This is a genomic window from Campylobacter concisus, from assembly GCF_003049085.1.
Classification (GTDB): Bacteria; Campylobacterota; Campylobacteria; order Campylobacterales; family Campylobacteraceae; genus Campylobacter_A; species Campylobacter_A concisus_H.
Map to the genome: position 1 here is coordinate 115344 of NZ_PIQX01000001.1, position 57671 is coordinate 173014.

At 36.6% G+C, this 57671-nt stretch carries 54 protein-coding genes and 2 tRNA genes (2 of these 56 cut by a window edge); 39 read left to right on the forward strand and 17 right to left on the reverse strand.

The window, feature by feature from the left end; translation table 11 throughout:
- Positions 1-168, forward strand: the final stretch of a protein-coding gene (locus tag CVT13_RS00570; RefSeq protein ID WP_107811230.1) for a disulfide bond formation protein DsbA. It extends 735 nt beyond the left edge of the window; the window shows 168 of its 903 coding nt (coding positions 736-903); the start codon falls outside the window, past its left edge; it ends in the stop codon at positions 166-168.
- 30 nt (positions 169-198) lie between these two features.
- Complete coding sequence (locus CVT13_RS00575) at positions 199-630, forward strand: GatB/YqeY domain-containing protein (protein WP_107811231.1); 432 nt, start codon at positions 199-201, stop codon at positions 628-630.
- A 387-nt stretch (positions 631-1017) separates the two neighbouring features.
- Here CVT13_RS00575 and CVT13_RS00580 read toward each other — a convergent pair whose 3' ends face one another.
- From CVT13_RS00580 to CVT13_RS00600, 5 genes are read right to left on the reverse strand one after another with little or no spacing between them, the layout of a single operon-like run.
- Positions 1018-1497, reverse strand: a complete 480-nt coding sequence (locus CVT13_RS00580) for a flagellar protein (RefSeq protein WP_107811232.1) — start codon at positions 1495-1497, stop codon at positions 1018-1020.
- 4 nt (positions 1498-1501) lie between these two features.
- On the reverse strand, positions 1502-2848 hold the full coding sequence (locus tag CVT13_RS00585; RefSeq protein WP_107811233.1) for a TolC family protein: 1347 nt from the start codon (positions 2846-2848) through the stop codon (positions 1502-1504).
- 1 nt (position 2849) lies between these two features.
- A complete protein-coding gene (locus tag CVT13_RS00590; protein ID WP_107811234.1) occupies positions 2850-4778 on the reverse strand; it encodes a MacB family efflux pump subunit in 1929 nt (642 codons plus the stop codon).
- Positions 4779-5972 carry an efflux RND transporter periplasmic adaptor subunit gene (locus CVT13_RS00595; protein ID WP_107811235.1) on the reverse strand — a complete coding sequence of 398 codons (1194 nt, stop codon included), beginning with the start codon at positions 5970-5972 and terminating at the stop codon, positions 4779-4781.
- 54 nt (positions 5973-6026) lie between these two features.
- Entirely contained in the window at positions 6027-8060 is a 2034-nt protein-coding gene (locus tag CVT13_RS00600; RefSeq protein ID WP_107811236.1) for an ATP-dependent helicase, read from the reverse strand.
- Between the two features lie 65 nt (positions 8061-8125).
- Here CVT13_RS00600 and pbpC point away from each other — a divergent pair, with 65 nt between their 5' ends.
- The 8 genes from pbpC (at position 8126) to CVT13_RS00640 (ending at position 22416) form a co-directional block, all read left to right on the forward strand.
- Complete coding sequence (pbpC, locus tag CVT13_RS00605; RefSeq protein WP_107811237.1) at positions 8126-10294, forward strand: penicillin-binding protein 1C; 2169 nt, start codon at positions 8126-8128, stop codon at positions 10292-10294.
- A 1-nt stretch (position 10295) separates the two neighbouring features.
- Positions 10296-15416, forward strand: a complete 5121-nt coding sequence (locus CVT13_RS00610) for an alpha-2-macroglobulin family protein (protein WP_107811238.1) — start codon at positions 10296-10298, stop codon at positions 15414-15416.
- Between the two features lie 121 nt (positions 15417-15537).
- Complete coding sequence (locus tag CVT13_RS00615; RefSeq protein ID WP_107811239.1) at positions 15538-18162, forward strand: valine--tRNA ligase; 2625 nt, start codon at positions 15538-15540, stop codon at positions 18160-18162.
- Entirely contained in the window at positions 18162-19118 is a 957-nt protein-coding gene (locus tag CVT13_RS00620) for a methionine ABC transporter ATP-binding protein (RefSeq protein ID WP_107811240.1), read from the forward strand. The genes CVT13_RS00615 and CVT13_RS00620 overlap by 1 nt, the downstream gene beginning before the upstream one ends.
- Positions 19118-19792, forward strand: coding sequence for a methionine ABC transporter permease (locus tag CVT13_RS00625; RefSeq protein ID WP_107811241.1), 675 nt, complete (start codon positions 19118-19120; stop codon positions 19790-19792). The genes CVT13_RS00620 and CVT13_RS00625 overlap by 1 nt, the downstream gene beginning before the upstream one ends.
- Before the next feature lie 257 nt (positions 19793-20049).
- Positions 20050-20832, forward strand: coding sequence for a MetQ/NlpA family ABC transporter substrate-binding protein (locus tag CVT13_RS00630; protein ID WP_084107932.1), 783 nt, complete (start codon positions 20050-20052; stop codon positions 20830-20832).
- A gap of 75 nt (positions 20833-20907) precedes the next feature.
- The gene (locus CVT13_RS00635) at positions 20908-21687 is read left to right on the forward strand and encodes a MetQ/NlpA family ABC transporter substrate-binding protein (protein ID WP_087585897.1); all 780 of its coding nucleotides are present in this window, start codon (positions 20908-20910) and stop codon (positions 21685-21687) included.
- Positions 21688-21825: 138 nt separating this feature from the next.
- Entirely contained in the window at positions 21826-22416 is a 591-nt protein-coding gene (locus tag CVT13_RS00640; protein WP_107811242.1) for a DedA family protein, read from the forward strand.
- Positions 22417-22488: 72 nt separating this feature from the next.
- On the opposite strand, the gene murI is transcribed toward CVT13_RS00640, so the two are convergent.
- Entirely contained in the window at positions 22489-23277 is a 789-nt protein-coding gene (gene murI, locus CVT13_RS00645) for a glutamate racemase (RefSeq protein ID WP_107811243.1), read from the reverse strand.
- A gap of 92 nt (positions 23278-23369) precedes the next feature.
- Here murI and CVT13_RS00650 point away from each other — a divergent pair, with 92 nt between their 5' ends.
- Both CVT13_RS00650 and murG read left to right on the forward strand, forming a co-directional pair.
- Entirely contained in the window at positions 23370-24530 is a 1161-nt protein-coding gene (locus tag CVT13_RS00650; RefSeq protein WP_021091312.1) for an FtsW/RodA/SpoVE family cell cycle protein, read from the forward strand.
- Entirely contained in the window at positions 24527-25549 is a 1023-nt protein-coding gene (murG, locus tag CVT13_RS00655; protein WP_107811244.1) for an undecaprenyldiphospho-muramoylpentapeptide beta-N-acetylglucosaminyltransferase, read from the forward strand. Before CVT13_RS00650 ends, murG begins: the two co-directional genes overlap by 4 nt.
- Here murG and CVT13_RS00660 read toward each other — a convergent pair.
- Entirely contained in the window at positions 25541-26275 is a 735-nt protein-coding gene (locus CVT13_RS00660) for a hypothetical protein (protein ID WP_021091403.1), read from the reverse strand. The genes murG and CVT13_RS00660 overlap by 9 nt on opposite strands.
- A gap of 71 nt (positions 26276-26346) precedes the next feature.
- Positions 26347-26423: transfer RNA gene (locus tag CVT13_RS00665), tRNA-Arg, on the reverse strand.
- Positions 26424-26533: 110 nt separating this feature from the next.
- Here CVT13_RS00665 and CVT13_RS00670 point away from each other — a divergent pair.
- From CVT13_RS00670 to CVT13_RS00680, 3 genes are read left to right on the forward strand one after another with little or no spacing between them, the layout of a single operon-like run.
- On the forward strand, positions 26534-26719 hold the full coding sequence (locus tag CVT13_RS00670) for a hypothetical protein (RefSeq protein ID WP_107686353.1): 186 nt from the start codon (positions 26534-26536) through the stop codon (positions 26717-26719).
- Positions 26720-26769: 50 nt separating this feature from the next.
- Positions 26770-27600 carry an adenylosuccinate lyase gene (locus CVT13_RS00675; RefSeq protein WP_107811245.1) on the forward strand — a complete coding sequence of 277 codons (831 nt, stop codon included), beginning with the start codon at positions 26770-26772 and terminating at the stop codon, positions 27598-27600.
- Positions 27601-27641: 41 nt separating this feature from the next.
- Complete coding sequence (locus CVT13_RS00680; RefSeq protein ID WP_199907260.1) at positions 27642-27917, forward strand: hypothetical protein; 276 nt, start codon at positions 27642-27644, stop codon at positions 27915-27917.
- Here the strand turns inward: CVT13_RS00680 and CVT13_RS00685 are convergent, their stop codons facing one another.
- From CVT13_RS00685 to CVT13_RS00710, 6 genes are read right to left on the reverse strand one after another with little or no spacing between them, the layout of a single operon-like run.
- Positions 27918-29168 carry an RNA polymerase factor sigma-54 gene (locus CVT13_RS00685; RefSeq protein ID WP_234411950.1) on the reverse strand — a complete coding sequence of 417 codons (1251 nt, stop codon included), beginning with the start codon at positions 29166-29168 and terminating at the stop codon, positions 27918-27920.
- A 3-nt stretch (positions 29169-29171) separates the two neighbouring features.
- Positions 29172-29900, reverse strand: a complete 729-nt coding sequence (gene lptB, locus CVT13_RS00690) for an LPS export ABC transporter ATP-binding protein (protein WP_072594228.1) — start codon at positions 29898-29900, stop codon at positions 29172-29174.
- Positions 29893-30291 (reverse strand): tRNA (adenosine(37)-N6)-threonylcarbamoyltransferase complex ATPase subunit type 1 TsaE, encoded by a 399-nt coding sequence (gene tsaE, locus CVT13_RS00695; protein WP_107811247.1) that lies wholly within the window; start codon positions 30289-30291, stop codon positions 29893-29895. Before tsaE ends, lptB begins: the two co-directional genes overlap by 8 nt.
- Complete coding sequence (locus CVT13_RS00700; RefSeq protein WP_107811248.1) at positions 30291-30536, reverse strand: RNA-binding S4 domain-containing protein; 246 nt, start codon at positions 30534-30536, stop codon at positions 30291-30293. The genes tsaE and CVT13_RS00700 overlap by 1 nt, the downstream gene beginning before the upstream one ends.
- A gap of 33 nt (positions 30537-30569) precedes the next feature.
- A complete protein-coding gene (locus CVT13_RS00705) occupies positions 30570-31397 on the reverse strand; it encodes an alpha/beta hydrolase (protein ID WP_107811249.1) in 828 nt (275 codons plus the stop codon).
- On the reverse strand, positions 31391-33490 hold the full coding sequence (locus CVT13_RS00710) for a TonB-dependent receptor domain-containing protein (RefSeq protein WP_107811250.1): 2100 nt from the start codon (positions 33488-33490) through the stop codon (positions 31391-31393). Before CVT13_RS00710 ends, CVT13_RS00705 begins: the two co-directional genes overlap by 7 nt.
- A gap of 196 nt (positions 33491-33686) precedes the next feature.
- Between CVT13_RS00710 and CVT13_RS00715 the strand changes: the two genes are divergently transcribed.
- The 16 genes from CVT13_RS00715 to CVT13_RS10615 all read left to right on the forward strand — a co-directional run bounded on the left by CVT13_RS00715 (position 33687) and on the right by CVT13_RS10615 (position 49253).
- Positions 33687-34910: an argininosuccinate synthase gene (locus CVT13_RS00715; RefSeq protein ID WP_107811251.1), complete on the forward strand. Its 1224-nt coding sequence runs from the start codon at positions 33687-33689 to the stop codon at positions 34908-34910.
- Positions 34911-34933: 23 nt separating this feature from the next.
- A complete protein-coding gene (gene rplI, locus CVT13_RS00720) occupies positions 34934-35380 on the forward strand; it encodes a 50S ribosomal protein L9 (protein ID WP_107811252.1) in 447 nt (148 codons plus the stop codon).
- Positions 35381-35914, forward strand: coding sequence for an ATP-dependent protease subunit HslV (hslV, locus tag CVT13_RS00725; RefSeq protein ID WP_002940451.1), 534 nt, complete (start codon positions 35381-35383; stop codon positions 35912-35914).
- An 8-nt stretch (positions 35915-35922) separates the two neighbouring features.
- Positions 35923-37245 (forward strand): HslU--HslV peptidase ATPase subunit, encoded by a 1323-nt coding sequence (gene hslU, locus CVT13_RS00730; protein ID WP_107811253.1) that lies wholly within the window; start codon positions 35923-35925, stop codon positions 37243-37245.
- Positions 37242-38111, forward strand: a complete 870-nt coding sequence (era, locus tag CVT13_RS00735) for a GTPase Era (protein ID WP_107811254.1) — start codon at positions 37242-37244, stop codon at positions 38109-38111. Before hslU ends, era begins: the two co-directional genes overlap by 4 nt.
- A 59-nt stretch (positions 38112-38170) precedes the next feature.
- Positions 38171-39691 carry a C4-dicarboxylate ABC transporter gene (locus CVT13_RS00740; RefSeq protein ID WP_107811255.1) on the forward strand — a complete coding sequence of 507 codons (1521 nt, stop codon included), beginning with the start codon at positions 38171-38173 and terminating at the stop codon, positions 39689-39691.
- Complete coding sequence (locus CVT13_RS00745; RefSeq protein WP_084107947.1) at positions 39688-40335, forward strand: pilus assembly protein PilO; 648 nt, start codon at positions 39688-39690, stop codon at positions 40333-40335. Before CVT13_RS00740 ends, CVT13_RS00745 begins: the two co-directional genes overlap by 4 nt.
- Positions 40335-40748: a hypothetical protein gene (locus CVT13_RS00750; protein ID WP_167496254.1), complete on the forward strand. Its 414-nt coding sequence runs from the start codon at positions 40335-40337 to the stop codon at positions 40746-40748. Before CVT13_RS00745 ends, CVT13_RS00750 begins: the two co-directional genes overlap by 1 nt.
- On the forward strand, positions 40726-42246 hold the full coding sequence (gene mshL, locus CVT13_RS00755; RefSeq protein WP_085657363.1) for a pilus (MSHA type) biogenesis protein MshL: 1521 nt from the start codon (positions 40726-40728) through the stop codon (positions 42244-42246). The genes CVT13_RS00750 and mshL overlap by 23 nt, the downstream gene beginning before the upstream one ends.
- Complete coding sequence (locus CVT13_RS00760; RefSeq protein ID WP_107811256.1) at positions 42239-43066, forward strand: ATP-binding protein; 828 nt, start codon at positions 42239-42241, stop codon at positions 43064-43066. Before mshL ends, CVT13_RS00760 begins: the two co-directional genes overlap by 8 nt.
- Positions 43059-43937 (forward strand): transformation system protein, encoded by an 879-nt coding sequence (locus CVT13_RS00765; protein ID WP_107811257.1) that lies wholly within the window; start codon positions 43059-43061, stop codon positions 43935-43937. Before CVT13_RS00760 ends, CVT13_RS00765 begins: the two co-directional genes overlap by 8 nt.
- Entirely contained in the window at positions 43934-44473 is a 540-nt protein-coding gene (locus CVT13_RS00770; RefSeq protein WP_107811258.1) for a hypothetical protein, read from the forward strand. The genes CVT13_RS00765 and CVT13_RS00770 overlap by 4 nt, the downstream gene beginning before the upstream one ends.
- A 9-nt stretch (positions 44474-44482) precedes the next feature.
- On the forward strand, positions 44483-46234 hold the full coding sequence (locus tag CVT13_RS00775; protein WP_107811259.1) for a GspE/PulE family protein: 1752 nt from the start codon (positions 44483-44485) through the stop codon (positions 46232-46234).
- On the forward strand, positions 46231-47469 hold the full coding sequence (locus tag CVT13_RS00780; protein ID WP_072594213.1) for a type II secretion system F family protein: 1239 nt from the start codon (positions 46231-46233) through the stop codon (positions 47467-47469). Before CVT13_RS00775 ends, CVT13_RS00780 begins: the two co-directional genes overlap by 4 nt.
- Before the next feature lie 21 nt (positions 47470-47490).
- Entirely contained in the window at positions 47491-47991 is a 501-nt protein-coding gene (locus CVT13_RS00785) for a PAS domain-containing protein (protein WP_107811260.1), read from the forward strand.
- Positions 47992-48485: 494 nt separating this feature from the next.
- Entirely contained in the window at positions 48486-49253 is a 768-nt protein-coding gene (locus CVT13_RS10615; protein WP_413784294.1) for a methyl-accepting chemotaxis protein, read from the forward strand.
- A gap of 9 nt (positions 49254-49262) precedes the next feature.
- Here the strand turns inward: CVT13_RS10615 and CVT13_RS00795 are convergent, their stop codons facing one another.
- The 3 genes from CVT13_RS00795 to CVT13_RS00805 all read right to left on the reverse strand — a co-directional run bounded on the left by CVT13_RS00795 (position 49263) and on the right by CVT13_RS00805 (position 51354).
- Entirely contained in the window at positions 49263-49757 is a 495-nt protein-coding gene (locus CVT13_RS00795; RefSeq protein ID WP_107811262.1) for a SixA phosphatase family protein, read from the reverse strand.
- Positions 49757-50566, reverse strand: coding sequence for a ferritin-like domain-containing protein (locus CVT13_RS00800; RefSeq protein ID WP_107811263.1), 810 nt, complete (start codon positions 50564-50566; stop codon positions 49757-49759). Before CVT13_RS00800 ends, CVT13_RS00795 begins: the two co-directional genes overlap by 1 nt.
- A gap of 107 nt (positions 50567-50673) precedes the next feature.
- Positions 50674-51354: an NlpC/P60 family protein gene (locus CVT13_RS00805; protein WP_107811264.1), complete on the reverse strand. Its 681-nt coding sequence runs from the start codon at positions 51352-51354 to the stop codon at positions 50674-50676.
- Positions 51355-51493: 139 nt separating this feature from the next.
- Between CVT13_RS00805 and murA the strand changes: the two genes are divergently transcribed.
- The 8 genes from murA to hisS form a co-directional block, all read left to right on the forward strand.
- Positions 51494-52762, forward strand: coding sequence for a UDP-N-acetylglucosamine 1-carboxyvinyltransferase (murA, locus tag CVT13_RS00810; protein ID WP_107811265.1), 1269 nt, complete (start codon positions 51494-51496; stop codon positions 52760-52762).
- A gap of 2 nt (positions 52763-52764) precedes the next feature.
- The gene (locus tag CVT13_RS00815) at positions 52765-53925 is read left to right on the forward strand and encodes a molybdopterin molybdotransferase MoeA (protein ID WP_107811266.1); all 1161 of its coding nucleotides are present in this window, start codon (positions 52765-52767) and stop codon (positions 53923-53925) included.
- Positions 53926-53976: 51 nt separating this feature from the next.
- Positions 53977-54051 (forward strand) — tRNA-Gly (locus CVT13_RS00820).
- 65 nt (positions 54052-54116) lie between these two features.
- Positions 54117-54923 carry a flagellar basal body P-ring formation chaperone FlgA gene (flgA, locus tag CVT13_RS00825; protein WP_107811267.1) on the forward strand — a complete coding sequence of 269 codons (807 nt, stop codon included), beginning with the start codon at positions 54117-54119 and terminating at the stop codon, positions 54921-54923.
- A complete protein-coding gene (locus CVT13_RS00830) occupies positions 54920-55471 on the forward strand; it encodes a UbiX family flavin prenyltransferase (protein WP_107811268.1) in 552 nt (183 codons plus the stop codon). The genes flgA and CVT13_RS00830 overlap by 4 nt, the downstream gene beginning before the upstream one ends.
- A complete protein-coding gene (coaD, locus tag CVT13_RS00835; protein WP_107811269.1) occupies positions 55468-55938 on the forward strand; it encodes a pantetheine-phosphate adenylyltransferase in 471 nt (156 codons plus the stop codon). The genes CVT13_RS00830 and coaD overlap by 4 nt, the downstream gene beginning before the upstream one ends.
- A gap of 1 nt (position 55939) precedes the next feature.
- Positions 55940-56527, forward strand: coding sequence for a dTMP kinase (gene tmk / locus CVT13_RS00840; protein WP_107811270.1), 588 nt, complete (start codon positions 55940-55942; stop codon positions 56525-56527).
- A 29-nt stretch (positions 56528-56556) separates the two neighbouring features.
- Positions 56557-57671 carry the 5' portion of a histidine--tRNA ligase gene (gene hisS / locus CVT13_RS00845; protein ID WP_107811271.1) on the forward strand. The gene runs 112 nt beyond the window's last position, so 1115 of the gene's 1227 nt are visible here — the first part of the coding sequence; its start codon is at positions 56557-56559; its stop codon lies beyond the right edge, outside the window.

A 57671-nucleotide genomic window follows, 5' to 3' on the forward strand; every position in this document is an offset into this window, starting at 1 on the left:
GAGGTTGGAAGAAGTAGAAAGTATCCGCTCATCGCTGGAACCTTACTTTTAGAGGAGCTTCTAGGCGAGCAAGAAGCAAAATTTTTAGTTATTGACGATGGGCTTAGAGAGGGTGTTGGTGTGGCCTATCTGCAAGGAAAATTTCAAGAAATTATCACAAATTTTTAGTTAATATTTCAAAAATTTAAAGGAGAGAAAATGAGCATAAGAGAGCAAATTTTATCTGATATAAAAGAGGCTATGAAGGCAAAAGATGAGTTTAAAAGAGATACTTTAAGAATGCTAAATGCAGCACTTAAGCAAGTTGAAGTCGATCAAAGGATTGAAATGACTGATGAAGTGGTACTTCCGCTACTTCAAAAGGAGATCAAAAAGAGGGCTGACTCGGTTGAGCTTTATATAAAAGGCGCTAGAGAGGATTTGGCTAAAAAAGAGCAGGGCGAGATTGAGCTTATTAAGGCATATTTGCCAGCACAACTAAGCGATGAAGAGCTTAAAGAGAAAATAAAAAATATTATTGAAAGAGCTGGTAAAAATTTAGGTGCTGTAATGAAAATAGCAAAAGATGAGATCGGAGCAAGTGCTGAAGCAAAACGCATAAGTATGATCGCAAAAGAGCTTTTGGCTTAAAATCTACAATCTTATAAAACTTCTAATTTTTGAAAACTTACTTCTAAATGTGTAAGTTTTCAAAAAACAAATACGACTTTCATTTTAACAAGATAATTTTAAAGCATAATACTTATATGAATATGTTAAAAGGTAAAATACAAACTTTTTTATATATTTGTATTGAAAACTATAATTTTCAAACTGTTATTTTAATTTTCTTATTTTTTCTTTTAAATGAATTTAAATATTGATTTATAGGCTTATTTTGGATTTTATCTTTTGTATGATTTTAATTTATCCATTAAATTTAATGTAAAAACATTTGTAAAAAATCAGTTAAAATTTTACAATTTTCAAAAATAATTGTGGTAGAAAATTTAGCTACCCTATTTTTAAATTTAACTATTAGAAAAGTATGTGGACATTTAGTGTGTAGTTTTTAGGCATAAAGATCGGCGAGTCTAAAATTTCAAGCAAGCCATCATCAAATGAGAGAAATTCCACTACTCTTTTGCGCCTATTATCAGTTTTTATGCTCTTATCGGCTAGGTGCACTACCTTTACGATCTGCATTTTATCTGCCGTCCATTCAGAAAAAGCTAGAAATTTAGAGTCCTCTGAAAACAAAAAGCAAGCAGTCGCCCTTTCGCTAAGTAAAATTTGAAGCGTATCGTCATCTTTAACTAAATTTTGATCAAAATTTGATAGTCTTTTTTCGTGGTTTGAAGGCTCATTTTTTAATTTTAGACAGTGCTTGCTATTTATAAAAAGTCGTAGCTCGCCAAGGGTTGGAGCGCCCATAGCGACCTCACAGCCTTCAAATTTGGCGCTAAATTTGCCATCACTGCTACACGCATTTGCCTCATAGTCCCAAGCCGAGCTCATAAATTTACCTATTAAATTTGCCTGCCATGGCTTTGTAGATATTTAGCTCGTCTTGTAAAAGCGTATATTTTGCTTTTAATAGCCCTATTTTAGCCTCTAGCTCGCTGTTTTTAGCCTCTAAAAATTCTTTTAGTTCTACCTTGCCGTAGGAGTATTTTAGCTCGTAAATTTTTGAAATTTTTTCGTAGTTTTTTATCTGTTCTTGGTAGTTAGCAAGTAGCGCTTCGTCGTTTAGGTAGCCTTTGTAAAATGCGTCTATCTCGTTTAATGCGCTATTTAGAGTGCTTATGTAGTTTAGCTTTGCAAGCTCGAAATTTGCCTCACTTACTTTTAAATTTGACTTTAGCTTAGAGTAGTTTAAAAACGGTAAATTTAAAGCGATGTTGCCATTTAGAAATTTAAGATTAAACGCTTCCTCTTTTTTGTCGGTACTGCTTTTGAGGCTAGCTCCTAGCGTGATGCTAGGATAAAAATCTTTTTGACTAGCTTTATAGTTTAGGATACCCTCTTCTATGCGGTAAATGGCCGCTCTTAGATCAGGGCGGTTTGCTATGGCGCTTGTTGGCACATCTAGATCAACGCCCACGCTTTTTACAGGGCTTAGCGTGAGTCCTTCAAATTTAAGCTCAAATTCTGGCCTCTCATTTAGCAAAATCCTAAGCGTTTTCTTGGCTACGACTAGCTCTTTTTTGGCACTTTCTATCTTGTTTTGAGCGCTTAAAAGCTGTGAGTTTATCTGTTTTAAGCTTAGCGCCTCCTCTTTGCCAAGCTCAAATTTAAGCCCAACTATCTTATTTAGCTCATTGTAAATTTCTAAAATTTGCTCATAAGTTTTAATGCTCTCATTTAGATATAAGATCTGAAAATAGGCGTCTGTTACGGAGTTTATCACGCTTAGTTTGCTAGCTTCCAGATCAAATTTAGTAGCATCTGCTTCAAACATCGCTGCATCTTTGCTATTTGCTAGCTTTTGCCAAAGATCAAGCTCATAGCTAAGCCCTATGCTTGAACCAAAACTTCTACTAGAAGCGCCGCCCTCTTTTATATTTTTGCTACTTTCCGCCTCGATGCCAGCACTAAAGCTTGGGATAAGATTTGCTTCTAAAACGCCAGCTTGAGCGAGTGCTTTATTTACATTTATCGCTGCTTTTGCAAGGTCGGTATTGTTTTTAAGTGCTAGATCAATGAGTTCATTAAGATAGCTTTGGTGATACTCTTTCCACCAAGAAGTATCCACACCAAGCTCTTTACTGGCGTTATCTTCAAGTAAAATTTGCTTGTAGTTTTCATCTATATTTTTAACAGCGCAGCCACTTAAAACAAGTACTAAAGTTAAGCTTAGAAATTTCATATTACTCCCTTGAAAGCGCATCTATTGGATTTAGTTTTGAGGCATTTTTGGCTGGCATGTAGCCAAAGATGATACCAATTGCCATCGACGTAACAAGTGCAAGCACGATCGAGCCATTTGAAAAGATCATGCTAAAGCCATCTAAAAAGTTGTTAAATATGTAGCCGATCGCGTAAGAAAAGGCTATGCCAATAGCTCCGCCGATAAGGCAAAGTAGCACCGCCTCTATCAAAAACTGCTGCAAGATGTTGCTCTGCCTAGCTCCGATTGCCATTTTGATACCTATCTCTTTGGTACGCTCGGTGACTGAGACTAGCATGATATTCATCACGCCTATACCACCAACTACTAGTGAAACTACGGCTATGCTTGAGATGAGAAGGCGCATGGTTGAAATCGTCTCTTCGATAGTTTGCTTGATGCTATCAGAATTCCTTGTAAAGAAGTCTTTTTTGCCGTGTTTTATCGTTAAAAGATCGGTTAGGCTCTTTTCTGCGATTTGAGCATTTACGCTTTCATTTACTTTTACGGTTATTGAGCTAATAAATTTATCGCCCGTTATCTTGTTTATCACAGTCGTGTATGGAGCATAAATTTTAAGCGAGCTAGCATCACCGACTTTAAACTCATCTTTTTGCAAAACGCCTATAATGCGAAGTGGCTTTTTATTAAAAAGTATGATCTTGCCGATCGGATCTTCGTTTTTAAATATACTGTTTTTGGTGTTTTGGTCTATTAGTGTGACAGAATCTGAGTTTAAAACCTCGTCGTCATCGTAAATTCTTCCTTTTTCTAGCTTTAGTCCATTTACATCAAAGCTCCCTACTCCACCGCCCTTTAGTGTCGCTGTTAAGGAGATATTTTCATACGTTAGTACGCCTGAAGTACTTGTATTTGGAGTGACTGAGTCCAGAAATGACTGCTTTGAGAGCATATTTGCGTCACTTATAGAGAGCGTTTTTACCCTACCTGAGAGCATATCGCCAAAGCCTTTTCCTGGCATGATATCGATCGTATTTGTGCCGATCTTTCTAATGCCAGCTAAAATTTGCTCCTGTGAGCCTTTGCCAAGAGCTACGACGCTAATGACCGCCGTGATGCCAATAATAATACCAAGCATAGTAAGAAGCGATCTTAGTTTATGAGCTAGCATCGCATTTACCGACATTTTAAAGCTTTCAATTAGCTGATCTTTATAATAGGTAAATTTACTTTTTTCTGGCTGAGTTTGCTTTTTGTCCTCAAAAATTTCACTATTTTTTATATTATCACTTACGATGTTGCCATCTTTTATCTCGATCACACGACTCGCGTACTCGGCGATCTTTGGATCGTGCGTGACGATGATGATGGTATGACCTTTTTTATAAAGATCAACTAAAATTTCCATCACCCTTAGCCCACTTTTGCTATCAAGCGCGCCTGTTGGCTCATCAGCCAAGATGATCTCGCCGCCATTCATCAGTGCCCTTGCTATGGAGACCCTTTGCTGTTGTCCGCCTGAGAGTTTATTTGGTAAATTTTTTGCTTTTTCGCTAAGGCCAAGAGAGTCTAAAATCTCCATCCCTCTTTTCTCTCGGTCGCTCTTATTTGCCCCTGCGTAAATGCTAGGAAGTGCGACGTTTTCAAGAGCATTCATTGTGCTAAGCAGATTATATCTTTGAAAGATAAAGCCAAATTTATCTCGTCTAAGCTTAGCAAGCGAGTCGCTATCAAATTTTGATATATCTTTGCCCTCTAGCAAGTACTGCCCGCCACTTGGGCTATCAAGGCAACCAAGGATGTTCATAAGAGTTGATTTACCAGAGCCAGATTGACCGATGATAGCTATAAATTCGCCCTTTTTTATCTCTAAATTTATGCCATGAAGAATTTTTATCTCATTATCGCCTAGCTTAAAGCTTTTTGTGATATTTTTTAGACTTATCACTTAAAACTTCTTATTTTCTTTTTCGATCATCTTGGCTATTTCGCTTGCTGAGCCTTGTGATGTGATGATCTCATCACCCTCATTCACACCGCTAATGATCTGCGTATCGAGGTTGTCTTTTATGCCGGTTTTGACCGCTGTTTTTACCGCTTTGCCATCTTTTAAAACATAGACAAATGTGCCGTTTTCATCTCTTTTGATGCCGATGCTTGGTACGATGATAGCGTCCTTTACATTTGCTATTAAAAGCTCATTTTGTGTTGTCATGCCTATTCTTAAAATTTTATCTTTATTTTCAACTATGCTTTGCGCGTAATAATAAACAGCTGAGTTGCTTGAAGTGCTTGAGCTTGTGGATTTGCTACTACTGCTAGAGCCATAGCTACCATCGCTTAATGTCGTTAAGCCAGGGTCGATTGAGCTAACCGTTGTTTGAAATTTTTTCGTTGGCTCAGATAGGATTGAGTATTCAACTGGTGTGCCAACCTTTATCTTTGTGATGTCACCCTCAGCTATTTGCATCTTCATCTTGACATAGCTAAGATCTGCGATCTTTACGATAGTTGGAGTAGTTTGATTGGCATTTACAGTCTGTCCCTCTTCGACCTGCACGCTTACTATTATGCCATCTCTTGGGGCGGTGATCTTTGTGTAGCCTAAATTTATCTTGGCCGTACTTAGCTCTATATTTGTCTGCTTTATCTGAGCCTCGAGCTCCTTTATCTTGGCACTATTTGCGCTATAAGTATTTTTTGCGCTTTCAAATTCTTGTTTTGAAGTGGCGTTTTTGGCAAAAAGTGCATTTTCTCTATCAAACTGCGTTTTTGCAATGTTTAGAGCCACTTTTGCGCTTTCAAGCTGGGCTTTATAGATAGCAAGCTGTGCTTCTTTATTATCGATGTTATTTTGCTGAGTCGAGCTATCGATACTTGCGATCATATCGCCTTTTTTGACCTGATCTCCAAGCTTAACGTAGAGCTTTTTTATCTGGCCGCTCACCTGTGCGCCCACATCAACTAGCTCGGTAGCAAAAATTTCTCCAGTCGCATCGACTTTTTTACTGAATGAACCTTTCTTTGCCTTTTTGGTGATAAATTCCACCTTTTCATCTTTTATCTTAAAAAAATTATCATAGATAAAATATCCACCGACGCCTAAAATAAGCAGGATTATTAAAATTTTAGATTTTTTCATCGCTTCTCTTTGTAAAAAATTGGTCAATTTTACTTAATAAGATTAAAATTCTCTTTAAACTTCCTCTTTCGCCATGCCAGCCTCTATCAAAAACCTACTTGGCTGATAATTCACTTTCTTTATCTTGTCGTATTTTGCATAACTTAGATATAGCTCATCTTTAGCCCTAGTTACTGCCACATAAAAGAGTCGTCTTTCTTCTTCTAGGCTGCCACCCATGCCCATTAGCTTTAAATTTGGAAAGCGGTTTTGCGCGAGATCGACGATAAAGACTTGATCAAATTCAAGCCCCTTGCTCGCATGCACGCTAAGCAAGCTAACGCCCTGCCCTTCGCTCATCTCGTTGCTTCCAAGAGCTAAGAAGTTGTAAAATTTACTGATATCTTGATATTTTTTAGCTAGTTCGCTTAGCACCACGCTCTTTGCCATTATGCGCTCTTTGACCTCTTCTTTGAGTGCCAGATCGACGTTGCCATTTTTTAGAGTTGCCCTTTTTGTGCTGATGTTTTCAACGATTAACGAGTAAATTTTGCTAGTTTTTATCTCATTTATCATCGTGGCTGGCTTTGAGACGTTTCTCATGCCTCTTAAAAAGTTGTAAATTTCATATAAAAACTGCGCCCCACTCTCGCTTAGCTTTTGTAGTTTTAGCACAGGATGACCTAAGAATTTATCACTAAAGCCAAGTTTAGAAAACCTTGAGATTTCGGCAAATTCGTCAAGGTCGTCAAAAAGTCCTAGCTGGTAGTTTCGCCTTTTGTTTGATGAGATATTTACGCTCTCATCTGGCTCAAGGATCCCTTTTATCAAATTTCCATGCCCAAGCTTCAGTAGCGCGTCAAAAATTTCTTTGCTAACTGCGCTGCCAACGCCCTTTGCGTATTCGCAGATGTGGATAAATGCCATTATATCTTTTGGATTGACATAAATTCCCATGATGTCGATGAGTGCCTTGATCTCACGGCTCTCAAAGAAGCTCACCCCGCCCTTTCGCTTTGAGCCGATGCCTCGCTCTTTTAGCGCGACCTCGATGCCATCAGCTGATGAGTTATTTCTAAAAATTATGGCGATATTTTCTCTATTAAATGGCGAAAGTGAGATGATATCAGCGATATTTTGATACTGATCAAAAAGCTCGTTATAGACGAGCAGCCTTGGAGGCTTGAAATTTCCCTCGCGGCTAACTGTGAGGTGCTTTTCATAAAGCCTTGGATTGTTATTTATGACCTTGTTTGCAAGGGCAAGTATGCTCGAGCTTGAGCGGTAATTTACATTTAAAGCGTAGATATTTGCGTTTGGGAAGCGATCTTTAAACGAGCCTATGATCTCGATATTTGCGCCGTTAAATGCGTAGATGCTCTGGTCAAAATCGCCCACGCAAAAGAGGCTCTTTGTTTTAAATGCATCTATTAGGCTGCCTTGAAGCGTGTTTGTGTCTTGATACTCATCGATCAAAATTTCATCATAAGCTAAATTTGCCCCATTTTTTAGCTCATCTCGCATTTTTATCAGAAGATCGTTAAAATCAGCGTAAGAAAATTTAGCCTTTTCAGCTTCAAACTCCTCTAAAACATCTTCATAAATTTCGGCATAAACGCCCTGCTCTTCGCTCTTCTCACTTATCCATTTGCCAAATGTTGTGCCTTGCTCGCTGTTTTGAAAGAGTGAGTAAAGGTCGTATAGATAGGCTCCGCCGTAAGGCTTGACGTCGCTTAAATGGTAAAATTTACGCCTCTCAACAAGACTTTTTAAAAGCGTCTTTAGCTCGCTTGGCTGCTTTAGCGTGACGCCTTTATCAAGGCTTTTTAAAAGCGAAAATGAGACTGAGTGGAAGGTGCCTGCGGTGATTTTGGAGGTGATTTGTTTGTCAAAATACCTATTTAAGCGCTCTATCATCTCGCTGGCTGCTTTGTTGGTAAATGTTAGAAGCAAAATTTTCTCTGGCTTTACGCCTAAATTTAAAAGATGAGCGATGCGAGCGACAATCGTGCTAGTCTTGCCAGTGCCAGCTGAAGCGATGATGAGATTGTGTCCAAATGGCGCAGTTGCGGCGGTGTATTGTTCTTTGTTTAACCTAGATAAGGGCATTGTTTCCTCTTTTTTAAAAAGGGCTAATTATAGCTACTTAAACTTTAACAGCTATAATCACGCCGATGAAAAAGTTTAAATTTATAAAATTTCTTGCCCTATTTTTTGCTCTAATGGTCGCTATTTTTTTGATGCTTGATCAAATTTATCCACTAAATTTAGACGCGCTTAAAAAAGACGAAGCCAAAATTTTGCTTGATAAAAATGGCGAGATCATAAATATGAAGCTTAGTAGCGACGGAATTTGGAGATTTCACGAGCAAAGCTTTCCAAACTCGCTAAAACAATGCGTCGTTCTCTTTGAAGATAGATACTTTTACTACCATTTTGGCGTAAATTTTGCCTCCATTTTTAGAGCATTTTTCCACAACCTAAGAAGCGACAACCGCATAGGAGCTAGCACTATCACGATGCAAGTAGCAAGAATGCTTGAGCCAAGTGATAGGAGCTATAAAAATAAGATAAGAGAAATTTTTAGAGCATTTCAGCTCGAGCTTCACTTTAGCAAGGATGAAATTTTAAATTTATACCTAAATTTAGCCCCATATGGCGGCAATATCGAGGGTGCAAAGGCGGCAAGCTTCTTTTACTTTGGTAAGGAGCTAAACGAGCTTAGCTACGCTCAGGCCGCACTTTTAAGCACAATACCAAAAAATCCAAATAAGAATAGACTTGACCGCGTCTCAAACATAAACGCCCTAAAAAACAGGGTCATAAAGATGCTTTATAAGGCAAATTTAATTGATCTTAGCGCATTTAAAAGAGCGCAAGCCGAGCCATTTAAAAATGTAAGAGCAAAGGCTATCGTAACCGCGGAAGATTATGCAAATGTCGCTTTTAAAAACCAAATTTCAAAGGCGAGTTTGGATCTAAATTTACAAAAAGATATGCTTAAAATTTTAAAAGATACGATGTTTTCGCTAAAGGCTAAAAATGCAAACAACGCAGCAGCCGTGGTCATTGATAATAAAAAAATGAGTGTTGCTGCCTTCATCGGCTCGCATGATGAGCATGCGCGTGACGGCAAAAACTCAGCCCTAAATATGAAGCGAAACACCGGCAGCACGCTAAAGCCTTTTATCTACTCGCTTGCGCTTGATAGCGGGCTTATCACGCCAAATTCGCAGTTAATTGATACGCAAATTTATATAAAAGAGTATGCCCCAAAGAATTTTAGTAATGATTTTTTAGGTATCGTAAGCGCAAAAGATGCTCTAAATTTCAGCCTAAATATCCCGGTTATAAATTTAAACTTAAAACTAAAAGACAATTCGCTTTACGAACTACTTGAAAAGGTAAATTTAGTAGATGAAGATAAAGAGTATTATGGAGCTTCTATAACGCTTGGAAGTGCTGAAATGAGCCTGCTTGATCTTGCTCATCTTTATACTATTTATGCAAATGACGGCATTTATAGGCCGCTTGAGTTTGCTGGCAAAAACTACAAAAATGAGGAGAAAAATGTAACTCTCATTTCACCTCAAAGTGCCTATTTAACCGCTAAAATGCTAAGTGAAGCCTCAAGATCATATCTAAAAAATGCTTGGCAATACGCCCAAAACACGCCAAAGATCGCTTTTAAAACAGGCACAAGCGCAAACTCACGTGATCTTTACGCAATAGGCGTTGATGAAAATTACACAATTGCTATTTGGATTGGAAATTTTAATGCTAGCAAAACTGATAAACTAACAGGACTAAATGACGTATCAAAGAGCCTTTTTGATATGTTTAAGATAATCGCTCAAAAAGAGAAGTTAAGATTTATGAGTGAGCCAGATGGCATTGAAAAAGTGCCAACCTGCCTTGATGCCTTTAACTATGAAAAGTGTAAAAAAATGGCACTTGATGATAGGATAAAGGGTGTAGATTTAAAGGATAAATGTGAAAGTTTAAGGGGTGAAGAGCTTGATTTTTTGGTTAAAAATGAGCTTTTGGATAAAGATGAGATACAAAAAAGTCCTTGTGCTGAAATTTTTAAAGACAAAAAGCCAGTTTTTGCCTATCCGTATGACAATGAAGAGATAGTGACAGATGAAAATATTACACAAGTTATGGTAAAATGCTACGCGTTTTTAGGCGATGAAATTTACCTAAAAATAGATGATTTGAACTTTTCTAAGATAGAAAATGCAAGCGAAAAAAAGTTTGATCTAACTCTTGGCGAGTACAGCATAAAATGCCTTGATCAAAACTCAAATCAAAGTGAAATAACAATAAAAATAAGGAGATAAAATGTGGCAAAAAGTAGCGCTTCTAGCACTTTTGGGAATGACAAATTTATATGCTTTGAGCCTAAATGGCGCTGCGCAGATAAAATCGCCCCTAAGCGTAGAGTTTGGGCTAGAAGATAAAGTCGATAAAAATTTTGTTGGTATGCTAAGCGATAAAAAGCTACTTTTGTGCCAACCAGCATTAAATGGTACGGTTAGATTTAATAATCAAAGCTTGCTACTTTTTACAAAAGATATGCATGCTGGTTTGGATTATAGCTGCAAGCTTGAAAATGGAAGCACTGCTAGTTTTGCCACGAAAGAATTTGAGCTAACAAAGATAGAAAAAATAAGCGATAGCAAATATATACTTAAATTTAATGATGAAGTAAATATTGAAGCTATCAAAAATATTGCCGTAAAAGATGCAAAATTTAAAGCGGTTGAGCTTTCTAACAATAGCTTTGAGCTTAATCTTGATAAAAATTTAAGCAATCCAGTTTTTGATTTTGGTGAAAAATTTGAGAGTAAATTTGGCGCAACGCTTTCAGGTGAAACGATAGTAAATTTTGCAGATGAAATAAGCGAAGAAAGCGTAAATATAAATGATAATGCAAAGAGTCTTGAGATACCTGAAATTTATCCAGTGAGCCTTGATAATGGCATCTTGGGCTTTAGAATTTATCTAAAAAATTGGCTTGATGACGACATTAACTTTAAAAAATTTATAAACATTAAAGGTGTAAAAAACTTTAGCATTAGTGACGTTAAATATAGTGACAACTATGAAGAAAACTCAGAACTTAGCGAATATTATTACTACATTGATATCACAAGTGACGATTTTAAGCCACAAAATAGTTATGAAATCACCATTAAACCAGGCTTTGGCGATGATAGAAATGTAGTAAGAGAAGAAAGTAGCTATGAAGTAGTAGCTGGTAATTTTACTCCATTTGCAAATTTTATAAATAATGAGCCATATATCTCAAGTGTTGGCGAAATCGGTATCAGAAGTGCAAATTTGCCTGAGTTAAATGTAAGCATTGAAAAGCTAAGCGATCAAAATTTTAGATATTTCTTAAATTTTAATGACAATAACGAAGAGTTAAGCAACTTCAGCACAAAAGTAGCAAGCAAAAGTTATAAGCTTGATGGCGCATTAAATGAAATTTCACTAAATAAAATCAAACTTGACTTTGCTGGAGCTGGAGACGGCGTTTATAAGATAAATTTAAACTACGGCAAAGATAAGAGCGTCTCAAAAGTAGTCTACCTAAGTGATATCGCCGTAAATGCAAAGCTTGGCAAGGATGAAATTTTCGTATTTGCAAATCGTCTTGGCGAAAATACAATGCTTCCAAATGCAAATGTAAAAATTTATGGTAAGAAAAACGAAGAGATCGCAGTTGGTGCGACAAATGATATAGGTGTTTTTAAATTCAATAAAAAAGATATTTACAAAGATATCTCCTCAGTGGTTGTCTCTCTTGGAAAAGAGCAAAATTTTCTTATTTTAAAAGAAGACGAAGCGCTAAATGAAGCAAAATTTATGAGCCAAAATGCCAGTGAGAGTATCGATGCGTACGTTCATTTTGCTTCAAATATCATAAGACCAAATGAGAGTTTAAGGGGTGCAATCTATCTAAGAGATAGAGATTTTAATCCTTTAAAAAATATGCCTATAAAGATAAAATTTTTCGATCCACAAGGCAAAAGTAGTGCTGAAATTTCAAAAAATACAAATGACGTTGGCATGGTAAATTTTGAAAAAGAGATACTAAGCGATCTAAGCGGTAGATTTAATATGCAAGTAATTTATGCAAGCAAAGTGATCTCAAATGTGCCATTTTTTGTTGAGAGTTTTATGCCAAATAGGATAAAAAATGAGATAACGCTTGAGAAGGATAAATTTTTCGCAAATGAGCTTATTAGAGCAAATCTAGCTAGTAACTATCTCTTTGGTGGCGCTGCTAGCGAGCTTGATGGCAGCATGCAGGTTAGCTTTTTTGATGATGAATATAAAAATAGCGAGTTTAAAGAGTATAAATTTAAAAACAATACGCTAAAACCAAGCGCTTATCCATCTTTTGAAAACGATCTCACTCTTTCAAAAGATGGTAAATCAAGCCAAATGATAGATCTTAGCTTTAGCACTAAAAATGCCTCTTCTATCATAACAGGCGTGATAAATTTCAATGTAAATGATGATGGTAAAAACGTAAGCGATACAAAAAGCTTTACGCTCTATCCTTACAAGGATATGGTCGGTATCGCAGCAAGTACGACATTTGCTGAGCCAAACGAAGATGTAAAAATAAGAACGGTTGTAGTAGATATGTCAAGTCAAAAGGCCGTAAAATCAAATTTAAAATTTGATATAAAACGTGTCACTTGGCAATACCAAAGAGATGCAAATGGCTATATAAAGTGGTTTCAAACGCTAGAAGATGTGGATAATTTTTATAAAGATAATGGCGAGTTTAGCTATAAATTTACACAAAGTGGCTCATATGTGATCATCGCTACAAATCTAGTAAGTGGAGCAAGCACAAGCCTTGATATGGACGTAAGTGGCTACAACTACTCAACTCTAGCACCTACAAAAGAGCTTAGCAAATCTCAAATCAAGCTAAATAAAAATATCTACAAAAAAGGCGATGAACTAAGTGCTGATATAAGCTCAGCTATAAAAGAAGGCATCGCTCTCGTTACGCTTGAAGATGGTGGCGTGAAAGCTTACAAGGTCGTTAAGATAAAAAACAACTCAGCAAATGTGAAATTTAAACTTGACTTTGATTTTAGCGGACTTTATGTGAGTGCAAATATCTACCGCATGACAGATGGTGGATTAACTCCGTTTAGGACTTACGGTAAGGTTTATGCTAAGGCTGATAAGTCATCAAGGATACTTGATCTAAGTCTTGATGCACCAAATATGGCAAAAAGTGATGAAAATATAAAAATTTCTCTAAAAACAAAGCCAAAAGCTTATGTGAATTTATTTATCACAGATGTTGGCGTGCTTGATATAACGTCACAAAAGCCAGCCGACCCACTTAAATTTTTTGATAAAATTTTACCAGATGGCGTTTTTGACTATGACATTTATAATATGCTTACAAACTATAAGGTCGAGGGCAAAACTTTAAGCTTTGGTGGCGATATGGCGGCACTTGCTATGGAGGCAAAAATGGCAAAACATGCTAGCCCGGTCGATAGTAAAAATATAAAAACATACGCAAATTTAGTAAGTCTTCAAGCTGACGATAATGGTGAAATTTCATACGAGTTTAAAACGCCAAATGGCTTTAACTCAGCCATTAGAGTAGATGTCGTGGCAAATAATGAAAATAGTATGAATGCGGTAAATAAAGAAATTTTAGTAAAAGATGATGTGATTATTAAACCAAGTGCGTTAGTTTATCTGCTAAAAGGCGATGAGCTAAATGCGAACTTAAGGCTTATAAATACAACAAATGAGGATAAAAATTTAACCATAAAAGTGGCTAGCAGTAAAAATTTAAGCATTAAAACAAAAGAAAATGCGAATTTAAAGCCGCTTGAGAATAAAGCCTTTACATTTAAAATTTCAGCTCTTGAAGCTGGAGCTGGCGAATACAATATAACAATAAGCGACAAAAATAGCTCAAAAACGGCTCAAAATTTACTTGATGTAGTTAATCCTTATACGATTAGCACCTATGCAAAAAGTAGCGTCTTTGATAAAGAGAGCATGATCTCTCTTCCAAAAGGCTTTCACAATGTTAGTATAGATGCGTCAAGCTCGGTCTCAAGCGTATTATTAGCAGCTTCTAAAAATTTAGTCGAGTACCCTTACGGATGTGCGGAGCAAAGGAGCTCAAGACTGCTTGCGCTTTTAAATTTAAAGCCAAAAGATGAGCTTGAAAAAAATGATCAAAAGAGATTTATTGCAAGCGGTATGAGTGAGCTAATTAAGATGCAAAAACCAGATGGTAGCTTTGGCTACTGGAGCGATCTAGGTAGTACTAATGCATTTGCTTCGATCTATGCAACTGACGTGCTACTTGATCTTGAAGAGGCTGGATATGAGATAGGTAAAAGAGTAAAACAAAGTGCTGTAAATTCAATGGCAAAATATGTAAATAGTGACCTTGAAGCGCTCTACTCTCTATATGTAAGCTCCCGCGCAAATGTTGCTGATAAATCAGTGCTAAATAAAATTTATGACCATAAAGCTTACAATACGACCGCACTTAATAAATATCTAATGGCAGCGGCTCTAAAGCTAAACGGCTTAAATGACGAAGCAAAGGTGGCGCTAAAAGATATTAAAAAAGCTCAGGCGGCTGATTACAGCAGGGATTATTCTAGCTTTAGCTCAAAAGTAAGAGATAACGCCTTTATCTTATACTTGCACGCAAAATACTTTGAGAAAAACGACTACTCAGACGACCTTGCAAATTTCTTGATAGTAAATTTAAATGAGCTTAGCTCAACGCAGGAGCGTGCATTTACGCTTAGAGCGCTAAACGCCTACTTTGGTAAAGATAGCGGCGAGAAAAATAACAAATTTAAGCTTAGCTACAACGGCGAAAGTAAAGAATTTGACGGCCTTTTAAGCACATCATTTACTACAAAAAATGGCGAATTTAACATAACTCCGCTAGGTTCAAATAAGCTTTATGTAACTATCTTAAGCTACGCTTACGTGCCGCTTGAGATCAAACACAAAATCGAGCCAAAAGAGCTTGACATCTACCGCGTTTTTGTCGATGAAAAAGGCAAAGAGTTGGGTCTTGACAGCCTAAAAGTAAATGACGTCATCTACTCAAAAGTGGTGATAAACTCAAAAACAATGGTTAAAAATGGCGTTATTAACGAGATCGTAAGTAGCTGCTTTGAGCCGATAAATGAAAATTTAAGCAACTTTAGCAAGAGCTTAAAAAACAGCTTACAAGTAGAGTATAAAAGCATAAAAGATGACCGCGTGCTAAGCTTTTACACGCTAAATAGCGACGAAAAAGACGCCGTGCTTTACACACCTTATAGAGTAAGACTTGGCGGCAAATGCTCGCTTGGTGCAGTTACAACTGAAAATATGTATAACGAAAGACAAAACGACTACGACCTAGCCGTGAGAAGCTTTAACGTAAAATAGCTATCTAAACTTCGGGGCGTTTAACCGCCCCAAGCCCATATTTCCCCACTTTTGCAAAGATTTTTTTAAACAAATTTTAGATAACATTAAGCATTTTTTAAACGAAACTGAGGAGAGAAAAGTGGCAGAATTTTACAATGCAAAAGAGATAGAAGATAAATTTTATAAAATTTGGGAAGAACGCGGATACTTCGAGATAGACGCAAACAAAGATATCCAAAAAGATGGACGTAAATTTTGCATTATGATGCCACCTCCAAACGTGACTGGATCGCTTCACATCGGACACGCCCTAACCTTCACACTTCAAGATATCGTGACTCGCTACAAGAGGATGGACGGCTACAAGACACTTTGGCAGCCAGGCCTTGACCACGCTGGCATCGCTACTCAAAACGTCGTTGAAAAGCAGCTTTTGGCTCAAGGGATCAAAAAAGAAGAGCTTGGACGTGAGAAATTTGTAGAAAAAGTGTGGGAGTGGAAAGAAAAAAGCGGCGGCATGATCGTCCATCAGATGCGAAAACTTGGCATCACTCCGGCTTGGTCACGCCAGAGATTTACTATGGATGAGGGCTTAAGAAAAGCTGTGAAAAAAGCCTTTGTAAATTTATACGACAAAGGACTAATTGTCCAGAAAAACTACATGATAAACTGGTGTACACACGACGGCGCGCTTTCTGACATCGAGGTTGAGCACAAAGAAAATAAGGGCAAGCTTTATCATTTGAGATATTATTTTGCAAACAAGCCAAGTGAATTTGTTGTTGTTGCAACAACTCGTCCAGAGACCTACTTTGGTGACACCGCCGTAATGGTAAATCCAAACGACGAGCGCTATAAAAATTTAATCGGTAAAAAGGTGGTGCTACCTATCATAAATAGAGAGATCGAGATTATTGCAGACGAGCACGTTGATATGGAGTTTGGAACAGGCCTTGTTAAGGTCACACCTGCGCATGATCAAAACGACTACGAAGTTGGTAAAAGGCACGACCTTGAGTTTATTACTGTATTTGATGAAAAGGGTATTTTAAACGACAAGTGCGATAAATTTGCAGGTTTTGAGAGGCTTGAGGCTAGAGATATCGTCGTGGCCGAGCTTAAAAAACTTGGCAATGTTGAAAAGATCGAGGACTACGAAAACCAGGTAGGCTACTGCTACCGCTGCAAAAACGTTGTCGAGCCATACATCTCAAAGCAGTGGTTTGTCAAAAAAGAGATCGCAGACGAGGCGATTGCAAAGGTCTCAGAGGGTCTTTCTAAATTTTATCCGCCGCACTGGATAAACAGCTTTAACGCATGGATGAGAGAGCTAAGAGACTGGTGTATCTCACGCCAGCTTTGGTGGGGACATCAAATTCCAGTATTTTACTGCGATGATTGCGGTCATATGTGGGCTGACGAGGGTGAGCCGTGCGAGTGCAAAAAGTGCAAAAGTAAAAACATCCACCAAGACCCAGATGTGCTAGATACGTGGTTTAGCTCTGGTCTTTGGCCATTTAGCACGCTTGGCTGGGGCAATGAAAATGAGCTAAAAAATGAAAAATGGTTTGAAGGCGATTTGGCTGAATTTTATCCAAACAACCTTCTCATAACTGGCTTTGATATATTATTTTTCTGGGTTGCTAGGATGATGTTTCAGGGTGAAAACGCTCTTGGCAAGCTGCCATTTGACGACATCTACCTACACGCGCTTGTAAAAGATGAGTTTGGCAGAAAGATGAGCAAAAGCCTTGGCAACGTAATCGACCCACTTGATAGTATAAATGAGTATAGCGCCGATATCTTGCGCTTTACGCTAACGCTTCTAGCTGTTCAAGGACGCGACATCAAGCTAAGTGACACCAAGATGAAGCAGGTAAGAAATTTCACCAACAAGCTTTATAATGCGAGCAAATATCTCATGCTAAATGAGAGCAAATTTGCAAATTTAGAGGATATCAAGCTTCAAACAAAGCTTGGAATTTATATGAATAGCCGCTTTAACGAGTGCGTGAGAGAGGTGCGTGAAAACATCGACGCTTACCGCTTTAATGACGCAGCAAACACACTTTATAAATTCCTCTGGGATGAGTTTTGCGACTGGGGCATCGAGCTTAGCAAGGCTGATAAAGCGAGCGTAAAAGAGCTTGGAAGTATATTTAAAGAGGCGATGAAACTACTAAATCCTTTCATGCCATTTCTTTCAGAGTATCTATTTCAAGAGCTTAGCGGCACACGGCTTGAAAATGCAAAATCAATAATGGTGATGAGCTACCCAGAGGTAAAAGAGCGAAATTTAGATGTAGAGAAGAAATTTGAGCTAGTTATCGAAGCGATCGTGGCTATTCGCCGTGCAAAAGCGACCATCGATCTTGGCAACTCAAAGATAGCAAAAGCCTTTGTTAAATTTAATGAAAAAATAGATCTTGACGAGGTTAAAGAGTACATCAAGCTGCTTGCAAAATGCGAAGAGATTGGCTTTGTAGATGAGAAAATAGAAAATTCAATAAGAGACGTGAGCGAAAATTTAGAGGCATTTGTCCCACTTGAAGGGCTTGATATGAGCGGTATCATCACAAGGCTAAGGTCTCAAAAGACAAAGCTTGAAAAAGAGATAGCCAAACTCTCAGGCATGCTAAATAACCAAAATTTCGTGGCAAACGCACCAAAAGAGGTCATAGAGACAAACAAAGAGGCGCTAGAGAGCGCTGAGGCTAAATTTAAAAAAGTATGTGAAGAATTAGAAGCTCTTGGAGAAAAATAGTGATAAAAATAGAGAAATTAAGCAAATTTTATGGTGATACGCAAATCCTTTTTGATATAAATTTAGAGGTTAAAAAGGGTGAAATTTTTGCTATCGTGGGACACAGCGGTGCTGGTAAATCAACGCTTTTAAGGTGCATAAACGGACTTGAGAGCTACCAAGGTGGCAGCTTAAAAGTCTTTGATAAAGAGATAAAAAATTTAGATGAGATGCAGCAAAGGCATTTAAGGCGAGATGTCGGGATGATATTTCAGCATTTTGCATTAATGGCTAGAAAAAACGTCTTTGAAAACGTCGCTACTCCGCTTAAATTTTGGGGTTATAAAAGCGATGAAACTGAAAAAAGAGTGAGAGAGCTTTTAAATTTAGTCGGTCTTGAAAGCAAGGCAAAAAGCTATCCAAGCGAGCTAAGTGGCGGGCAAAAACAACGTGTCGCCATCGCTAGAGCGCTTGCTTTAAATCCTAAAATTTTACTAAGCGACGAGGCGACTTCGGCTCTTGATCCAAATACTACAAATCAAATTTTAGAGCTGCTTGAAAAGATAAACAAAGAGCTAGACATCAGCGTCGTAATCGTCACGCACGAGATGGAGGTCGTAAAATCGATCGCAAAACGTGCGATACTACTAGAAGGCGGTAAGATCATAGGCTTTGGAAGTATTGAAGAGCTATTTTTAAAGCCAGATGAGAAGATGAAAGAATTTTTGGGTGAAGTAGAAATTCTACCAAGCACTGGCACAAATATTAGGCTATTTTTCCCAAAAGAAGTGGCTCAAAACAGCGTGATCACGCACATGGCAAGAAGCCTAAATATCGACTTTAACATAGTTTGGGGCAAGCTTGAGAAGCTAAACGAAAATGTTCTTGGCTCGCTTGTCATAAACATAGATGAAAAAGATAAAGAAAACGTACTTAACTACATCAAGCAAAGTGGCGTTTTATGGGAGGTTGCTTGATGTTTGGTATTGATTTTTCTAAATTTCCAGATGTGTTTTTGAGGATACTGTTGCCAGCTATCGGCGAGACGCTATATATGAGCATTGTCTCTACTCTACTCGCCTTTGCCATAGGCCTCATACCTGCGGTTTTGCTCATACTTTCAGATAAAGATGGACTAAAGCCAAACAAGCAGCTTTATTTTGTACTTGATATCATTATAAATGTGCTTAGAAGCTTTCCGTTTATTATCCTCATTATTGTGCTCTTTCCGGTCACAAAAATGATCGTGGGCACAAGTATTGGCACCACAGCTGCGATCGTTCCGCTAACTATCGGAGCAGCTCCATTTGTAGCAAGACTAATCGAAAACGCTCTAAAAGAGGTTGATAAAGGCATAATTGAAGCCGCTCAAAGTTTTGGTAGTTCGAAATTACAGATCATCTTTCGCGTGATGTTTGTAGAGGCGCTTCCTGGTATCATCTCGGCATTTACACTAACGCTTATCGTAAATATCGGCTTTTCAGCGATGGCTGGTGCAGTTGGCGGTGGCGGACTAGGATCTGTCGCTATAAACTACGGATATCAAAGATTTCGCCCAGATATCATGCTTTACACCGTGGTTATTCTTATCATTATGGTTCAAATTTTTCAAGTTTTAGGTAACTACTTATATAAAATTTCTAAAAAATAGGCCTTTGTTTTTATCTGATTTTAAGCTTTTTTCCTTAAAATTGCCCGAATTAATTTTTAGCTGAAAGGATAAAAGATGAAATCAGATATGTGCCACATGTGCCGCCTAGTAAAAAACGCGTTGTCGAAAGACTAATCTCTAAGCACAGAATTTCTTTTTAAGTGCTTAGAACTAGCTTAAGCGCTTAAAAAGAAATTTAAACCTCTAGCTTAAATTTATCCTTTTTTGGTGCTTGGCAAATTTTAAAAGGATAATAAATGAAAAAACTACTTCTTACTTCTTTGGTTGCTCTTGGTCTTAGTGTAAGTGCAAATGCAGCTGATAAATCAAAAACAATAATCGTTGGTGCTACACCTATCCCACATGCTGAAATTTTAGAGGTGGTAAAGCCTATTTTGGCAAAAGATGGCTATACGCTTGAAATTAAAGAATTTAACGACTACACCACGCCAAATCTTGCAACAGAAGATGGCGATTTAGATGCAAATTTCTTTCAACACCTTCCATATTTGGACGAATTTAACAAAAACAAAGGTACTCATCTTATAAAAACAGTTGGCGTTCATCTTGAGCCAATGGGAGTTTATTCTAAAAAGATAAAAGACATCAAAGATCTAAAAGATGGTTCGACCGTATCTATCCCAAATGATCCGACAAATGAAAGCCGTGCTTTAGATATCCTTGCAAATGCTGGACTTATTAAGCTAAACGATAATCCACTAAAAACTCCGCTTGATATAGTTGATAACCCTAAAAAGCTTAAATTTGAAGAGATCGAGACTGCTCAAGTGCCAAGAACGCTTGATGACGTTACTATTGCAGTTATCAACACAAATTACGCTCTAAATGCTAATCTTAATCCAGTAAAAGACGCACTTGTGCTTGAAAGCAAAAATAGCCCATATGTAAATTACGTTGTAGTAAAGTCTGGCAACGAAAATAGCCCTAAAATAAAGGCTCTTGATAAGGCTATAAACTCATCAGAAGTTAAGAAATTTATCGAGATCAAATACAACGGCGCGATTCTTCCAGCATTTTAATTAAAATTTTAAATAAGCGACGTGAAAGCTTTTACCTTTTTAGCGTCGCTTAGACCAAACAAAAAAGGAAAAACAATGAAATTTATCAAACTTTTAACCGCATCTTTAGTTGCTCTAAGCCTTCACGCAGCCGACAAGGACCACACTATCGTAGTTGGCGTTTCACCAGTACCACACGCTGAAATTTTAGAATTTGTAAAGCCAAAGCTAAAAGATAAAGGCTACGACCTTGTTATCTCTGAAATTTCAGACTACTCTATCCCAAATGTCGCCACAGAAGATGGCAGTTTGGATGCAAATTTCTTTCAGCATTTGCCATATCTTGAGGAGCAAAACAAGGCTAGGGGCCTGCATCTTGTAAGTGTTGCAAATGTCCATGTCGAGCCACTTGGCTTTTACTCTAAAAAGATAAAAAACATAAAAGAGTTAAAAGATGGTGCAAAAGTTGCGATCGCTTACGATCCATCAAATGGCAATAGAGCACTTAGAATTTTAGAAAAAGCTGGCCTTATCGAGATCGATAAAAATGTGAAAGTTGCAACTATAAATGACATAACTAAAAATTCTAAAAATTTACAATTTGTAGAGCTTGAGGGTGCTCAGATACCAAGAACGCTTGATGATGTCGATATCGCTGCTATTAGCACAAATTTCGTCCTTGACCTTGGTATGAGCGTGGCAAAAGACGCACTTTTGCTTGAAGACGCCAATAGTCCTTACGCTAATATCATCGTCACAAAGGCTGGCAATGAAAATAACCCTAAGATCAAAGCTTTAGTTGATGCGGTACTTAGCCCTGATACTAAAAATTTCATCATCACTCGCTATAAAGGCGAAGTTATACCTGCATTTTAAAAATGGGGCGAGCTTTCGCCCTATTTTATTTCTACTTTCATCTTGTTTTAATAAGCTATAAACTCTCTTTATTTTTGTCAAAAAGCTTAAGCTATGCTTTGCTAAAATGGCTCACTTTAAAATTTTTCAGGAATTTAAATGCTACATGATGTTATTGATTTTATAGTTGCGAGCGTAAGTAGCTGGGGTTATGCTGGCATATTTGTGATGATGTTTTTAGAAAGCTCGTTTTTTCCATTTCCAAGCGAGATCGCAATGATACCTGCTGGCTATTTGGCACATAAAGGTGAAATGAGTTTATTTTTGGCCTTTCTTACAGGTACGCTTGGTAGCTTACTTGGAGCTATTTTTAACTATTATCTTTGCTACTTTTTTGGACGTGAGATAGTTTTAAAATACGGCAAATTTGTGGGAATCACTCACGAAAAAATGGATAAATTTGAGGCATTTTTCAATAAACACGGTGAAATTTCTACATTTAACTCACGTCTGATTCCTGGCATTCGTCAATACATCAGCCTACCAGCCGGACTTGCTAAGATGAATATATTTAGATTTTGTCTATTTACCACGCTAGGAGCTGGGATTTGGTGTGCTGTTTTGCTTGGAGTTGGCTATTTTATAGGCTCAAATCCTAGCAAACAGACACTTTTAATAATCACAATCGCTCTTTTGGCTGTTGTTGCAGTAATAAGTGCTATCTATATAATAAAGCAGAGAAAAGCCTAAATACATATAAAAATATGTAAAATTTAGTGTATTTTATAAAATTTTTATTTGTGGTATTTAGTTAGATTTAGCCTAGCAAATCGCCCTCATCTTTTCTAGATGAGTTAAATTTCTTGAAATTTTATCTAGCTCAAATTTACTGAATACTTCATTGCCAGAATAGAAAAATCTAACTTTTGGGGCTTGATCTAAAGTAGAAATTTTTAGTCCAAGCTCACTTATAAGGCGATTTATTGTCCCTTCGTTGCCATCAATTATGCTTATATTTGGTGGCAAAATTTCTCTTAGGCTATCTTTAAAATAGTTAAAGTGTGTGCAGCCAAGCACTAAAAAACCAAATTTATTTAGATCAAATTTAGCTAACTCTTCTTTTAGATATGATTTCACATTCTCGGTGTCAAATTCCCCATTTTCAGCAAAATTTACAAGGCGTGGTAGAGCGAGCAGCTCAGTCTTATCTTTTGCGTGTAAATTTGCGATCAGCTCTTTTAGTTTTGCACCATTTACGGTGACTGGCGTGGCTATGACTAGCGTTTTTAAGGCATCATTATGGCTTAAGTCATGCGCCTTTTTTACGGCTGGCTCCATGCCGATTATAGGTACATTTAAATTTGCTCTAAGCTCTTTTATCGCCACGCTTGTTGCTGTGTTACAAGCTACTACAACGGCGTTTGCGCCATTTTCTATGAGAAATTTCACCGCATCAAAGCTAAATTTTAAGATCTCATCCCTGCTTTTTTGTCCATACGGGACATTTTTAACGTCTGCGTAATATAAAAAATCATGCTCGCTAAGCTTACTTAAAGCTTCATTTAAGACGCTCAGCCCGCCAAGTCCTGAGTCAAATATACCTATCTTCATGCCCTTCCTTAAAGCCTGCAATTATAGCAAATAATATCTTTGTAAGCCGTTTTTTATTATACTTTGGCACTTTTTAAACTTGGAGTTAAATTTTGGCAGTTGATAAGATCATTTTCTACCTTTGTTCGACTTTGATCGCTATAAGCATTATTTTTTCACTATCTTTGCCAGTTTTTACAGTTTTATTTTTTAATTACGACGAGTTTCACTTTTTCATCCGCCAGTTTATTGTTGGTTGTATCGGAATTTTCATTATGTGGTGGCTTTCTAGGCTCAATCCTGAAAAAACGCTTGTTTGGATAGGGTTTGGCCTTCTTATATCTTGCGGTATCGCCATGGGGCTAATGCATGCATTGCCAGCTTCAATGGTGACTGACGCTGGTGGTGCTAGGCGTTGGATCAGGCTACCTGGCTTTTCGCTAGCTCCAGTTGAGTTTTTTAAAATCGGTTTTGTCTACTTCTTGGCTTGGAGTTTTACTAGAAAATTTAGTGAAGGCAAAAGGACCCTGCTAGATGAGATTAAGATACTTATGCCTTATATTATTCTTTTTGGTGTTGCTATCTTTCTTATTGCTGTTATGCAAAATGACCTTGGTCAAGTGGTCGTGCTAGCACTTACATTTGTGACGATGGCGCTTTTTGCAGGAGCAAGTGCGAGACTTTTTAGCATCGGTATCTTAGGAGCTGCTTTTGTTATGACAGTAGCGATAATCAGCTCTGAGCATAGAATTTTACGTATAAAGTCATGGTGGGGTACGATACAAAATATGGTGCTTTCTTTCTTGCCTGATAGCGTTGCAGATGTATTAAGAGTGGCTGATGCACCAGAGCCATATCAAATTTCTCACTCATTAAACGCTATAAAGCATGGCGAATTTTTCGGCGAAGGGCTTGGTGCTGGTATCTTTAAGCTTGGCTTTTTAAGCGAGGTTCATACTGACTTTGTATTAGCTGGTATCGCTGAAGAGGTCGGTGTATTTGGTATTTTGTGTATCGTAGCTATATTTATAACGCTACTTTATAGAATTTTTAGAATTTCAGCCAGAAGCGAAAATAAGGTCTATCATCTATTTACGCTTGGTGTCGGGCTTATCTTATCGTTTTCGTTTTTAATGAATAGCTATGGCATCACGTCGATCACGCCTATTAAGGGTATTGCTGTGCCATTTCTTAGTTACGGCGGTAGCTCCGTGCTTGCGATTTGTATCGGTATCGGCATGGTTTTGATGGTTAGTAAAAGGGCAAAATTATGATTGTTATTTGCGGTGGAGGCACTGGTGGACATTTAGCGATCGCAAGAAGCTTTTGCGAGGAGCTAAATAGACGAGATATTAAGCCTATATTTATCGGCTCAACTAGTGGTCAAGATAAATTTTGGTTTGAAAATGACGAGAATTTTTTACAAAAATTTTTTTTACCAAGCAGTGGTGTGGTAAATAAAAGAGGCTTTGCTAAGCTAAAATCACTAACAAATATCGTAAATCTTGCTCTAAAATGTAGAAAAATTTTTAAGCAAAATAACGTTAAGGCAGTAATTAGCGTAGGAGGCTACTCAGCAGCTCCAGCGGCTATTGCAGCCATTATCTCAAAAGTGCCGCTTTTTATCCACGAACAAAATGCTGTAATGGGCAAATTAAATAAAATTTTAAAGCCCTACGCGAAAGGCTTTTTTAGCTCTTATGATGAAGCTTCGCCCTACCCTTACCCTGTGGCAAAGAAATTTTTCGATAGTGCAAGAATGAGAGAGGAGCTAAAGACTATTTTGTTTTTAGGCGGCTCGCAAGGCGCAAAAGCGATAAATGAACTAGCTATAAATTTAGCTCCATATCTTAAAGAAAAAGGCATAAATATAATTCATCAATGTGGTAAAAACGGCTTTGATGAACTTAAAAAAAGATATGATGAACTTGGCTTTAATGAAACGAATTTAGAAATTTTTGAATTTAGTAAAGAGATAGAAAATAAGATGAGCAAGGCTGACCTTGCCATATCAAGAGCAGGAGCTAGCTCACTTTGGGAGCTTTGCGCAAATGCTTTGCCATCTATCTTTGTGCCATTTCCTTATGCTGCTGGTAATCATCAGTTTTATAACGCTAAATTTTTAAAAGATAAAGGCATTGCTGAAATTTGTTTGCAAAATAGAGAAATTTTAAACAAAGACGAAGTTATAAGCATGATAGAAAATTTTGATCTAAACAAAAGCAGTAAAGCTCTAAAAGAGATCCTTTTGCCAAATGGAGCAAAAGAGATAATTGATAAAATTTTAAACTAGCTCCTCGCCTATCGCACAAGCTTTTAGTTCTTTTAGCTCAAAGATCAAGTAATGATAAATAAGTTCATTTGTATTTAAAATTTTTGCACTAAAGACTGGTTTTATCATAGTTATTATCTTGTCAGTTATACCCGCGATCTCCACTAGCAAAAGCTCATCCTTGCGTTGCTTTGCAGCCTTAATACAATTATAAAAGAACGTATAAATTATCTTAAAATTTTGCAAAATAACATTTGAAACTATTCTAGAATGAATATGCAAAACATTATGTATACGCTCTTGTAGAGTATTTAGCTCTGCAAGTAGTGATTTTATTTGAGTAGTATCTGTTGTCCTAGAAAAGAGATTTTTCGCTTTATTTTTATTTTGTATTTGATACTCTGCTACTAAAATTTCTATTATATTTAAAATGGCAACATAGCTTTCTTGCAAATTTTCATTTGCCTTAAAGCTCACACCATTTTTCTCAATTTTATAATTTAAGCTTCTCTTTATCTGCTCCAAATAAGTACTAATGTTTTCATAATAGTCCTCTGTGTTGAAGACACTTTTAAAGAAATCGCTTTCACCTTTTAAATTTGTAAGCTTTTTTTTAAGTTCATCAGCGTTTTTATTAAACTCAACAACCCCAACTGCTAACCCGATCTCGTGCTCACTATTTTGTTCTAATGCTGTCAAACTTTCTTTTAGTACCGAAATTTGTTTTTGAATATTTTGAAAATCCATTTTTTCTCTTTTAATTTTTTTGCTTATTTTACTATAAAAATCATGAAGTTTGTCATTAAGAATTAAAAAGATGGTGCGCCCGAGAGAATTCGAATCTCTGACCTTTTGAACCGCAATCAAATGCTCTATCCAGCTGAGCTACGAGCGCACAAGAAAGTTAAGTCGAGATATTAGCCAAACTTTCCTTAAAGAAAAATTGTATTCATTTTAATTTTATAACTGTTTTAGTAAAATCCAATAAAAATAAAAGGAGCAAAGATGAATGATTTTTTCGATAGTTTAAAAGAGATAAAAAAAGAACTTACTAAAGAGCAAGGTGAGATCAAAAAAACTCAAAAAGAAGCCGTTTCTCATACAAAAGAAGAGGCGATCTCATATAAAGAAAATAAGCTAAAAAACGAATTTGCAGATTACATTAAAGGCCAAGATATAAGAAAAATATAAATTTGGAATGCTTATTGCTAAAACATGTAATATTTTATGTGGAGTAGGCAATGAAAGTTACGCAAACATTAGAATCTCTAAGCATTTTAACTGATAATGACACTTTGTTTCGTGAGCTTAGAGATATGATAAGCAGAAATTTTACAAAAATTTTATCTAATAAAAATAAGGTTATTTCGTTTTATGAAGAGAGCGAGATCCCGCAACGCAAGTGCTTTTTAAAATTTATAAAAAAACTTTATGAAAAGCAAAGCGATGATAAGCTTGATATTCGTTTTGCAAACTATAAAACCATAAAGCTTGGCTTTGTTCAAAAAAATACCCTAACTCCAGTCATTAGCCTAAACGTAAATTTTGTAAAAAATGAAGTCAAATTTGAACTAAAAGATGCACTTTGCAGAGACTTTGCTAGCTACATCAGCGAGAGTCTGATAAAAAGTAATGTTACTTTTAGCAAAAATGATGATTTTTTAAATATCACCATCTCAAATGACAACGACATAAACACATTAAACAAACTACTCTACAAAAGAAGCTACCCAAAATTTAGCGTAAATTTTATCTATGATGAAAAAGACTACAAAGCCTTTAAACAAGGCATAAAAATAAAAAGCTCATCTAAATTTGTAAGTAGATTTTCTGTGCTTGCAAATTTACTTGAGGAAAATTTTGGGATTTTAGGTTGTAAAAAAGATGATGACTTTGAAACTATCAGACAAAGTTATCTTTCACTCGTAAATATCTATCACCCAGACAGGCACGCCAACAAAAATCCTCTCATACAAGAAGAATACGCAAAGAAATTTAAAAATATTCAATCTGCTTATGAGAGTCTAAAACCATACTTTAAAAATCAAGAAAATTTTGTGATGGTTGGCTAGAGCACGGCTTACCATAGAGCTATTAAAGAGAGCAAAAATGAATGGTGAAATGTTTAACATATGCGCCATTGTTGTTGCTTGGCTTTTTAAACTCTACCGCAAAATCAGTCATTAAGATATTTGATGCGCCGCTTATGCCAAAGAAAAATTTAACTATAGCAAGCTTGGCTGATGTCTTTGGTGGTATGGGCTCTTGGAACGACGATGCAGCAGGCATGGCACAATATAAAAAACATGGCAAAGAGTACGAAGAGCTTAGTAACGAGCTTTTTACACAGATGTGTAAGGCCATACTTTTTGCTGTAAATGAGTGGTAGTTAGCCGTTTATCTGATAGACTCTTTTTCGCTGGCTTGAGCTGCCGATGTTTAGAATTTTGCGGTATTTTGTGATAGTTCGGCGAACGATTTGGATGTTAAATTTAGCTTGGATTAGCTCTTGGATTTTTAGATCAGAAAGTGGCTTTTTGTGGTCTTCACCTTTAATGAGCTCTAGTAAAAATTCTTTTATCGCAGCATTTGAAGTCTCCTCGTCAAAGCCAGTTGCAAAGAAATTTTTAAGTGCGACCGTGCCTCTTGAACAGCTTAGATATTTGTTTGCGATCGCTCTTGATATGGTTGATGGGTTGCGCCCAAGCTCGTCTGCTAGGTCTTTTAGCTTCATAGGTTTTATGTCACCACCCAAAAAGTAGTCATACTGATACTCAACTATCATGAGCCCTATCTTATAAAGCGTCGCTTTTCTCATCTCAAGGGCGTCTATGAGCTCGCTCGCCTCTTTTATACGTGAGTTTACAAAGGCCTCTTTCTCGTCTAATCCATCGGTATCAACCAAAATTTCTGGATAGTACTCATCATTTATCTGTACACTTATGCCACTACTTGTGCTTAGCACGAAGATGTCAGGCACTGCTTCTTTTTCATCTTCAAGATACTCAATGGCCGGTGGATTTTTAAATTTTTTTATGATCTTTAGCGCGTCGTTGTAAAATTTTAGCTTTCTAAGTTTTTCTATATTTTCAAAATTTAAGATGATCTTTTTCGCGCACTCTATGATCTCATCGCTTGCCTCTGCCTCACTTAGCTGAAATAAAAAGCTCTCTTTTACGTCCTTTGCACCAACGCCACATGGCTCAAGGTAGGCAAATCTCGCCCTAACTCGCTCCACTTCGCTCTCATTAAAGCCCGCAAAAATTTCATCATCATAAGAAAAATAGCCCTCATCATCTAAGCACTCAATGATCTTATACGCGATATTTTGAGACTTTTGCGTGGGAAAAAGTGGCGGATTGATTTGACTAATTAGCTTTTCATAGAGGCTTTCTTTGTAGATGCTTAAAGCCTCGATGCTCTCACTAACAGAATTTCTACTAACCTGCTCAAAAAAATTTCGTTTTTTTTCGCTTTTTTCTAAATTTTTATGTTCGATCGTGGCAAATGGATTGTCTTTTATAAAAGGCTCAAGCGTCTCTTTTAGCTCATCAAGCCCACTTTGAAGGATGGGAAGCCAGCTTCGCAGTGTTTGGTTTAGTTTGATCTTTGGCGCTAAAGTTTGCTTTTGCCTTAGCATCATCTACTCAAGTAGCTTAAATTCTTCGCCAAGATAGTGCGTTCTAACGAGCTTGTTGTTTGCCACTTCACTCGCACTGCCGCTTGCTAGAAGTGAGCCATCTTTGATTACGTAAGCTCTGTCGCAAATGGCTAGCGTCTCGCGGACGTTGTGGTCAGTTATCAAAACGCCGATGCCTAGCTTTTTAAGATCTCTAACGATACTTTGGATGTCGCTAACTGCGATCGGGTCAACACCTGCAAATGGCTCATCAAGCAGCAAAAATTTTGGCTTTATGATGAGACTTCTAGCGATCTCACAGCGTCTGCGCTCGCCACCACTTAGGCTAACACCCTTTCTTAGGCGGATAGGCTCGATATTTAGCATATTTAGCATCTCATTTACTCTTTTTGCTATCTCTTCTTCGCTTTGATTTAAAATTTCAGCACCAAGAAGTAAATTTTCTTCGACACTTAGCTCTTTAAATATGCTTGATTCTTGCGGCAAATAGCCAATACCAAGGTGTGCTCTTTTGTGAAGTGGGACGTTTGTGATCTTTTCATCATTTAAAAAGACATCTCCGCTAGTTGGTGAGATGAGCCCACAGATCATATAAAAAGTAGTCGTCTTTCCAGCACCATTTGGCCCAAGGAGCCCCACGACTTCGCCGCTATTTACCTCTAAAGATATGCCTTTTATGATCTCAGTTTTTTTAATCGTCTTTTTTAGATCTTTTACTTCTAGTTTATGCACTTATAACCTCGTATTTTCTGCCGTTTTTGCTAGGAGAAATTTTTACTAACGTATAGCTCTCGCCGTTTTTCTTTAGAGCTTTTTCTAAATTTTCATCGCCCCACTCTACTAGATGAAGCCCCTCTTCAAACAAATTTTCAAAAAGACCATTTTTTGCCATCCCATCAAAACCGATCTGGTAAATATCGTAGTGGTAGATATCTTTACCATAAATTTGCATCAAAGAAAATGTCGGCGACGTCACGCTCTCATCTATGCCATGAGCCTTGATGATCGCCTTTGCAAGCGTTGTTTTGCCACTTGCTAGATCGCCGCTTAGTAGCACCACACCACTTTTTGGCAGCACCCGCACAAGCTCGTTAAGCTCATTTTCTAAAAGCTCAAAAACCATCAAAGCTCTTTTACATATTCGCTTTGAGCGCTTTTTGGTATGCTTTTTGTAGTTGGGATCGCTAGCACCTCGTATCTCGCCTCGCGCGTTAGAAATTTGATACTAACCACATCGCCAACCTTAACATCTTTTGCCGCTTTTGCTTGCACGCCATTGATGCTCACAACGCCGCTTTTGCACATATCTTCGCTAACGGTACGCCTTTTGGTGATATTTACTACGTTTAAAAATTTATCTACTCTCATGCGGCGGATTTTAACAAAAATAGCCTTAAATTTTTAATCCTTTAGATATTTTAAAAGCTCTTTTAAATTTAGAGGTATGACGCTGCCGTGCGTTTGCCCTTTGTAAAACTCAAAGTGAAAATTTACGCCACTTTGTTTTAAAATTTGGGCTAGATCGCTCGCCTTTAAAGTGCCAGGCTTGTCAGTCTTGCCCTTTCTTTTTTCAAGCTCGCCAACGCTAAGAAAGACAAATTTAGCTTTTAATTTCTCTTTAAATTTACCCTCACTCACATTTTGCTTTAAAATTTCAGACTCGCCCCACCAAAGAGATGGCGAAGCGATAAAGAAATTCGAAAATACGCCCTCGTTTTTAAGCAAGGCATAGAGCGTAAAAAGCCCGCCAAAAGAGTGACCATAAAGGCTTTTTTGGCTGCCATGCACGTTAAATTTTTGATCAATTAGCGGTACCAAATTTTTAGTTAAAAAGTGGTAAAACGCATCTGCGCCACCACCCTTACTAAACTCCTCGCCATCTGCCTTTGGCGTGAGATCTCTTGTGCGTTTTTCTACCTCGTAGCTTTTGTCTGTATCATATCCTATGCCTATTATTAGTGGTGCAGCCTTGCCATCAAATTCATTTAAAAGCATGTTAAACTGGGCGTTTGCATCAAGTAAGAAAAGCACATTTTTAAACTCATTTTGCCCCTTTAGCTTGGCTGTGAAAATTTTATAAATTTCATCATTTGCACTCATTTTAAAGGTTGAAATTTCAAATTTGCTAGCAGCTTTTTGGCTAAGTGGCTCAGGCGTTTGACTAGGTCCTGCGTGCAAAGCCTGCGTCACGCCAAGCGTAAAAAGCAAAAATTTAAACACTCTTACCATTTTGCAGCGACCTTAAACCAAAATCTCCTGCCTTCTTGCGGATACCAGTAGTAATTGCCGTCGTCTGCTAGCGCCTCATCGTATCTTACTTTATCAAAGATGTTGTAAGCATTTAGGCTAAGCGTTAGATGCTTGTTTGCATCCCAGCTTACGCCTGTATCAAATGTGAGTAAATTTTTATTATTTTCACTCACTTTATTGCCAGGGCCAAATTTCACACTAGTAAGCTTGCTCTCATAGTTTGTGGTGAAGAATGTTTTTACACTCTTAATTGGTTTATAAGCAAGTGTTGCATGAAATGCATGCTCTGGGGTTGCTGTTAGGCTTTTTGCATCAAGTCTACCAAGATTTGTCTCACTAAATTTCATAGGGCCTCTTGGCGTATTTATAGTTGGGTTGCCAGTTTTTATCTTTGATTTGTTATAGGTGTAGTTTGAGCTTAAATTTAAGTTTGAAAGGATGTCGTAGTCTCCGCTTAACTCCACTCCCCAAACAGTTGCACCTTCTATGTTAAAGTAAGTTCCCCAGCCAGGGCAAGTAATATGTGGTGCATTTGGGCAAGTGCCAAAGGCAGGAATTTTATTGACGTTGCTGCCATCAGTATCTAGGATCTTGTCTTTAAATTCATTTTTAAAAAACATTACCGAGCCTCTAAAATCAGCCTGATTGTCATAATATGCACCAACTTCGTAAGTTATACTTTTTTCTGGCTTTAGATCTTTGTTTCCAAAATCAACTATTTTCCAAGCATTTTGAATAGTGCCTACTTCCGGGGAGATTTGATTGACATTTGGCGTTTTATAGCCAGTCGCTACGCCACCTTTGAGACTTAGCGTATCTGTAGCGTTATAGACTAGGTAGGCTCTTGGCGAGAGGTGGTTGCCAAAGAATTCGTTGTGCGTAAGCCTTGAGCCAAGCGTTAAAAATAGCTTCTCTTCTAAAATTTGCCACTCATCTTCGATAAATCCAGCATGCTCACTCATCGAGTAGCTTTTTGGACTTTCGAGGCCATTTTTTGAGGCGTTTGAGACGATGAAGGTCGTGCCAACATTTTGCTTGCTAAAGTCATAGCCAAAAGTTAGTGCGTGAGCACCAAGAAAGGTTGTAAATTTTGAGTTAAAGTTGTGATTTTTGGCTTTTGCAGGTATAAATTTGTCAAAAAGGCTCGTTCTTTGTGTCTGGTCATAAATGTAGCTGATATCGGCATTTAGGTTATCAAATTCGCCAAGATAGCCCACACCATAGCTCTTTTTTTCGTAGTCATAAGCGTTTAAAACCTTATTTGTCTTTATAGTGGCTGTTTTGCCAACGGTGCGCGAGTAGTCGTGCTTTTCATTTGAGCCAAGGATGAAAAATTTATTGTGTTCATCTGGAGTGATCCAAAGCTTTGCGCTTAAATTTCTCTTATCGCTCTTTTGATAACCGCCTTTGTAATTATCCTCGTCCCTTAGCTTTTTATATCCCCAAAGCTGAAGCGCAAAAAGGTCTTTATAAAGAGGTAAATTTAGATAAAAATCACCCTGTCTGCCATTACCTATGCCTTTATGCGTGTTTATAGTGGTTGAGATGCCGACATTGCCGCTAAATTTTGAAAAGTCCTTTTTGGTAATGATATTTATAACGCCTCCAACTGCGTCGCTACCATAAAGCGAGCTCATAGGACCACGGATGACCTCTATACGCTCGATCGCTTCAGCTGGTGGGATGAAATTTGAGTTCATATCCCCTGCTCCGCCCTTTGGATTTGCGCTGCTTGAATTTACTCTTTTACCATCAATTAAAACTAGCGTTTGAGACTTCTCCATACCACGTATCGAGATACCGCTAGCTGCCCCGTCTTCGCCGCCAACAACATTTACACCTGGTACTTTTTGGGCGATAGAGTGGAGTGAAGTAAAGCTATCTTTTGTAAGCTCATCGCCACTTATCACGCTTATGCTCGCGGGTGCTTCTTTGATCTGCTGCGAAAAGCCACTTGCACTTACTACAACACCATCAAGTCTTGTTTCGTTATTGTCTTTATGCTCTGCTCCAAAGAGTGAATTTGCCACACAAACACTAAGGCAAATGGCAATAAATTTTGTTTTTCCCATGACTATTCCTTTGTTAAATTTTAAAACCAAAAAATTTAACAAAGTGTATATAAAAATAATATTAATTATCATAATTTTAAACAATAACCTTTTTTGTAAAAATTTCTAGTAAAATCTTAAATTATTCATTAAATTAATTTATTAAAAATTAATCAATTTAGGCTAAAATACGACCATTTAAACAAAAGGAAGAGCTATGAAAAAAAACGTAAAAAAAGTGGTTTTGGCATACTCTGGCGGACTTGATACAAGCATTATTTTAAAATGGCTTCAAGATGAATACAACTGCGAAGTAGTCACATTTACGGCTGACATCGGACAAGGCGAAGAGCTAGAGCCTGCACGCAAAAAAGCCCTAGCGCTTGGCGTGAAGCCTGAAAACATTTTTATTGAAGATTTAAGAGAAGAATTTGTACGCGATTATGTATTTCCAATGTTTAGAGCAAATGCAGTTTACGAGGGTGAGTATCTGCTTGGTACATCGATCGCTCGCCCACTTATAGCAAAACGCCAAAGTGAGATCGCAAGACTTGTTGGTGCTGATGGCGTAAGCCATGGAGCAACAGGCAAAGGCAACGACCAAGTTCGCTTTGAGCTTGGATACTACGCACTTGGCGATAATCTAACTATCATCGCTCCATGGCGCGAGTGGGATCTAAATAGCCGTGAAAAACTTTTGGCATACGCTGAGAAAAACGGCATAGATATCACCAAAAAACCAGGCAAAAGCCCATACTCAATGGATGCAAATTTACTTCACATAAGCTATGAAGGTCTAGTACTTGAAGACCCAAGTCACGCACCAGAAGATGATATGTGGAGATGGACGGTAAGCCCAAAAGATGCTCCAGATAAGAGCGAGATCATCGAGATTGGCTATGAAAAAGGCGATCCAGTTAGTATAAATGGTAAAAAAATGAGCCCAGCTGAAATTTTAACCGAGCTAAACCGCCTTGGCGCAAAACACGGTATAGGCAGACTTGACATCGTAGAAAACCGCTCTGTTGGTATGAAGAGTCGCGGATGCTACGAAACTCCTGGTGGCACGATAATGCTAAAAGCTCACAGAGCAATAGAGAGCATCACGCTTGACCGCGGCGCAGCTCACTTAAAAGATGAGATCATGCCAAAATACGCCGAGCTAATTTACAACGGCTACTGGTGGTCACCTGAGCGAAATATGCTCCAAGCTCTCATTGATAAGAGCCAAGAGCATGTAAATGGCTCTGTAAAAGTTGAGCTTTATAAAGGCAACGTGACTATCCTTGGCAGAAACAGCAAAGATGATAATCTATTTAGCGAGGCATACTGCACATTTGAAGAAGATAGCGTTTATGATCAAAAAGATGCAGCTGGATTTATCAAACTAAACGCGCTTCGCTTCATCATCGCACGCAAAAATGGGCGAAAATTTGACTAAAAATAAAATTTAAAAGGAAAAAAATGAAAGTATTATTAATAAAAGATGTAAAAGGACTTGGCAAAGCTGGCGAGATAAAAGAGGTAAAAGACGGCTATGGCAACAACTTCTTAATTGGCAAAGGCTTTGCAAAAGCAGCTACTCCAGACGTTCTTCGCCAATATGAAGCAGCCCAAAAAAGAAAGGCTGAAGAGCTAAAATACGAGATCGCAAATTTAGAAAAACTTAAAGAAGAGCTTGAAAAAGTGACAGTTGTCATCAAGAAAACTCTTGGTGCAAATGGCTCACTTTTTGGCTCAGTTTCAAAAGAAGAGATCGCAGCAGAGCTTGAAAAAACGCATCATTTAGTTGTCGAGAAAAAAGCGATTGACATGGACACTCACCTAAAAGCAGTCGGCCTTTATGACGTTCATGTAAAGCTTAAACACTCGATAAATGCGAGCTTGAAGGTTGATGTGCAAGGAGAGTAGATGTTTCATGCGACAACCATCTTAGCCTACAAAGGCAAAAATAAAGCGGTTATCGGCGGCGACGGACAGGTGAGCTTTGGCAACACCGTCTTAAAAGGAAATGCCGTAAAAATTCGTAAAATTCATAACGGTAAAGTCCTAGCTGGCTTTGCTGGCAGCACTGCTGATGCGTTTAATCTTTTTGATATGTTTGAGAAAAATTTAGAGCACACAAAGGGTGATTTGCTAAAGGCGGTGATAGAATTTAGCAAAGAGTGGCGCAAAGACAAGTATCTAAGAAAGCTTGAAGCGATGATGCTTGTGCTTGATAGGGATAAAATTTTCTTACTTAGTGGTACCGGGGATGTTGTAGAGCCAGAAGATGGTAAGATAGCAGCTATCGGAAGTGGTGGCAACTACGCACTTTCAGCGGCCCGTGCTTTAGATAAATTTGCCGATATCGACGAAGAGGAGCTAGTCAAAGAGAGCCTTAAGATTGCCGGCGAAATTTGCATCTATACAAATACAAACATCAAAACTTATGTTTTAGAATAAGAGAGAAAATGAACTTAACACCAAGAGAAATTGTTAAATTTTTAGATGACTATGTGATCGGTCAAAAGGACGCCAAAAAGATCATAGCGATCGCACTTCGCAACCGCTACCGCCGTATGAAGCTTGAAAAAAGCTTGCAAGATGACATCATGCCAAAAAATATCTTGATGATCGGCTCAACTGGCGTTGGCAAAACTGAGATCGCAAGGCGTCTTTCAAAGATGATGGGTCTGCCATTTATCAAGGTTGAAGCTAGTAAATATACTGAGGTTGGCTTTGTTGGTCGTGATGTTGAAAGCATGGTAAGAGACCTTGCTATGGCATCATATAATCTCGTAAAAAATGAGCAAAGCGAGAAAAATCAAGATAAAATCAACGCCTATATCGAAGAAAAGATCGTCTCAAAGCTACTTCCACCACTTCCAAAAGGGGCTAGCGAAGAGAAACAGGCCGAGTATTCAAAGAGCTATGAAAAGATGCTAAATAGGCTAAGAAACGGCGAGCTTGACGAGCTAAGCATCGAGATAGAAGTGCAGCAAAACCCACTTGAAGCCGGCTCAAACGTGCCACCTGATATGGCGCAGATGCAAGAGAGCTTTATAAAGATAATTGGTATCGGCGGCAAAAATATCAAAAAAGAGATGAAGGTAAAAGACGCTAAAAAAGCTCTTCAAAGTGAGGCAAATGATAAAATTTTAGACCTTGAGAGCGTAAAAACTGAGGCTTTAAAAAGAGCTGAAAACGAGGGCATCATCTTTATAGACGAGATCGATAAAGTGGCCGTTGGCTCAGGTAGCTCAAATAGGCAAGATCCTAGCAAAGAAGGTGTGCAAAGAGACTTGCTGCCTATCGTTGAGGGCTCAAATGTTAATACCAAATTTGGAAATTTAAAGACAGATCATATTTTATTTATCGCGGCTGGTGCCTTTCATATAAGCAAGCCAAGCGATCTCATCCCAGAGCTTCAAGGCCGTTTTCCACTAAGGGTCGAGCTTGATAGCCTTGATGAGGACGCGCTTTATCAAATTTTAACTCAGCCAAAAAATTCGCTTTTAAAACAATACATCGCCCTACTCTCAACCGAAAATGTTGATCTAGAATTTGACAATGAAGCAATAAAAGAGATAGCCAGGATCGCTCATGCGGCAAATGAAAAGATGGAAGATATCGGTGCTAGACGCCTTCATACGGTGATCGAGCGTGTGATAGAAGATATCAGCTTTGAGGCTAGCGAAAAGAGCGGCGAGAAGATAAATGTGACAAAAGAGCTCGTAAAAGAGCGCCTAAAAGACGTGGTTGAGGATCAAGATCTAGCGAGGTATATACTTTGAAATCAGGCTTTGTTAGCATCATAGGACGCACAAATGCTGGCAAAAGCTCGTTTTTAAATGCGTTATTAAACGAAAAGATCGCTATCGTCTCGCACAAACAAAATGCAACTCGCAGAAAGATAAATGGCATAGTAATGAATGGTGAAGATCAAATCATCTTCACCGACACACCAGGACTTCACGAGAGCAACAAGGCGATAAATCAACTACTAATTAGTCAAGCGATAAAATCGATGGGAGACTGCGATCTTATCGTATTTTTAGCGCCTATTCACGATAATACCGACGACTATGAGAAATTTCTAGCTCTAAATCCTGAAAAACCGCACATCTTAGTACTAACAAAAGTCGATGAGAGCTCGAACACAAAGGTACTTGAAAAGATCACCCAGTATCAAAAATTTCAAGATAAATTTGAAGCACTTCTTACTTTTAGCACCAAGCAGCCAACCTATAAAAAGCCGCTTCTTGATGAAATTTGCAAGCTTTTGCCAGAGCATGAGTACTTTTACGATCCAGAATTTCTTACTTCAACAAATGAAAAGGAAATTTTTAGAGAATTTATACTTGAAGCGATCTATGAAAATTTAAGCGATGAGATCCCATATCTTAGCGATGCGATCATAAAAAGCGTAAAAGAAAAACCTGGCATTACTGAAATTTTTGCAAGCATCATCACTGAGCGCGAAATTCACAAAAGTATGATCATCGGTAAGAATGGTGAAACGATAAAACGAATAGGAATTTTTGCAAGAAAGTTAATACAAAATTTAACCGGATCAAAGGTCTTTTTGAAACTCGATGTAATCGTTAAAAAAGGCTGGAGTAAAGAAGAAAAGAGCCTTAATAAAATAATTGGTTATTGATTTTTTATTGTAAAAATATTAAAATACAGCCCAATTAGAGCATTATGAGGTAAATTTTTATGTTAAAGCTTAGAAAAATTAACGATAATCCAATCGTTACGCTAGATCCTTATGAATATGAAGGTTTTAGATTTTCTAATAGCAATGTCGATACACTAAGTCTTTCAAAGAATATTTTAAAGCGAGACTTTTTTATATCTTATATCGAGTACAAAGATATAATAACAGCTACCATAAATATTTCAAGAACAATAGATGATGAGGATATTGAAAATAATATCTCGATCAAAATTTACGAAGAGCTCTCTCTTGATCCTGCGATTGACTATAAAATAGTTTATTTTGAAAGCAATGTTGAAAAAGAAGATAGAATTTTTAATGTTTTTATTGCTACAAATGAAACGATAAATAAAATTTTTAAAAATATTTCTAAAAGAGTACCTTTTATAGATTATGTCGTTGTAGAGCCACTCTTATATAGTGCTATATATAAAAAAGGTTTACTTCCTAGCACTCAGAGTGATTGTTTTTTGACATTTAGGGCCGATGAAGCATTTATAAGCATTTATGTAAATGGAGAATACCTTACATCAAGAGGTTTAAGATACACACTAAATTATCTAAAAGATAAATTTATAGAGCAAAGTGGTGAAAGAGTAAGCCTAGAAAGCTTTTTGAATATCCTAAAGACAAGAGGACTTTTAGATAGCAATGAAGAAGGCTTTAGCTACGATCTAAATACTGTTTTTGAGGACTATATATTTTACGTAAATGACACGATAAATGTTGTCAATAGAATCTATAGCATAAATATAAAAAATATCTATATTGACTGCGACTATAAAATAGAGCGTTTTGAAAAATTTATCAATACAAAGCTTGGCACAAATGCTACGAAATTAAATACAAGCACTGTAATAAATTCTAAAAATTTAGCTATTAGCGAACGATATAACATGATGGCTTTATATGCAAATTTTTATAAAAAAGAGGCCTTTAATGCCGATTTTAACTTCTCAAATTTACTTAGGCCTGATCCGTTTACAAAAAGAAAAAGTGGTAAATTTATACTGACATGTGCTGCTGCTTTTTGCCTAAGTATGTCCTATCCACTTTATAATTATATAGCTGGTAGTATTTTAGAGGCAGATTCGCAAAGACTGAGCGATGAGCTTGATGTTCTTAATGCACAAGCAGCACAAATAAGAAATACTCTTGAAAGACTAAAAAAAGAGCAAAATGATATAAAAGGATTAACTGATAAAGAGGAAGAGAAGTTAAATTTTAGAAAAGGGTTGCTTCAAGAAATTGAAAATAAAAAAGATCATTACGTAATGAAAGGTTTAAATCTTTTTGAAATTACCGATATGATAAATAACAATAGCGTTTTTATAACAAATATTAAAAATAACGATAAAAATTTAACCGTAACGGTTGTTAGCGATAATGAAAAAAGGATTACGCAGCTAATAAAAGATATTAGCAAGATGCCTAAATATTCAGTAAATACAAAAAAAATTAAAGAAGATAGGCAAAACAACGAGTATGAAAGTAATATAAGTATAGAGATTAGACAATGAGACAAGACGTTTTAAGTAAAATAGATAAGTATTTTGACGCAAAAAAACAAAGCGAAACAAATATAATTTTTTTGGGTTCAGCCTTAATTATTATTTATATTGTTTATATGCTTTGCTTTGATCCATCGCAAGATTTTTATGATGAAAGACTTAATGCGCATACTAAAATTAGCAATGATCTTTCAAGAACAAGAGATTATTTAAGATCAACTAGCTCACCTAGTGGGGATAAAAATTTTAAAATAAATGAAGAGACCAAAATACTTGAAACGCTTAAAGGCAAATATTCTAGTGTTTTAAAATTTAATGCTCATTTTGACTCAAAGCTAAAAGAACTATCGTTTTTATTATTTAACGATCAAAATTGGGCAAATTTCTTAGACAATATCGTATCTTTAGCAAAGCAAAATAATATAAAAATTTTAGAGTTAAAAAGCGATATAAAAGAGCCAAATTTCCAAAAGATTGAGCAAATTTTAAATATTGACTTGACATTTTTGGGAGGTTTTAAAGATATGCTTTCATATATAAATGGCCTTGAAGAATCAAAGCTAGTAGTTGATCTTCATAAAATGGATGTAAATTCTACCCAAAAAGAGCTTGGCGCTAAGATCTCAATATCTGTTTGGGGAATGAAATACTAATGAAAATAAAAATTTTATTGGCTTTTTTATTTTTAAATATTGCTTTTGCTAATCAGCTTCAAGAGGAAATGGATTCTTATGATAAAATTTTTGAAAAAATAAAGGAAAAAAGAAGCGGTCTTAGCGATATTGAGCTTTCTAGTATAAAAAATCCTTTTAAGCAAGAACCTATCAAGACGGTAACAGATCAAAATTTATCAATTATCACTCAGGCTTCAAAAGGGCTTAGTTTAAAAGCAATTTTATTAAACAAAGCAAATATTGATTCCAAATGGTATGCTGTCGGTGATATTGTTGATGGTTACAAAATAGCCAACATTACTAGAAACAGCGTTTTTTTAGTAAAAGGCGATGAAAAACAAGAGCTAATTTTAAAAAATGGAAGTAAAAATGTTGAGATTAAAATTAAATAAAATATTAATAATAGGTGCACTTATTTGCTTAAATATGAATTATGCTAGTGCCAATGAAAGTAGTTGTTTAAGCAAGAATTTTAATATGAAAATTTCAGATGATGTTGCGCTAGTAGATGTGTTAAATCAGCTTTCAGAGATGTGTAACTTTAGTATTGTTGCAAAGGATACTTATAGCAAGACAGAACTAAAAGATAAAGTTTTTGGTGTTAATATCAGAAATATGAGTCTTAGCGAAGTTTTTGACCTGCTTTTAAGTGAGAAAAATTTAAGCTACGAGTTTTCAAATAATGTATTAAAAATTTCATCTTTAAAAACTCAAATTTTTAAACTAGATTATATAACTTCTATTAGAGAAGGAACTGCTGTCACCCAAGCTTCGGTGGATGCTACTCCATCTGAAATTTCTAGTGGTTCAAGTAGTAGCGATAATTCCCAAGATGATAGTTCTCAAGGCTCAAGCAACCTTATAAAAACTACTGAGAGGTTTGACTTTTGGGAAAAACTAGATGCTGAGCTTAAAGCTATTTTAAATAATAGTAGCGAACATATTACAGCACCTGATCCTATTATAAACCAAAATGCGGGACTTATCACTGTTACGGCCACTCCTTCTCAACTTAAGCGTGTCGAGAAATATATAGATGAAATGCAAAAAAGACTAAAAAAACAAGTAATTATTGATGTTTCTATTATTTCAGTTGAGTTAAATAATGAATACAAGCAAGGCGTTGATTGGAGTAAATTTGAACTTGGATTTAATACATACATTGGTAATTCAAGAAATAATCCGAGCTCAAGTGCTACTTGGACAAATAAAGGCAATAGCCTAAGTGATGGATTTGGACGTACATTAAATATTGCAGCTAATTTAAATTTTAGCCTTGATGGAATGATAAATTTTCTTGAGACAAATGGAAAGACAAAGGTCATATCAAGCCCAAAAGTAACAACACTTAATAATCAACAAGCTCTAATTTCAGTTGGTGATAACATAAACTACCGTGTTCAACAAAAGACTGACAATGGAAACAGCAATAGCGATAGGTTGACAACCACTTACAAACAATACTCTGTTTTTATAGGCATATTATTAAATTTACTACCAGAAGTTTCTGATAACAACAAAATCATGCTTCGAATCAATCCATCGCTTAGTAACTTTAAATATGCTGAAGACGACACAAGACAAAATGCGTTAAGAGAGATTGCTCCAGATACAGTGCAAAAGAAGCTATCAACTGTTGTTCAAGTTGATAGCGGTGATACTATTATTCTTGGTGGATTAATAGGTCAGACAAAGGGTAAAAATAATACTTCTGTACCTCTTCTTTCTGATATCCCGCTTATAGGTGGTGTCTTTAAAAGCACAAGAGACAATATAAAAACAACAGAACTTATCTTTGTCATCACTCCTCATGTAGTTGATTTTGACAAAAAAAAGCCACTTAATCAATCATTAAAAGACTTAGGTTTTTCTAAAACGATCTATGAATAACAAGAATATTTATACAGATATAAAAGATATCTTTATCAACGAAGACGAAGTAGCTGATTTTGTTAATCTAGATAACTCAATCACTTGTTACAATAAGATCGTCTCGGCTCTAAAAAAGCCATTAAAACTTATACTTTTTTATGGCAAGCCTGGCAGTGGAAAGACTTTTTTGCTAAACAAGATAGCCTCTGATCTTCAAAAGGATAAAAAATTAATTTTTTTCCCACATCCTTTTTTTAGCGAAGCTACATTTATAGAAGCTCTTTGTGAAGATATATACGGAAATAAACTTGATAATATAAATAATTTTGAAAGTTTTGTCGCACACTACTCAAAAGAATTTAAAAATAAAGATGAAATTTTACAAAACCAAATAGTCGTTATCCTAGATGAAGCACAACTTTATCCTACTGAATTGATCGAAAAAATAAGGCTTATGGCCGATACAAGATTATTTAAATTTCTATTTACGATTCATAAAACTGAAAATGAAGATGTGTTAGCAAAGGACTATTTTCAAACTAGAATTTGGGAGAGTATAGAGCTTGGAAGTGCAAACACGAATGAAATCATAGTTTATTTACAAAGAAAAATAGGACAAAAAGGTTACGATAAATACCTAAATTTTCAGAAAAAAGACTATGAAAAAGCCTATGAGCTTTGTTGCGGAAATCTACGCACACTAAATAAAATTATGTATAAATTTTATGAAATTTGTGAATATTACGAACAAAATCAGCCATCAAAATTAAGTAGCGAGGACGCAAATATTAAAATTTTGACAATGTCTGCACTTGATACAGGAATAATTCATGCTTGAATTACAAGAAATTCAAAGGCTAGAAAAGCTTTATGAAGAGTACGAAAAAAAGAATAAAAATAGCCTTTTAAAATTATTATCACATAAAAAACCAGGTCTTTTAATAATTACGATCTTGCTAATTGCTTTTATATTTGGTGCTTTTTTATTTTTCTCAAATGCTAAAAACAAAAAAGAGACAACTAATACTCCAGCTTTATTTGAGAAAAATTTGACAATACAAACAAATATAAAAGAAAAAAACATAACCTTTGCTGAAACCAATATCAGCAAAAATATTTTAGAAGATGGCAAACAAAAAAGCGAACAGGCAAAAGAGAGATTTGAATCAGATAAAAAACAAGATGAGCTTGCTGAGAAAATAGCCAAAAAGCTAGAACAATCCATAAAGCTAAATGAATATAATAAAGAGCAGGCATCAGATAAAAAACAAAGAAGTGGTGGCGGTTGGCTAAAGCTAAATTTACCAACTGAAAATGAAAATATGCAAAATGAACAGCCTCTACAAAATGAAGAGATAATAGAATTGGAACCAAAGGCAAAGCCAAAAATTGATATTCAAATTTCAAGTGAAAACAATGAAATTTCTATGCTAAAAGAAAATTTTAATAAAAATAAAAATCCAGAAATCGCCCTTAAAATAGCAAGAAAATGCTATCAAGATAAAAGATATAGCGACACTATAAAATGGGCACTATCGGCAAATAATTTAGATAGTAGCATTGAGGAGTCTTGGGTCATGTTTGCTAAGGCAAAATATATGCTAAAGCAAAAAGATGATGCATTGCGTGCATTAGAAGAATATAATAAAAATAAAAATAAGCCAGAAATAAATGATCTAATAAATAAGATAAAAAGTGATACGTTGTGAAATTCTTACTTGTTATATTTTTATCATTAAATGCCTTTGCGATTGGGATGGCTGATATTAAAAGTTATTTTGAAAAAGCTGAATATCCTAAAATTTGTAATCAAAAAATACAAGATCTTTTAAAAGATTCACAAAATGAAGAATTTCTTAATATCTTTGGCATATCTTGTTTAAAAACAAATGATATAGATAGGCTCGCTCTTCCAGCAAGCAAACTATCAAAAACGCAAAGTTCAAGAGAGAATGCAGCATATTTTGCTGATATATTGCTTAAAAAAAAGCTATTGCTTCATGCTATCTTGGATGGGGCTGATATAAGCTATATTAGACTTCCAAAGAGCGATTACATTCTTTCATTTATATTTGATAAATTTGTCAAAAAAGAATACGTTGAGGAGCTTGGCGTATTTATTTTTGAAGAGCCAAATTCAGACACAAGATATGAACTTAGTACAATCGTTAGCCCAAATTTTGCAAAAATGATTTTAAAAATTTTTAAAAATGACGATCTTACTTCGCAGATTGAGTATAGATAAAGAGAAGAGATGAATAATTTAGAAAATTTAACGCTAAAAACATTAGAACAACTTAATAAACTAAATGATGAGCAAATTTTAAAGATTATAGAGATAAAAAAGATAAATGAAAAAAGTCTTTTGGCTATTTTGCTTGAAGAAAATATACTAGAAGAAGAAATTTTTTTTGAAATTCTATCTGATATTTATAGAAGAGGACACACTGACATTGATGAAATTTCGACTAGTCTTCAGATAGATCAAAAGCGCTTTATTCAATATGTATGTGATAAATTTAAAATCACATTTTTTGACCTTGATGATATAGATATCGACTACCGTATCAGTGAAAAGCTAAGCACCTCGCAGCTAAAATCATATAATGCGATCCCTGTAAAAGAAGATGAGATAAGCGTTTATGTTGCTTTTAAAAATCCTTTTGATGTGATCATTCAAGATAAAGTTCAAAATTTATTTAACAGAAAGCTATTAAAAGTAGCTTGCGCCGATCCAGCCCAGATAGAAAAATATATAAACAAAATAGCTCTTAATGAAAGCATAAAAGACGTTATTACAGAGATCAGAAAAGAGCTTTCAAGCTCTAGCAGCCAAGGGCAAAGCACAGAAAGCTCTGGAATTTTAAAGCTAATTGAGATAATTTTAAAAACATCTATTCAAAGCAGAGCAAGCGATATTCACATCGAGCCAACTGAGACAAACTGCATCGTAAGAAGCAGGATAGATGGTATGCTAAGTGAGACATTTATATTTGATAAAGATATCTATCCTCCGATGGTAAGCCGAATGAAACTACTTTCAAATATGGATATCGCGGAGCGTCGCCGCCCACAAGATGGTAGATTTTCAGCTCAAATTTTAGATAAAGAGTACGATTTTCGTATCTCTACGCTACCTATCTTAAATGGCGAGAGCATAGTTTTAAGAATTTTGGACAAATCAAAAGTTATCATAAACATTGAAGACCTTGGTATGCATCCAGATAATTTTGCTAAATTTAAAAAGAGTATGAAAGCGCCTTACGGCATCATCCTGGTTACTGGTCCGACAGGATCAGGAAAAACGACTACACTTTATGGTGCATTAAATGACATAAAAAGTGTAAAAACTAAGATTATTACCGTTGAAGATCCGGTCGAGTATCAGCTAAATATGATCCAACAAGTACATGTCAATGAGAAGGCTGGGCTTACTTTTATCTCGGCTCTTCGCTCTATTTTAAGGCAAGATCCAGACATTATTATGATAGGTGAGATCAGAGATCAAGAGACGCTTAGAATCGCAATTCAAGCGGCACTAACTGGTCACCTAGTCTTTTCTACACTTCATACAAACGACGCTATTAGCGCTTTACCTCGTATGGTTGATATGGGTATTGAGCCATATCTAGTAAGTGGCGCACTAGTTTGCATCGAGGCTCAAAGGCTTGTAAGAAAGCTTTGTCCGTATTGCAAACAAAAAGTCACGCTATCTCAAAAAGCTCTTGATGAGATTAAGAAATTTCTTCCTGAAGATTATCAGTTTTATAAAAGCGTAGGTTGCCAACACTGCTCACAGACTGGATATCTAGGGCGTGAAATGATAAGCGAAATATTATCTATCAGTGATCATATAGCAAGTATCGTAGCAAATAACGCTTCAAAAGAAGAGCTTAAAAAGGCCGCCTATGACGAAGGCTTTATAGATATGTTCCATGATGGCGTTATACGCGCAGCAAATGGTGTAACAACAATCGAAGAAGTATATAGAGTTGCCAAGATATGAAATTTTACGAAATAGAATATATAAAAGATGGCAAACGCCAAAAGATGAGCTTAAAGGCCAATAGCAAAAATGATGTAAAAAATCGTGCAAATATTCAAGGCATGATAGTAAAGATCAAAGAAACTCAGGTTTCAAGTATCAACAATGATTTTTTGGACTTACAAGAAAAATTTAACAAAATATTCTCTTCTTCAAAAGTAAAAATTCCAGCTCTTGTTGCTACCATAAGGCAACTTAGCGTTATGACTAATGCCGGTATATCAATACACGATGGCATAAAAGAGACAGCAAATGCTACCGAAGATAAAAGACTAAAAACAATATTTCAGACATTAGATGAAGACCTAAATCAAGGTGCGAGCTTAACTCAAAGTATAGAAAATTTTCAAGAAGAGCTAGGCGATGTCACTGTCGCTATGGTAAGGCTTGGAGAGAGCACTGGTAATATGGCTGATGCATTATCAAAGCTAGCTTCTATCTTGCAAGAAGTCTGGGATAACCAACAAAAATTTAAAAAAGCCATAAGGTATCCAATAACCGTAATATGCTCTATAATTTTGGCTTTTATTGTGCTCATGACATCGGTTGTTCCACAATTTCGAGAAATTTTTAGCCAGCTTAATGCCGACCTCCCTCTTCCTACTAAAATTTTACTAAACATTGAATACATAATGAGCAATTACGGCATATATATAATAGTTGTTCTTGTCGCATTTGCTTTTTTACTAAAAAGGCAATATTCAAATGATGAAAATTTTAGGGATAAGGTCGATAAATATCTACTAAAAGTCTATCTTGTGGGCAAAATAATATTTTTTGCAAATATGAGTAGATTTAATCTAATCTTTACAGAGCTTGTTCGCGCAGGACTTCCTATCGCTGACGCACTAGATACTGCCGTTGTAACTGTTTCAAATCAAGACATAAGAAATAAGCTAACTGCTGTAAAAGTACTGGTTGGTCGTGGCATAAGCTTAACTGAAGCCTTTAGGCAAACTGGACTTTATGAGGGCATGCTTATACAAATGATAGGTGCTGGCGAACAAAGTGGTAGCTTAGACGACATGACACAAAAAGTTACTGATTATTATAGAGTGAAATTTAATGATATTATTGATAATATTTCAAACTATATTGAGCCGATACTACTAATATTTATTGCGGCTATGGTGCTTTTGCTCGCCCTTGGTATATTTATGCCAATGTGGGATATGGCAAAAGCTGTTAAAAATTAAATCAACATTTAAAGGAGTAAAATGCCTATAGAAAGAGAATATGGCGTTGATGAGAACGCATTTTTAGTTTCAAAAACTGATCCAAAAGGAAGAATCACTTATTGCAACGAGCCATTTTTAGAAATCGTAGGTGTAAAACAAGGCGATGTTTTGGGCAAACCGCACAACATCATAAGACACCCAGATATGCCAAGGGTTATTTTTAAGCTACTTTGGGAACGTATACAAAACAAAGAAGAAATGTTTGCTTTTATTAAAAATAAAACTCTTAATGGCGGATACTACTGGGTATTTGGAAATATCACCGCCTCTTTAGATCAACAAGATAATGTAGTTGGATACTATTCTGTTAGACGTAAGCCAAATGCAAAAGCAATAGAGATCATAAAACCACTTTATGCAAAATTACTTGAGCTAGAACGAGATGGCGGTATTGAAGCGTCTAAAAAATATTTATTAAAATTTTTGGAAGAAAAATCAACAAGCTATGATGAATTTATAAACAACTTACAAAGGTTCTAGATATGTTTAAGAAAAAATCAAATGCAATAAATGAGATTTTAAGTGTTGTCAAATCGGCAAGCAATGGCATATTAGAGCCTCGCATTGTAAATGTTGGAGAAAAGGACGAGATGTATGAAGTCGCCCTTGGCATAAATGATCTATTAGATCAAGTTGAAGCACTTCAACGTGAAATTTCAACCTCTGTCCAAGCTGCACAAAACTCAAAAACATATAGAAATATATTTGTAGAAGGGTTTAGGGGTTTATTTAAACGAAATGCCATATCTATGAGCAAGGGTGTCACAGGTATAAAAGACGGCCAAAAAAGCAAGGTTAGAGGTCTTCTATCAAGCGAGCTTGACAAACTTGGAAACGGTATAAATGGTATAAATTATGTAAGAGATGATCTAAATGAAAGTATCAAAAATTTAAGCCAAACAGCAACAGATGCTAAACAAACTGCACAAATAGCAAAAGAAAATATGTCAAATATCGTCGAGCTTAGTCAAAATATGGGAGAGCTTGATGGTCTAGTACAAAGCTGCTCAAATGCTACTGGCATGCTAAGCACTAGGGCTTCTGAAATAAGCTCTGTTTTAAATTTAATAAAAGATATTGCCGATCAGACAAATCTACTTGCTCTTAACGCCGCCATTGAAGCTGCTCGTGCAGGAGAGCATGGACGTGGTTTTGCGGTAGTTGCTGATGAGGTAAGAAAGCTAGCTGAAAACACACAAAAAGCCGCAAGCGACATAGAAGTCAATATAAAAACACTTCAGCAAGAGGTAAATGATATCGATGAAAATTCTAAAAAAATCGATGAAATTTCTAAACTAACAACACAAAATGTAGAAAATTTCAAAAAGGTATTGAGCGAGTTTAATGCGAACGCACAAAATACTGCTCAAACATCAAAATATGTCGAAAATAAAACCTTTGCTATAATCGCAAAAATTTCGCAAATTGCCTACAAAACCAAAGTGTACTCTGATCTTATAAACGAGCAAGGATACAGCGAGGAAATACGTGATTTAGCACAAAGTCTGCTAGATTGGTATGAGAACGAGAGTATAAGCGAACACAAGCAAAACAAAAATTTTGATAAGTCAAAAGAGCTTACAGCGTCACTAAATAATGAAATCAAACTCTTGCTCGAGAAGTCAGCCTCTAGCTACAACGAACAAAATTTGAACTATTTTGTTGATAAGTCTAAGAAAATAGAAGATCTAAGCGAGCAAATTCTTACTTCGTATAACGAGATTTTTAAAGATAAAAACTGAAGTGTTAAATTATCTTTGATGTTTTTTAGGGTGGTCAAAAAATAACGCTTTTGCGCCGCCCTCTTTTAACTCGCTAAATCTACATCCAAACTCAACGCAAAATATTCCAGAAGTTGGGATATTGTCTATTGACGAATCACTTAAATACTCACAAATTTCAGTTATGCTTGGGTTGTGCGTGATGATAAAAATCTCATCCAAACTCTCTTCTATATTTTTGACAAATTTTAAAAGATCTTCAAAGCTTATATCATAAAGCTCATCTATAAGATCGATCTCTTCTTTAAATTTTAAAGTTTTAGCAATAATCTTTGCTGTTTGCTCGCATCTTTTGGCACTACTAGAAAAGATAACCCCTGGCATCACATCATACATTTTTAGCCTATTTGCCATAAATTTAGCGTCCTCTTTGCCTTTTTGACTAAGCTCCCTTAAAACATCTTTAGCTCCATCCTTATTCTCATCAACCGCTTTTGAATGTCTTATGAAATAAATTTTACTCACTATCTCTCCTTTGAGAAATTCTTTATCAAGCAAAGCTCTTCTTTACTAAATCCAGCTTTTAAGCGATCTTGCTCATTGATCTCTCTAACATTTTTAAATGAATTTGGATACAAACTTAAGATAATGTCAAAGTAGCTTTTCTCGTCAATACGCTCTTTTTTGCAAGCAAATTTAAACCACTTATCGCCTTTATAAACATGAGAGATTTCTTCTTTTAAGATGACTTTCAGGCACTCTATCAGCTCTTCGTTGCCGCCCTCGCCTTCAAGCCTTTTTATAATATAAGCGTTTGCATCAAGCCCATTTGCCTCCATATATCTTGGCAGTAGCGCCATACGGCTAGTTAGACTATCTGAAGTCTTTTGAAGTGCGATAAAAAGTCCATCATGTACACTTAGCTCGCCGTATCTACCACCTTGTTTTAAGAGCAAATTCTCTATCATACAAAAGTGTCTGATCTCATCTTCAGCTACTTCTAGCCAGTCTTCATAAAATTCTCTTGGCAAATTTCTAAATCTATAACAAGCATCAAGCGCGATGTCAATAGCACTAAATTCAATATGAGCTACCGAATGGATAAAATTTAAATTTTTATCCTTTGGCTTTACTTTTTTGTTTAGCTCTTTCATACTAACCACTTCACAAAATTTTGCATAGCTAGGCGTTATTAGCTCGTTTGGCTTAGAGCTTTCGTAAAAATTTATATTAAAATCTCGTTTAAATTTCTCATAAAATAGCTCAAATTTTAAAAATTTAAGCCCAATCTCGCCTTCATCTAAAATTTCCCAAATTTCATCATAAAAATTCATATTTTCTCTTTATATAAATCTGTATTTACGAGTGTAAATTTATATAAATAAAGCTTAAAATTTGAGCCTAGTATTTGTTTTAAAAGGTTTTTAGTAAAATTTCTGATTTATTTTGCTTTGCCATATCCAGCAAATCTATTTGCTGCCAAGCAACTTGAGTTTGAACATCTTACAAGATAACTATTTATCTCTTGATTTCCTTTTAGATGCACATTTTTTTGTTTTAGATTCATATAGCTATGAATTATCTTTCCGCCAGAATTATGTATAAATTTTACTGTCTCATCGCCAAGAACAGCCGTAACTATGCCAACATGAGTGATATTTTTCTTATCTTTATTTTTTTGAACACCCTTGCCAAGAGTATTTGAGAAAAATACAAGATCGCCTATTTTTGGATTTTTATGAGTAATTAAATTTTTACTTTCATAAAAATTATAGATCGCTTTTGACTTTCTACCACCATTATCGTAGTAGCGATTTATTGTCTTTTCATCAAAATACATATTTTGATACTTTGCATTTACGATAGAAACAAATCCTGAACAATCACCGCCCGCTCTTGTATTTAGGTATTTTTTAAAAAAAGAACCAAATTTTTTATCTTCTCTATCATTATCTTCATCTATGATTTCACCAATCATTTGCTCACTAAAATCAACACTTGAAGTTACGGTTTGATTTGTTTCATTTTGCGGAGTTGTCGGTTGATTAGAGGTAACAGAACAACCTGTAAAAAATATAATGCTAAGTATAAAAAAGATTTTTTTATTTATTGAATTTGACATATTTATATCCAAAATTTTAGTGTTTGCAATTTTAACTTTTAAACGTAAATGAACCGGAAATAGTGCTTTGCTTTCTTTATTCTAAGTTAAAAAGCAATATAATATCGGCAAAAAACATATTTTCTTAAGGCAAAAAACAATGATGCACTATTTAAAGATAAAAGGAAATGCCAAATTAAGTGGCGAAGTAAAAATAAGCGGTGCCAAAAATGCTGCTCTACCGATCATCGCCCTAACCTTACTTGCAAAAAAAAGTGTAAATTTAACAAATATCCCAAATGTCGCTGATATAAAAACACTTTGCCAACTGCTAACTAACCTAGGAGCAAAGTGCGAATTTAAAGATAAAAACTCACTAAGCATAGACACAAGCTGTGTAAGCTCGACGACTGCAAATTATGACATCGTTAGAAAGATGAGAGCATCGATATTAACGCTTGGACCGCTTCTTGCACGCTTTGGCCACTGCGAAGTGAGCCTACCTGGAGGATGTGCGATCGGACAAAGACCTATCGATCTGCATCTAAATGCGCTTGAAAAAATGGGAGCAAATATCGAAATAAAGCAAGGCTACGTCGTTGCAACAGCACCAAACGGACTAAAAGGCGCAAAAATCGTCTTTGATAAGATCACCGTAACTGGCAGTGAAAACATCATCATGGCTGCAGCTCTAGCGCACGGTACAACAGAGCTTTTTAACGTAGCACTTGAGCCTGAAGTGGTGCAAATTTGTGAAATTTTGGCTAAGAGTGGCGTTAAAATAGAAGGCATCGGCACAAGTGAACTAAAGATAACTGGAAGTGGCCAAAAATTACTTGAAATTTGCGATATTGAAGTCATCCCTGATAGGATCGAAGCCGGCACATACCTTTGCGCTGGAGCTATAACAAATAGCAAAATTTCAGTCAAAAAGGCAAATGCAGCCCATATGACGGCTATTTTAAATAAATTTGAAGAGATGGGCTTTGGTATCGAAGTAGACGGCGACAAAATCACGATATTGCCAGCAAAAGAGATAAAACCAGTAGAGATAAGAACCACCGAGTATCCGGGCTTTCCTACGGACATGCAAGCTCAATTTATGGCGCTTTGTCTTGCAGCAAATGGCGTTAGTACGATAGATGAGAGACTTTTTGAAAATCGCTTTATGCACGTTAGCGAGCTTGCTAGAATGGGAGCGGATATTAAATTAAATGGGCATATCGCAAGCGTTTATGCACCAGCTAAGCTAAATGCAGCCGATGTAATGGCAACAGATCTTAGAGCAAGCTCAGCGCTGATACTAGCTGCTCTTATAGCAAATGGCGAAAGCTTGGTACATAGAATTTATCACCTTGATAGAGGATATGAAAATTTAGAAGAGAAATTTCAAGGCCTTGGTGCAAATATTACTAGGCTTGAGGAGTAAAAATGCTGCTAAATGATGCATTAGATGCGCTTAAATCTAAATTCAAATTAAAAATAGATAGTGAAATTTTACCTATCAGCATGGCTCTTGGTAAAACATTGGCAAATGATGTAGTGGCGGTAAAAGACTTGCCATGTTTTGATAACTCTGCGCTTGATGGCTTTGCTGTGAAATTTGAAGATAAAGACAAGCCATATAAAATAGTTGCAAGTGCCTTTGCAGGCGATGAAGAGCAGCTAATAATCGGCAAAAACGAGTGCGTGAAGATAATGACAGGCGCAAAGATGCCAAAGGGTGCTGACACGGTCATGAGATTTGAAGATTGTGTGGTTGAGGGTGAGTTTGTAAAAGCACCAGAAAAGCTTAAAAAAGGTGACGCTTACCGCTTTAAAGGCGAGGAGGCAAAAATAGGTGAAATTCTCCTAAAAAGTGGCGAAATTTTAAATACTAGAAGCGTGATGATGCTAGCAGCTCAGGGCATAAGCTTTATAGATGTTAAAAAGCAGCCAAGCATTGCAGTTTACTCAAGCGGAAACGAGATCATCGAGCCTTGGCAAAGAGCGAGCGAGGATGAAATTTACAACGCAAACGCCTTTGGTATCGCTGCACTTTTAAGATCCATTGGGCAAGGTAGCTCATATCTTGGCATCATAAAAGATAATTTAGACGCTGTAAAGCAGGCGTTTTTAAATACTACAAACTATGACATCATTGTCTGCTCTGGCGGAGCAAGCGCTGGTGAGGCTGACTTTATGAAGATAGCCCTAAGCGAGCTTGGATACAACGAAATTTTCTCGCACCTTGACATAAGACCTGGCAGACCTTGCAAGGCTTATGAAAAAGATGGCAGGCTTGTTTTTATCTTGCCTGGCAACCCTATGGCTGCTTATCTTTGCACGATGATGCTTGTTTTGCCTCTTTTAAAAGAGGATTGCTTTGTGATACAAAATGCTACAAATGCGCAAAATTTAAAAGTAAAATCAGGCAGGATCAATGCTATTTTTGGAAATATTGAAAATGATAAATTTATAGCAACAAATGGTGGAAAATACGGCTCTGGCATGATAGATCATATTTTAAAAAGCACTTTTATGTTTTTAACTAGCCCAGATCAAAGCGAAATTTTGCAAAATAGTGAAATTTCTCTTATAAAACTTCCATAAAATCTTGACAAATGAAAAACAATCTGATAGAATGCGGATTTCATTTTAACTGCGGGAATAGCTCAGGGGTAGAGCACAACCTTGCCAAGGTTGGGGTCGCGAGTTCGAATCTCGTTTCCCGCTCCATCTTTTTTATACTCATTTTTTTACTTTCCACAAAACTTTTTGCAAATGAAGTCAGCATTTACCCAATGTATTGCGTTCTAAATGATCAAATTTCACTTAGCACTTTTGGCTTTGAAGGCGAAGACAATGAAATTTTAAACCTAGAGGGCAAAAGAGCAGCCAAGATAGATAGCAAAAAACTCTATGAAATTCTAACAGCAAATTTTAAAACATATAATGACAAAAGCGGTGGAAGCGTTGCCTTTGTGAAAAACTGCTCTATTATGGATGAGATTCAAATGCGATTTTTAAGATCAATTAGCGATGAATATCCTGGTATCAGCATAAGTGATCTTAGCATTAGCCCACAAAATAAGCTTCCAGCAAATTTCAAAGAACTCGTCCTAAAAAATATCTTTTTAGGTGATCAAAATAGTCAAAAAGGTACATTTAGAGCATCATTTGAGGATGTTGATCTGAGTCTAAAAAGTATCTATTTTAAATTTAGCTTTAACGCTAAGATGCCAGCCTTCATAGCAATAAATTCAATGAATACAAACCATATTTTAAGCCTACTTGACTATCAACCAACGATGATCGAGTTTGGCAAATGGCCAAAAGATGCACTTTCTAGCTCAAATAGCTTAGCTCTTATAACAAAAGTGCAGATAAAAAGCGGTGAAATTTTAACCAAGCGTCAGTTTAACGCCATAAATTTAGTAAAAAAAGGTCAAATGCTAAATGCAGTTTTGATCGAGGGCGGTGTCAATATAATCGCCGAAGTAAAGGCACTTGAAGATGGAAATTTAGGCGATATGATAAAGATAAGAACAAAGGATAATAAAATTTTAGAAGCCACGGTTTCTGGTAAAGGACAGGCGATAATAAGATGAGAAAGATAGTTTTTGCAGCCACCGGAGCAAGCGGAGCTGGGCTTTTTTTAAAACTAATAAATGCCGCAAAAAATAGCTGTGAGGTGCACGTCATAGTTGGCAAAAATGCCATGAAAGTTTTGGAGGCTGAAGAGAATTTAAAGCTAAATTTAGATGATCTTGGCGTAAAAATTTATGACGATCAAGACCTTGGCGCGGGCCCGGCCTCAGGTTCGTTTGGCACAGATGCCATGATCATAGCGCCCTGCTCTACCAACACACTAGCAAAAGTTGCAAACGGCATAAGCGACACGCTCATCACAAGAGCCGCAAGTGTCGCGCTAAAAGAGAGACAAGGGCTAGTCTTGGGCGTTAGAGAGATGCCATTTTCTACGATCACACTCTCTCAGATGCAGCTACTCTCATCTCTTGGCGCTATCATTGCACCCCCAGTTTTAGGCTACTACGCAGGCATAAAGTGCCTTCAGGATATGGAAAATTTCATAATCGGCAAGTGGCTTGATGCCTTAAAAATCAAAAATAATCTTTACAAAAGGTGGCAAATTTGAAAAAATCTTGCATCTATCCAGGAACCTTTGATCCGATCACAAACGGCCATTTAGACGTTATCATAAGGGCTACGAAAATTTTTGACAAAGTGATCGTCGCAGTTGCAAAAAGTGACAGCAAACAACCGATGTTTGTACACGAAAAACGCATAGAGATGGCAAAAGAAGCAGTTTGCGAGCTTGGCAATGTAAGCGTGCTTGGTTTTGATAACTTACTTGTTGATTTTGCTAAATCGCACGGCATAAACACCGTCATCAGGGGTCTTCGCGCAGTTAGTGACTTTGAGTATGAGCTACAAATCGGCTACGCAAATGCTGCACTCTGGGACGAATTTGAGACGGTTTATCTTATGCCAAGCTTAAATAACGCCTTCATTTCAAGCTCGATTGTCCGCTCAGTCTTACGCCACGACGGCGACGTGAGCAACCTAGTGCCAGCAAAAATTCTAAAAAAATTAAAGGCGTAAAATGTATGTTTTATTTGAAGGCATTGACGGCGTTGGAAAGAGCACGCAAATAGAAATTTTAGCTTCTAAATTTCCTGACGTCATCGTCACAAAAGAGCCTGGTGGCACGCAACTAGGTGAAAATCTGCGAGAAATTTTGCTTAGTTCAAACATAAAAATAGGCAAAAGAGCTGAAATTTTACTCTTTTTAGCTGACAGGGCCGAGCATTTTGAAAAGCTGGTCGCTCCAAATTTAGGTAAGCTAATACTTAGCGACAGAGGCTTTATATCTGGCATCGCCTACGCTTTGGCAAATGATGGAAATTTAGATGAAAACGTGCTTTTAGAGCTTAATAAATTTGCGCTAAATGATAAATTTGCAGACAAAATAGTCTTTTTTGAAGCAAGCCATGAGCTAATAAGCTTGCGTTTAAAAAATAGAGGCACAAGCGATAAGATAGAGGCTCGTGGGCTAGAGTATCTTTTAAAAGTGCAAAGTTTGATGAAGCAAATTCTCATCAAAAATGGCTTTGAAACGCTTTTTATAGACGCATCTAAAAGCATAGAGCTAATTTCAAAAGAGATAGAAAATTTTATAAATTTTAAGTAAAATCACAAAAAAATAAAAAGGATAATGCGATGATAACGGCACTTCGTGGCATGAAAGATATGCTTCCAGCTCGCGCTAAACTTTACGCACAGATAATCAAAACCTGCGAGGAAGTCGCAAAAAACTACGGATATGAGCAAATTTTGACCCCGCACCTCGAGGAGACGGCGCTTTTTAAAAGAAGTGTCGGCGAGAGTAGCGACATCGTGGGCAAAGAGATGTATCAGTTTGAAGACAAAGGTGGCAATGACGTTTGCTTGCGTCCTGAGGGCACTGCTGGCGTGGTTAGAGCATTTATCGAGGCAAAACTTGACAGGGAAAATGTGACAAAACGCTGCTTTTATCACGGTTCGATGTTTCGCTATGAACGCCCGCAAAAAGGCCGTTTAAGAGAGTTTCACCAGTTTGGTTGCGAGTGCTTTGGCGAGGGCAGTGTTTACGAGGATGCGAGCATTATCTTGATGGTGAGCGAAATTTTTAACAGACTAAACATAAAAACAACCCTAAAAATAAACTCGCTTGGTGACGAGAGCTCGATGAAGTCTTACAAAGAAAAACTTGTCAAATTTCTAGATGAAAATGATGGTAGAATTTGCGAGGACTGCAAAAGACGCAAGCTTTTAAACCCTATCCGCGTGCTTGACTGCAAGGTCGAGAGCTGCCAAGAAATTTATAAAAACGCTCCAGTTATCACTGATAGCTTAAGCTGTGAGGCGCAGGCTGATTTTACAAAACTGCAAGAAATTTTAACCGCAAATGGCGTTAAATTTGAGATAGACACTAAGCTCGTTCGTGGGCTGGACTACTACTGCAAGACGGCGTTTGAGTTTATAAGCAATGAGATCGGCTCACAAAGTGCAGTCGCAGGTGGCGGCAGATACGATAGGCTGGTCGAGTATCTTGGCGGTAGAGCAAGTTATGGCGTTGGCTTTGCGATGGGCGTTGAGAGGATAATGGAAATTTTAGGTGAAGCTGGAGATGAGCGAGACGGAGTTTATCTTTGCGCGCTTGATGCGGCAAATGTTGATTTTATCTATAATCTTGGCTCAAAACTTCGCAAAAAATATCAGGTTGAAATTTCATATGAAGCTAAAAAGCTTCAAAAACATCTGCAAAATGCCGACAATAAAAATGCAAAAATTTT

Coding starts and splice junctions, on each gene's coding strand:
- CVT13_RS00575 (WP_107811231.1), top strand. CDS start 199: ATGAGCATAAGAGAGCAAATTTTATCTGATATAAAAGAGGCTATGAAG.
- CVT13_RS00580 (WP_107811232.1), bottom strand. CDS start 1,497: ATGAGCTCGGCTTGGGACTATGAGGCAAATGCGTGTAGCAGTGATGGC.
- CVT13_RS00585 (WP_107811233.1), bottom strand. CDS start 2,848: ATGAAATTTCTAAGCTTAACTTTAGTACTTGTTTTAAGTGGCTGCGCT.
- CVT13_RS00595 (WP_107811235.1), bottom strand. CDS start 5,972: ATGAAAAAATCTAAAATTTTAATAATCCTGCTTATTTTAGGCGTCGGT.
- CVT13_RS00600 (WP_107811236.1), bottom strand. CDS start 8,060: ATGCCCTTATCTAGGTTAAACAAAGAACAATACACCGCCGCAACTGCG.
- pbpC (WP_107811237.1), top strand. CDS start 8,126: ATGAAAAAGTTTAAATTTATAAAATTTCTTGCCCTATTTTTTGCTCTA.
- CVT13_RS00610 (WP_107811238.1), top strand. CDS start 10,296: ATGTGGCAAAAAGTAGCGCTTCTAGCACTTTTGGGAATGACAAATTTA.
- CVT13_RS00625 (WP_107811241.1), top strand. CDS start 19,118: ATGTTTGGTATTGATTTTTCTAAATTTCCAGATGTGTTTTTGAGGATA.
- CVT13_RS00630 (WP_084107932.1), top strand. CDS start 20,050: ATGAAAAAACTACTTCTTACTTCTTTGGTTGCTCTTGGTCTTAGTGTA.
- CVT13_RS00635 (WP_087585897.1), top strand. CDS start 20,908: ATGAAATTTATCAAACTTTTAACCGCATCTTTAGTTGCTCTAAGCCTT.
- CVT13_RS00640 (WP_107811242.1), top strand. CDS start 21,826: ATGCTACATGATGTTATTGATTTTATAGTTGCGAGCGTAAGTAGCTGG.
- murI (WP_107811243.1), bottom strand. CDS start 23,277: ATGAAGATAGGTATATTTGACTCAGGACTTGGCGGGCTGAGCGTCTTA.
- murG (WP_107811244.1), top strand. CDS start 24,527: ATGATTGTTATTTGCGGTGGAGGCACTGGTGGACATTTAGCGATCGCA.
- CVT13_RS00660 (WP_021091403.1), bottom strand. CDS start 26,275: ATGGATTTTCAAAATATTCAAAAACAAATTTCGGTACTAAAAGAAAGT.
- CVT13_RS00670 (WP_107686353.1), top strand. CDS start 26,534: ATGAATGATTTTTTCGATAGTTTAAAAGAGATAAAAAAAGAACTTACT.
- CVT13_RS00675 (WP_107811245.1), top strand. CDS start 26,770: ATGAAAGTTACGCAAACATTAGAATCTCTAAGCATTTTAACTGATAAT.
- CVT13_RS00680 (WP_199907260.1), top strand. CDS start 27,642: ATGGTGAAATGTTTAACATATGCGCCATTGTTGTTGCTTGGCTTTTTA.
- CVT13_RS00685 (WP_234411950.1), bottom strand. CDS start 29,168: ATGCTAAGGCAAAAGCAAACTTTAGCGCCAAAGATCAAACTAAACCAA.
- tsaE (WP_107811247.1), bottom strand. CDS start 30,291: ATGGTTTTTGAGCTTTTAGAAAATGAGCTTAACGAGCTTGTGCGGGTG.
- CVT13_RS00700 (WP_107811248.1), bottom strand. CDS start 30,536: ATGAGAGTAGATAAATTTTTAAACGTAGTAAATATCACCAAAAGGCGT.
- CVT13_RS00705 (WP_107811249.1), bottom strand. CDS start 31,397: ATGGTAAGAGTGTTTAAATTTTTGCTTTTTACGCTTGGCGTGACGCAG.
- CVT13_RS00710 (WP_107811250.1), bottom strand. CDS start 33,490: ATGGGAAAAACAAAATTTATTGCCATTTGCCTTAGTGTTTGTGTGGCA.
- CVT13_RS00715 (WP_107811251.1), top strand. CDS start 33,687: ATGAAAAAAAACGTAAAAAAAGTGGTTTTGGCATACTCTGGCGGACTT.
- rplI (WP_107811252.1), top strand. CDS start 34,934: ATGAAAGTATTATTAATAAAAGATGTAAAAGGACTTGGCAAAGCTGGC.
- hslV (WP_002940451.1), top strand. CDS start 35,381: ATGTTTCATGCGACAACCATCTTAGCCTACAAAGGCAAAAATAAAGCG.
- hslU (WP_107811253.1), top strand. CDS start 35,923: ATGAACTTAACACCAAGAGAAATTGTTAAATTTTTAGATGACTATGTG.
- CVT13_RS00740 (WP_107811255.1), top strand. CDS start 38,171: ATGTTAAAGCTTAGAAAAATTAACGATAATCCAATCGTTACGCTAGAT.
- CVT13_RS00745 (WP_084107947.1), top strand. CDS start 39,688: ATGAGACAAGACGTTTTAAGTAAAATAGATAAGTATTTTGACGCAAAA.
- CVT13_RS00750 (WP_167496254.1), top strand. CDS start 40,335: ATGAAAATAAAAATTTTATTGGCTTTTTTATTTTTAAATATTGCTTTT.
- mshL (WP_085657363.1), top strand. CDS start 40,726: ATGTTGAGATTAAAATTAAATAAAATATTAATAATAGGTGCACTTATT.
- CVT13_RS00760 (WP_107811256.1), top strand. CDS start 42,239: ATGAATAACAAGAATATTTATACAGATATAAAAGATATCTTTATCAAC.
- CVT13_RS00765 (WP_107811257.1), top strand. CDS start 43,059: ATGCTTGAATTACAAGAAATTCAAAGGCTAGAAAAGCTTTATGAAGAG.
- CVT13_RS00775 (WP_107811259.1), top strand. CDS start 44,483: ATGAATAATTTAGAAAATTTAACGCTAAAAACATTAGAACAACTTAAT.
- CVT13_RS00780 (WP_072594213.1), top strand. CDS start 46,231: ATGAAATTTTACGAAATAGAATATATAAAAGATGGCAAACGCCAAAAG.
- CVT13_RS00785 (WP_107811260.1), top strand. CDS start 47,491: ATGCCTATAGAAAGAGAATATGGCGTTGATGAGAACGCATTTTTAGTT.
- CVT13_RS10615 (WP_413784294.1), top strand. CDS start 48,486: ATGGGAGAGCTTGATGGTCTAGTACAAAGCTGCTCAAATGCTACTGGC.
- CVT13_RS00800 (WP_107811263.1), bottom strand. CDS start 50,566: ATGAATTTTTATGATGAAATTTGGGAAATTTTAGATGAAGGCGAGATT.
- CVT13_RS00805 (WP_107811264.1), bottom strand. CDS start 51,354: ATGTCAAATTCAATAAATAAAAAAATCTTTTTTATACTTAGCATTATA.
- murA (WP_107811265.1), top strand. CDS start 51,494: ATGATGCACTATTTAAAGATAAAAGGAAATGCCAAATTAAGTGGCGAA.
- CVT13_RS00815 (WP_107811266.1), top strand. CDS start 52,765: ATGCTGCTAAATGATGCATTAGATGCGCTTAAATCTAAATTCAAATTA.
- flgA (WP_107811267.1), top strand. CDS start 54,117: ATGTATTGCGTTCTAAATGATCAAATTTCACTTAGCACTTTTGGCTTT.
- CVT13_RS00830 (WP_107811268.1), top strand. CDS start 54,920: ATGAGAAAGATAGTTTTTGCAGCCACCGGAGCAAGCGGAGCTGGGCTT.
- tmk (WP_107811270.1), top strand. CDS start 55,940: ATGTATGTTTTATTTGAAGGCATTGACGGCGTTGGAAAGAGCACGCAA.